This window comes from Nocardia noduli (assembly GCF_019038455.1).
GTDB lineage: Bacteria > Actinomycetota > Actinomycetes > Mycobacteriales > Mycobacteriaceae > Nocardia > Nocardia noduli.
On the sequence record NZ_JAFMPL010000034.1, the window covers coordinates 1 to 57671 of the forward strand.

General features: G+C 68.7%; 28 protein-coding genes. 5 read left to right on the forward strand and 23 right to left on the reverse strand.

Translation table 11 applies throughout. The features are described from left to right. Positions 1-89: 89 nt before the first annotated feature. The 12 genes from JZ792_RS19635 to rpsJ form a co-directional block, all read right to left on the reverse strand. Positions 90-221, reverse strand: coding sequence for a ribbon-helix-helix protein, CopG family (locus JZ792_RS19635; RefSeq protein ID WP_216912049.1), 132 nt, complete (start codon positions 219-221; stop codon positions 90-92). 143 nt (positions 222-364) lie between these two features. Continuing rightward, a complete protein-coding gene (gene rpsQ / locus JZ792_RS19640; RefSeq protein WP_216912050.1) occupies positions 365-637 on the reverse strand; it encodes a 30S ribosomal protein S17 in 273 nt (90 codons plus the stop codon). Then, the gene (gene rpmC, locus JZ792_RS19645; protein ID WP_109525367.1) at positions 634-873 is read right to left on the reverse strand and encodes a 50S ribosomal protein L29; all 240 of its coding nucleotides are present in this window, start codon (positions 871-873) and stop codon (positions 634-636) included. Before rpmC ends, rpsQ begins: the two co-directional genes overlap by 4 nt. Continuing rightward, the gene (rplP, locus tag JZ792_RS19650) at positions 873-1289 is read right to left on the reverse strand and encodes a 50S ribosomal protein L16 (protein ID WP_216912052.1); all 417 of its coding nucleotides are present in this window, start codon (positions 1287-1289) and stop codon (positions 873-875) included. The genes rpmC and rplP overlap by 1 nt, the downstream gene beginning before the upstream one ends. 4 nt (positions 1290-1293) lie before the next feature. Next, on the reverse strand, positions 1294-2097 hold the full coding sequence (rpsC, locus tag JZ792_RS19655; protein WP_109525365.1) for a 30S ribosomal protein S3: 804 nt from the start codon (positions 2095-2097) through the stop codon (positions 1294-1296). Next, entirely contained in the window at positions 2098-2499 is a 402-nt protein-coding gene (gene rplV, locus JZ792_RS19660) for a 50S ribosomal protein L22 (protein WP_109525364.1), read from the reverse strand. Then, the gene (rpsS, locus tag JZ792_RS19665; RefSeq protein WP_014349056.1) at positions 2496-2777 is read right to left on the reverse strand and encodes a 30S ribosomal protein S19; all 282 of its coding nucleotides are present in this window, start codon (positions 2775-2777) and stop codon (positions 2496-2498) included. Before rpsS ends, rplV begins: the two co-directional genes overlap by 4 nt. 15 nt (positions 2778-2792) lie before the next feature. Beyond that, positions 2793-3629, reverse strand: a complete 837-nt coding sequence (gene rplB, locus JZ792_RS19670; protein WP_109525363.1) for a 50S ribosomal protein L2 — start codon at positions 3627-3629, stop codon at positions 2793-2795. Positions 3630-3662: 33 nt separating this feature from the next. Further along, entirely contained in the window at positions 3663-3968 is a 306-nt protein-coding gene (rplW, locus tag JZ792_RS19675) for a 50S ribosomal protein L23 (protein WP_040686547.1), read from the reverse strand. Then, a complete protein-coding gene (gene rplD, locus JZ792_RS19680) occupies positions 3965-4660 on the reverse strand; it encodes a 50S ribosomal protein L4 (RefSeq protein WP_216912054.1) in 696 nt (231 codons plus the stop codon). The genes rplW and rplD overlap by 4 nt, the downstream gene beginning before the upstream one ends. Beyond that, positions 4657-5322 (reverse strand): 50S ribosomal protein L3, encoded by a 666-nt coding sequence (gene rplC / locus JZ792_RS19685; RefSeq protein ID WP_109525361.1) that lies wholly within the window; start codon positions 5320-5322, stop codon positions 4657-4659. Before rplC ends, rplD begins: the two co-directional genes overlap by 4 nt. 14 nt (positions 5323-5336) lie before the next feature. Continuing rightward, positions 5337-5642 (reverse strand): 30S ribosomal protein S10, encoded by a 306-nt coding sequence (rpsJ, locus tag JZ792_RS19690; protein WP_003938093.1) that lies wholly within the window; start codon positions 5640-5642, stop codon positions 5337-5339. A 499-nt stretch (positions 5643-6141) separates the two neighbouring features. Between rpsJ and JZ792_RS19695 the strand changes: the two genes are divergently transcribed. Next, positions 6142-6618 (forward strand): hotdog fold domain-containing protein, encoded by a 477-nt coding sequence (locus JZ792_RS19695; protein WP_216912056.1) that lies wholly within the window; start codon positions 6142-6144, stop codon positions 6616-6618. Between the two features lie 94 nt (positions 6619-6712). Then, entirely contained in the window at positions 6713-7909 is a 1197-nt protein-coding gene (locus JZ792_RS19700; protein ID WP_216912058.1) for a lycopene cyclase family protein, read from the forward strand. A gap of 27 nt (positions 7910-7936) precedes the next feature. Here JZ792_RS19700 and JZ792_RS19705 read toward each other — a convergent pair whose 3' ends face one another. The 4 genes from JZ792_RS19705 to JZ792_RS19720 all read right to left on the reverse strand — a co-directional run bounded on the left by JZ792_RS19705 (position 7937) and on the right by JZ792_RS19720 (position 11347). Continuing rightward, positions 7937-8527, reverse strand: coding sequence for a Uma2 family endonuclease (locus JZ792_RS19705; RefSeq protein WP_216912060.1), 591 nt, complete (start codon positions 8525-8527; stop codon positions 7937-7939). A gap of 119 nt (positions 8528-8646) precedes the next feature. Beyond that, on the reverse strand, positions 8647-9540 hold the full coding sequence (locus JZ792_RS19710; protein WP_216912062.1) for an ABC transporter permease: 894 nt from the start codon (positions 9538-9540) through the stop codon (positions 8647-8649). After that, a complete protein-coding gene (locus JZ792_RS19715) occupies positions 9537-10367 on the reverse strand; it encodes an ABC transporter permease (RefSeq protein ID WP_216912063.1) in 831 nt (276 codons plus the stop codon). Before JZ792_RS19715 ends, JZ792_RS19710 begins: the two co-directional genes overlap by 4 nt. Then, on the reverse strand, positions 10364-11347 hold the full coding sequence (locus JZ792_RS19720; RefSeq protein WP_109525355.1) for an ATP-binding cassette domain-containing protein: 984 nt from the start codon (positions 11345-11347) through the stop codon (positions 10364-10366). The genes JZ792_RS19715 and JZ792_RS19720 overlap by 4 nt, the downstream gene beginning before the upstream one ends. Before the next feature lie 370 nt (positions 11348-11717). Here JZ792_RS19720 and JZ792_RS19725 point away from each other — a divergent pair, with 370 nt between their 5' ends. Beyond that, complete coding sequence (locus JZ792_RS19725; protein WP_216912064.1) at positions 11718-13238, forward strand: aldehyde dehydrogenase family protein; 1521 nt, start codon at positions 11718-11720, stop codon at positions 13236-13238. Positions 13239-13258: 20 nt separating this feature from the next. On the opposite strand, the gene JZ792_RS19730 is transcribed toward JZ792_RS19725, so the two are convergent. Further along, positions 13259-14542, reverse strand: coding sequence for a TetR/AcrR family transcriptional regulator (locus tag JZ792_RS19730; protein ID WP_216912065.1), 1284 nt, complete (start codon positions 14540-14542; stop codon positions 13259-13261). A gap of 131 nt (positions 14543-14673) precedes the next feature. On the opposite strand from JZ792_RS19730, the gene JZ792_RS19735 reads away from it, so the two are divergent. Continuing rightward, complete coding sequence (locus JZ792_RS19735; RefSeq protein WP_216912066.1) at positions 14674-15474, forward strand: enoyl-CoA hydratase-related protein; 801 nt, start codon at positions 14674-14676, stop codon at positions 15472-15474. A 67-nt stretch (positions 15475-15541) separates the two neighbouring features. Beyond that, a complete protein-coding gene (locus JZ792_RS19740) occupies positions 15542-16567 on the forward strand; it encodes an SDR family oxidoreductase (RefSeq protein ID WP_216912067.1) in 1026 nt (341 codons plus the stop codon). Between the two features lie 9 nt (positions 16568-16576). Here JZ792_RS19740 and JZ792_RS19745 read toward each other — a convergent pair whose 3' ends face one another. The 6 genes from JZ792_RS19745 to JZ792_RS19770 form a co-directional block, all read right to left on the reverse strand. Continuing rightward, positions 16577-18205 (reverse strand): SDR family NAD(P)-dependent oxidoreductase, encoded by a 1629-nt coding sequence (locus tag JZ792_RS19745; RefSeq protein ID WP_216912068.1) that lies wholly within the window; start codon positions 18203-18205, stop codon positions 16577-16579. A gap of 289 nt (positions 18206-18494) precedes the next feature. Further along, positions 18495-19730, reverse strand: a complete 1236-nt coding sequence (locus JZ792_RS19750; RefSeq protein ID WP_216912092.1) for an Nramp family divalent metal transporter — start codon at positions 19728-19730, stop codon at positions 18495-18497. A 113-nt stretch (positions 19731-19843) separates the two neighbouring features. Then, a complete protein-coding gene (locus JZ792_RS19755; RefSeq protein ID WP_216912094.1) occupies positions 19844-20836 on the reverse strand; it encodes an alpha/beta hydrolase in 993 nt (330 codons plus the stop codon). Between the two features lie 182 nt (positions 20837-21018). Beyond that, entirely contained in the window at positions 21019-37749 is a 16731-nt protein-coding gene (locus tag JZ792_RS19760) for a non-ribosomal peptide synthetase (protein ID WP_438804351.1), read from the reverse strand. A 931-nt stretch (positions 37750-38680) separates the two neighbouring features. Continuing rightward, entirely contained in the window at positions 38681-46039 is a 7359-nt protein-coding gene (locus JZ792_RS19765; protein ID WP_438804350.1) for a non-ribosomal peptide synthetase, read from the reverse strand. Positions 46040-46266: 227 nt separating this feature from the next. Beyond that, positions 46267-57501, reverse strand: coding sequence for a non-ribosomal peptide synthetase (locus JZ792_RS19770; protein WP_216912071.1), 11235 nt, complete (start codon positions 57499-57501; stop codon positions 46267-46269). Positions 57502-57671: the final 170 nt, after the last annotated feature.

Consider the following 57671-nt stretch of genomic DNA (forward strand, 5'->3'; position numbering starts at 1 on the left):
CCACCCAACTGACCCGCATCCTCACCGAACTCTCCCAGTGACAGGACCACCCAGATCGAAGGTCTCGGATCTGTGAGCAGCGGCTCCTCCTACTGACGGTGCCGCATCAGGTAGAGCCGGATCGCGTCGCGAACGATCTCGCGTGAGGAACGCCCCTCGACGGCGGCATGCCGCGTCAGCGCAGCCTGTTCTTCGATCGTGAGCCGCATCGTCCAGGCCATGTCCAGACGATACCGAGCCGGACGGCGGACGCGACCGACGACAATCGCTTCGAATACGCGCGTCGAAACCCTGGGAAATGCCGAAGGCCCGCTTCCGGGTGGAAGCGGGCCTTCGGTGTTCGACTATCAGCCGTGGAGGGGACTTACTTGGCCCGCTCCAGGACCTCGACCAGACGCCAGCGCTTGGTGGCCGACAGCGGACGGGTCTCCATCAGCTGAACGCGGTCGCCGACACCGGCCACCTCGTTCTCGTCGTGCGCCTTCACCTTGGAGGTGGTGCGAATGATCTTGCCGTAGAGCGGGTGCCGGTGACGGTCTTCCAGCTCGACGACGATCGTCTTGTTCATCTTGTCCGAGACAACGTAGCCGCTGCGAACCTTGCGGCTGTTGCGCTGCCCTTCCACATTTTCGCTCATGCCGCATCTCCCTTGCCAGCGGGTCCGGTGGCCAGGCCGAGCTCGCGCTCGCGCATGACCGTGTAGATGCGCGCGATCTCGTGACGAACGACGCGCAGCCGACGGTTGTTGTCCAGCTGACCCGTCGCCATCTGGAAGCGCAGGTTGAACAGCTCTTCCTTCGACTCACGCAGGCGGGAAACGAGTTCGTCCTCGGTGAGCTCGCGGAGCTCTGCGGCCGGTGTTTCGGTAGCCATCAGAACTGCTCCTCCCTGGTCACGATCCTGCACTTCATGGGGAGCTTGTGCATCGCGCGGCGCAGGGCCTCACGAGCGGTCTCCTCATTGGGGTACGACATTTCGAACATCACGCGACCGGGCTTGACGTTCGCGATCCACCACTCCGGCGAACCCTTACCGGAACCCATGCGGGTCTCGGCGGGCTTCTTGGTGAGGGGGCGATCCGGGTAGATGTTGATCCAGATCTTGCCGCCACGCTTGATGTGGCGGGTCATCGCGATACGGGCCGACTCGATCTGCCGGTTGGTCACGTAAGCCGGCTCCAGCGCCTGGATTCCGAACTCGCCGAACGTCACCGAGGTGCCGCCCTTGGCCATGCCGGAACGACCGGGGTGATGCTGCTTACGGTGCTTGACCTTACGAGGCATCAGCATTGCTTCAGCCCTCCTGTGTCTCTGCCGGTGCCTCCGCCACAGCGGTGGCGGCGCGTCCGGCCTCGGTGCTGGTCGCCGTGGTGCCGGCGGACCCGGACCGACGCGGACGGCTCGGACGCTCGCGGCGCGGACGATCACGATCGCCTGCCGGAGCGCTCGCGGCGGTCAGCTCACGCTTGCCACCGACGATGTCGCCCTTGTAGATCCAGACCTTCACACCGATGCGACCGAAGGTGGTCTTGGCCTCGTAGAGGCCGTAGTCGATATCCGCGCGCAGCGTGTGCAGCGGAACGCGACCCTCACGGTAGAACTCCGAGCGCGACATTTCGGCGCCACCGAGGCGGCCCGAGCACTGCACGCGGATGCCCTTGACGTTCGGCGAACGCATGGCCGACTGAATGGCCTTACGCATCGCGCGACGGAACGCCACACGGTTGGAGAGCTGCTCGGCCACACCCTGGGCAACGAGCTGCGCATCCGATTCGGGGTTCTTGACCTCGAGGATGTTCAGCTGCACCTGCTTCTTGGTGAGCTTCTCCAGCTCGGCGCGGATGCGGTCGGCTTCCGCGCCACGACGGCCGATCACGATGCCCGGACGCGCGGTGTGGATATCCACACGGACGCGATCACGGGTGCGCTCGATCTCGACCTTCGAGATACCCGCCCGCTCCATGCCGGTGGCGAGGAGCTTGCGAATGGCGACGTCTTCCTTCACGTAGTCCGCGTACTGCTTGTCCGCGTACCAACGCGACTTCCAGTCGGTGGTGATACCGAGGCGGAAGCCATGGGGGTTGATTTTCTGTCCCATTTACTTTGCCCCTCCCTTCCGGCGGTTACGAGTGGATCCACCGGCGGTGGGAACGCTCTCGACCTCGATGGTGATGTGGCTGGTGCGCTTGCGGATCCGGAACGCACGGCCCTGGGCCCGCGGCTGGAAACGCTTCATGGTGGCGCCCTCGTCGACGTAGGCCGTCGAGATCACCAGGGTGGCCGGGTTCAGGCCGAGGTTGTTCTCGGCGTTCGCCGCGGCACTGGCCACGACCTTGGCGACCGGCTCGCTCGCTGCCTGGGGCGCGAACTTCAGGATCGCCAGTGCGTCCTCGACTCGCTTGCCGCGGACCAGGTCCACGACACGGCGAGCCTTCATCGGGGTCACGCGAACGTGCTTGGCCGTCGCGCGCGCAGTCGGATTCTGAGTCTCAGTGGTCATCGCCGCTTGCTCTTCCGATCTTCCTTGACGTGGCTCTTGAACGTCCGGGTGGGCGCGAACTCACCCAGCTTGTGTCCGACCATGTTCTCGGAGACGAACACCGGCACGTGCTTGCGACCGTCATGGACGGCGAAGGTGTGACCGATGAAATCCGGGGTGATGGTCGAGCGGCGGGACCAGGTCTTGATGACCTGCTTGGTGCCCTTGTCGTTCTGAACGTCCACCTTCGCTTGGAGGTGGTCGTCGACGAACGGGCCCTTCTTGAGGCTGCGTGGCATTTCTTACCTCCTCCTTCAGCGCTTCTTGCCGGTCTTGCGACGGCGGACGATGAGCTTGTCGCTCGGACGGTTGGGCTTGCGGGTGCGGCCTTCCGGCTGACCCCACGGCGAGACCGGGTGGCGACCACCGGAGGTCTTGCCCTCACCACCACCGTGCGGGTGGTCGACCGGGTTCATGACGACACCACGGACCGTGGGACGGCGACCCTTCCAGCGCATACGGCCGGCTTTGCCCCAGTTGATGTTCGACTGCTCGGCGTTGCCGACCTCGCCGACGGTGGCGCGGCAGCGCACGTCGACGCGGCGGATTTCACCGGAGGGCATACGCAGCGTGGCGTAGGGGCCTTCCTTACCGAGCAGCTGGATGCTCATACCGGCCGAGCGGGCCAGCTTGGCGCCGCCGCCCGGACGAAGCTCCACCGCGTGGATGGTGGTACCCGTCGGGATGTTGCGCAGCGGCAGGTTGTTACCCGGCTTGATGTCGGCCGTGGGGCCGGACTCGATCGGGGTGCCCTGCTTGATGCCCTTCGGCGCGATGATGTAGCGCTTCTCGCCGTCGACAAAATGCAGGAGTGCGATATTCGCGGTGCGGTTCGGGTCGTACTCGATGTGAGCGACCTTGGCCGGGATGCCGTCCTTGTCCAGTCGACGGAAGTCGATCAGACGGTAGGCACGCTTGTGGCCGCCACCGCGGTGCCGGGTGGTGATACGACCGTGCGCGTTACGGCCACCGCTCTTGGTCAGCGGACGCAGCAGCGACTTCTCGGGGGTGGACCGGGTGATCTCGGCGAAGTCCGAGACGGACGCCCCGCGCCTACCCGGCGTAGTCGGCTTGTACTTACGAATTGCCATGAGTTCTTCTCTGCTTTCTGGATTCCCGTCCGCTTACGCGACCGGGCCTCCGAAGATCTCGATGGGCTTGCTGTCGGCCGAGATGGTCACGAGCGCACGCTTGGTGTCCTTGCGCTTGCCGTAACCGAAGCGGGTCCGCTTGCGCTTGCCCTGACGGTTGGCGGTGTTGACGCTGGTCACCTTCACACCGAAAACCTTCTCGACGGCGATCTTGATCTGCGTCTTGTTGGAGTCCGGGTGCACGATGAAGGTGTAGGTGCCTTCTTCGATGAGTCCGTAGGACTTCTCCGAGATGACCGGCGCCAGCAGGATGTCGCGGGGGTCGGCGATGGTGGTCACTTGCTCTCCTCCTGTGCGGCTTCGGCCGGGCCGTGCACGAAGGCGTTCAAGGCCTCAACGCTGAACACCACTTCGTCGCTGTTGAGCACGTCGTAGGTGTTGAGCTGGTCCGGTGCGATCGGCAGCACGTTTTCCAGGTTCGCCACGCTCTTCCACGCGGCGACGTCCTCGCGGCCGACGACGACCAGGAACTTCTTGCGGTCCGAGAGCTCGGCCAGGAAGGTCTTGGCGGTCTTGGTCGACGGGGTCTGACCCGCGACCAGTTCGGTGATCACGTGGATACGCTCGTTGCGGGCCCGATCCGACAGGGCGCCACGCAGAGCGGCGGCCTTCATCTTCTTGGGGGTCCGCTGGCTGTAGTCACGCGGCTGCGGGCCGTGGACGACGCCACCACCGGCGAACTGCGGCGCGCGGGTCGAGCCCTGACGGGCGCGGCCGGTGCCCTTCTGCCGGTACGGCTTCTTGCCGCCACCACGGACCTCGCCACGAGTCTTCGTGGAGTGGGTGCCCTGGCGAGCCGCGGCGAGCTGGGCCACGACGACCTGGTGCATCAGCGCGATATTGGCGGTCACGTCGAAGATCTCCGCGGGGAGGTCGACGGTTCCGTTGGATTTGCCGCCGATCTCTTTCACCGGCAGCGTCAGATTCACGGACTGCTCCGCGGAATCCTTCTTCTCGGTATTGACGGTCATGCGTGCGCACCACCCTTCACGGCGCTCTTGACGATCACGACGCTGTTCCTGCGACCCGGGATCGCTCCCTTGATCAGCAGCAGGCCGTTCTCGGCGTCCACCTTGTGAACCGACAGGTTCTGGGTGGTGACGCGGTCGTTACCCATCCGACCCGACATGCGCATGCCCTTGAACACGCGGCCGGGGGTGGCGCAACCACCGATGGAACCGGGGCGACGGTGCACGGCCTGCGCACCGTGCGAGGCGCCCTGACCGGCGAAGCCGTGACGCTTCATGGTGCCGGCGAAGCCCTTGCCCTTGCTGGTGCCGGTGACGTCGACGTACGCGCCCTCTTCGAAGACATCGGCCGAGAGTTCCTGGCCGATCTCGAAGTTGGCGGTGTCGGCGACGCGGATCTCGGCGACGTGGCGGCGCGGGGTGACACCGGCCTTGGCGAACTGGCCGGAAGTCGGCTTGTTCACCTTGCGCGGGTCGATGGCGCCGAAAGCGATCTGCACGGCGCTGTAGCCGTCGCGCTCCACGGTGCGAATCTGGGTCACGACGTTCGGGCCCGCCTTGATGACGGTGACCGGAACGACCCGATTCTTGTCGTCGAAGACCTGGGTCATGCCGAGCTTGGTGCCCAGGATGCCGGCTGCGGGCCGGTTCTTGTTGTCAGTCATATCTCGAGTCCCCGTCACTGAATGTTGACGTCGACGCTGGCCGGCAGGTCGATGCGCATCAGCGCGTCGACCGTCTTCGGCGTCGGGTCGAGGATGTCGATAAGCCGCTTGTGCGTACGCATCTCGAAGTGCTCGCGCGAGTCCTTGTACTTGTGCGGCGAACGGATGACGCAGTACACGTTCTTCTCGGTGGGCAACGGCACCGGGCCGACGACACGTGCCCCGGTACGGGTCACCGTCTCGACGATCTTGCGCGCGGACGCGTCGATCGCCTCGTGGTCGTAGGCCTTGAGCCTGATGCGGATCTTTTGTCCCGCCACGCTAAGTGTCCTTTTCTCCGCTTTCGTTCGTGATCCGGAAGCTGCGCTCCCGAACCACCCTCATTTGCACAGTCCGAACACACGAAAGACGCCTCAGAAGAGACCTACGACCGGACACCGCCCGATCTTCGCCGCTGTTCATCTGTCATGGTTCTCCGGTCCACGCGGTCGGGCGTGTCGCCTTTCCGCTCATTCCTCTGCCCGGACAGAAACTTCATCTCAGGCCTGGAACGTTCGTCCCGGACGTACCCGCGCTGATAAACCAGCGGGATACACGATTGGGTACTGCTCGCCTCGCCCGACCGCATTCGATTCCGACTTCGGGAACAGACGCGGCCCGGTGCAGGGCAACCCGAACAGTATGCCCGATGCCCCTGGACACTTCAAATCCGCCCCCACCACCGGCGCGTGCTTCCGAAGAAGCGCAGCTCGAAGGCCGATTCGTCAAGTATGCCGATACTTCGACCGGGCAGAACTTACTTTTGAGTAAGATGCGGGCATGACGAAAGAGACCGCGACCTACCGCGGCTGGAAGAAGCTGCCGGACAACCGCCTGGGGCACGCGCTGTTCTCGCTGGGCATGGTGGCGAGGGTGCCGTATTTCGGCACGGTGCTGCCGAACGTGGTGCGGCTGGAACCGGGATTGTGCGAGGTCACCTCACCGAAATGGTTCGGCATCCACAATCATCTCGGCACCTATCACGCGATCGCCGCGTGCAATCTCGCCGAGGTCGCGATGGGCATGCTCAGCGAGGCGACGGTGCCGTCCTCGCACCGTTGGATCCCCAAGGCCATGAACGTGCGGTACCTGGCCAAGGCCGAAACCGGGCTGCGCGCGGTGGCGCGGTTGGCCGAGGTCCCCGACTTCTCGCTGATCACCGAGGGGACCGAACTGACGGTGCCGGTCGCGATCTACGACAAGCACGGGGTCGAAGTCGTGCACGCGGAGATCACGACGTGGGTCACGCCGAAGTAGGTGCCAGGAGGCCGTCGGGCAGGCGAATCCGACACGCAGTGTGGTTCGCCACGGGTAGTTGCACCGGCCGATCCCGACGGCATTGAATACTTCTATGAGCGACAGCGCAGTCAGCGATTTCGATATCGCCGTGGTCGGACTCGGTCCGACCGGGCGCGCGCTGGCCCATCGCGCGATGCTGGCCGGATTCCGCGTGGCGGCCGTCGATCCGCGCCCGGATCGGCTCTGGCCGCCCACTTTCTCCTGCTGGGTCGACGAATTGCCCCGCTGGCTGCCCGCCGAGGCGATCGCGGTCCGCATCCCCGCCCCGACGGTCTGGACCACGACCGAGCACCGGATCGAGCGGCCCTACTGCGTGCTGTCCAAACCCGGTCTGCACGCCGCCCTGCCACTGGACGACGCGACCGTGTTCGCCGCCCGCGCCACCGAGGTCGGCGCGCACGAGGTCGAACTCGCGGACGGCATGAAACTCAGGGCGGCAACGGTTTTCGACACCCGCGGACTCCCGCCCCTCGGACAGCGGCGAGCGGCGAGCGCGCACGGCATCTTCGTCGACGCCGACACCGCCGCCCCCATGGTCGCCGATGACGAAGGCCTGCTGCTGGATTGGCGACCGGAGAACGGTGCGGGCCCCGAGGAGCCGCCGTCGTTCCTCTACGCGGTTCCGCTCGGCGACGGGACCGTCATCTTCGAGGAGACCAGCCTCGGACTTCGCGGCGGTATGCCGCAGCGCGAACTGCGCAGACGCACGCTCGAACGTCTTGCCGCGCACGGTATCCGGCTCAACGGCGACGAGCCGAGCGAAGCCGCGCACTATCCGCTCGATCAGCCGCCACCGCGCCGTGGGGCCGGGCGGGCGATCCCGTTCGGTTCCAGGGGCGGGATGATGCACCCCTGCACCGGCTACAGCGTCGCCGACTCACTGGCCCTGGTCGACACCGCCGTCGACGCGCTGCGGGAGGGCCGCGATCCGATCGGGGCCCTGTGGCCGTGGCAGGCCCGCCTGGTCTACTGGATGCGGACACGCGGCCTGTACGGCCTCGGTCGGCTCACCACCGACCAGTCGATCGCCATGTTCGAGGCGTTCTTCACCGAATCCGAACGCGGACAGCGGGCGCTGCTGTCGGCCCACGACGACTACGCCGCCCTCGGCGCGGTGCTGTTCAACACCGTCGCCCACACCTGGCCCTTCCGCTGGCGCTACGACCTGGTCGGCTGGACCAACCGCGACCGCTGGTCGGACTACGACTTCCCCGCCGTCACGGAGCGATTACCGCACCCCACCGACTGAAACCCCGGTCATCGGACCGGACCCGACCTACACGAAGTCGGTCGTATCCAGGGTGAACGAGAAGGGCGATGGCAGCTCCAGCGGCTTACCGAAAGGAACGCGGATCTCCTGCCGATAGTCGATGAGGTCAGGTCCGCCCCCTGGCTCGCTGAGAAGCGTGGTCGCCTGCTTGCCTCGGTCGAGAAGCAGGTACAACGGCACCCCCGCACGTGCATAGCAGAACCGCTTGGTCGTCCGATCCCGATCGGGCTTCGAACTGGTGACCTCCAACACCATCATCACGTTGTCGACCGACATCCATGGGGGCGCGTCTTTCAAACTACCGGCCGGAACGAATACACCATCGGGGATCACATGGTTCTTCGGGCACAGTCCACCCCGCTCCATCACCAGTCCCTTGTTGGCGGAGAACGTCACTTTCACAGCGGACTGTCCGAAGACCTGAGAGATCAACGTGGAAATATTCTCCTCGTGGCTTCCCGTCGGTGGTGGTGTCACGATGATCTCCCCCTCGATCAACTCGGCCCGGAACCCTTCGGGAGTTTCCAGTGCATGAAACCCCTCCAGCAATACGTCTGCCGGATCCCTCTGCGAGTCATGCGCGGTAGCGGCGGTCACTGCGAACACCTCCCTCTGCTTCGTGCCATCAGCATACGGATCACAGCTGGTCATCGCCGCCGGAACACTGGCATCGGGTCCGGGGCTTCCCGCGCGCCGGACCCGCGGAGTTCGTGAACTCAGGCTCCGGTTTCGGCCGCGCGCTGGTAGCCGCGGATCGCGGGCCAGCCGAAGACGAGGAGGATGCCGACGGTCCACGCGACGGTCTTCATGAGGGGTTCGGCGACGGGGCCGCCGTAGGACAGGCCGCGCATGGCGTCGATGGCGCAGCTCATCGGCTGGTTCTCGACCACGTCCTGCAACCAGACCGGGTAGGCGTTGACCGGGACGAAACCGGTGTTGAAGAACATCAGCAGGGTGTTGAAGATGCTGACCAGGCTGACCAGCATCACGCCCTCGGTGATGGTCGCCAGTGCGGTGACCAGGACCGCGAAACCGACGCCGAACAGGACCGGGATGCCGATCATGGCCAGGGCGGCGATCGGTCCCTGGTCGAATCGGAAGCCGATCGCGAAACCGACGGCGATCACGATCAGCGTGGTCACGAGCACGCGGACGGCTTCGGCGAGCAGTCGACCGGTCAGGCCCGCCGCCCGGTGCACGGGCATGGTCCAGAAACGGCCGAGCAGTCCGGTGGCCTTCTCGACCTTGAATCCCAGCGCGCTGACCACCGCGCCCGCCATCGCCGCGACCAGCGTGATCATCGGCACCTGACCGTAGACGGCCGGTTTGCCGGTGGCGTCGCTGATCGAATTACCGAGCACCACGTGGAACATCAGCAGGGTGACGGCCGGGTAGAGGATCGTCTGAATGGTGGTCGCGGGGTCGCGGGCCCAGCCGTAGAGCAGTCGTTTGCTCTGGATGAGGCTGTGCGAGGCCCAAGTGGTGAGCGCGCCCTCGGATTTCGCGTGCGTGACCGTCGGCAGCGGGGTCCACCGCGGCGTGCCGGGCGAATCGGGGTCGGATGTCACATCGGACGCTTCCGGTCGCATGGTCGTCTCCACCGAACTCATGATCGCCTCACACTCGCCCAGACCGCGAACGGGATGAACACGATCGCCAGCCCGCCCAACCACACCAGCGGAACCCACAGCACCTGCCAGGTCACGCCGTCGGCGGCCATGTCGCGCATCGCGAAGGAGAACTGGGAGATCGGTTGATTGCGCGCGAACGGCCGTATCCACTCGGGGAAACTGCTCTCGGGGACGAACCCGCACGACAGCATGCCGAAGATGATCGTCGGCAGGGTGAGTGCCTGACTGAGCGATTCCGGGCTCTTGGTCACACTGCCGAGTCCGTCGGCGCCGATCGCCAGCACCGTGCCGACCGCGAGCGAGAACGCGCAGAACAGCACGGCCTGCCCGAGTCCCGCCTCGAATCGGAACCCGATCATGTGGCCGAACAGCAGCGCGCCGGTCAGCGAGACGACCGAGCGGATCAGACCGGCGCTGATACGTGCCGTCAGCGGCACCAGGGTGCCGATGGGCATGGTCTGCAAGCGGGTACTCAGCCCGGTGAGCGCTTCGAACGCCGAGAGCTGCGCGTTCGACATCATGGTGAAGGCCATGGTCTGGAGCACGATGACCGGCATGACGAACTGCGCGTAGTCGATGCCCTGGAATTTCATGACGTAGCGCAGCGGCAGGTAGAAGCCGAGGGTGAAGACCAGCGGGGTGACGAACGCGACGATCAGTTCGCCCTTGGTCGCCATCGTCCACACGACACGACCGGCCAGCGCCCGCCACTGCGCGAAGGAGGACGGGTCCGCCGTGGGAAGTTCGGCGAAGAGCACGGCCGGGTCGGTGCGGTGCTCGGCTCTCTCGCCGGTGGCCGCCGTCATGCGTGGCTGCCCGAATGTCCGGTGATCGACAGGAACACGTCGTCCAGCGACGGCCTGCGCAACCCGATATCGGCCAGGTCGACGCCGGCCGAATCCAGCCTGCGCAGCGCCTCGGCCAGGGTGGCCGCGCCCTCGGGGGCCGGAATGGAGAGGCGGTCGACGCCCTCGAGTTCGGCGAGCACCGCGGCGGGCACGAGATCGCCGAGCGCGTCGGCGACCTTGCGCATCTGGGTGGGATCGAGCGGGACCACCTCGCAGTAGCTGCCGCCGGTGCGCTCCTTGAGCTCGTCGGCGGTGCCCTCGGCGATCACCGTGCCCTTGTCGATGACGATGATCCGATCGCTGAGCACGTCGGCTTCCTCGAGGTACTGCGTGGTCAGCAGTACGGTGATGCCCTGACTCTTGAGGATCTGCACCAGATCCCACACGCCCTGGCGGCTGCGCGGATCCAGGCCGGTGGTCGGCTCGTCGAGGAACACCACCTCGGGGCGGACCACGAGACCGCAGGCGATGTCGACCCGGCGGCGCATACCGCCCGAGTAGTTGCGCACCGCACGGCGACCGGCGCTGACCAGGTCGAACTGTTCGAGCAGATCGTCGGCGCGGCGGCGGGCGACGGTCTTGCGCAGACCCATCAGCCTGCCGAAGAGTTCCAGGTTCTCCCGGCCGGACAGATTCTCGTCCAGCGCGGCGTACTGCCCGGTCATCATGATCGAGCGGCGCACGCTGGAGGGATCCTTGCGCACGTCGTGGCCCGCGACGACCGCGTTTCCGGAATCCGGGCGCAGCAGCGTCGACAGGATCTTCACCGTCGTGGTCTTACCCGCGCCGTTGGGTCCGAGGATGCCGAGCACATTGGCCTTCGCCGCGGTGAAACTGATGCCCTGCAGCGCGTGGACGTCGCCGAAGGATTTTCGGACGTCCTCCACGATGACCGCTGGTTCACTCGCGGGCGAATCTGCTTGGTTCGAACTCGGCATCAACTCTCCACTATCGGCCGGGGGCGGCGACCGGGTCACCGGTGCACACGGCTGTGCGCCCTCCGGAGGGTGATCGGACCGCTCGGCGTGATGTTACCGGGCGGAGGTGGCCCGACCGTTCCTGCGCCGGTATCCCGTCTACGCGGAACCTAACTGTGTCTTTACTCACATTTTGCGAGGGCGCGCGGGCCGCCGCCGAATCGCCGCTGGTAGCGCCGGTCATGGGCAGCGCAAGGGCAGCGACTACGCCTTGTCGGCGCGCGTCGACGCGCCATAGTCTTCACGCAGGGGAACCAATGTGCTCACTCGTCGGCGGGGTCGCTGTACACCGAGTGGGTACCAGGGCGGGGATGACTGCGAAGAGGTGACCATGGCCGAGTCCGCGCAGCCACAAGTGGTGGTGTATCCCGGTGGATCGGGCCGAACGAATGTGCTGACGTCCTACGATCCACGCACCGGTGAGACGGTCGGGACGTACGCGATAATGGGCGCGAGCGAATTGAACCGCACGGTTCGCGCCGCACGAGCCGCCGAAAGATGGTGGGCAGATTTAGGTTTCGTGGCGCGCAAGCGCTGGCTACTCGATTGGAAGCGCAGTATCGCAAGGCGGGCAACCGAATTGGTGGAGCTGCTGTGTGAGGAGACCGGAAAACCGGAGGCGGACGCGGTAATCGAGGTGATGCTCGCGGTCGAGAATCTGGATTGGGCCGCACGCAACGCGGCCCGCGCGCTGCGCCGCCGCAGTCTCGGCTCGACCTGGCTCACGCGCAACCAGAAGGCCTCGGTCGGCTATCTGCCGCTCGGCGTCGTCGGGGTGCTCGGGCCGTGGAACAACCCGGTCTTCACCGCGATGGGCTCGATCGCCTACGCGATGGCAGCCGGAAATGCCGTGGTGTTCAAGCCACATGAGCTGACCACCGGCGTCGGAGTGTGGCTCGCCGAGAGCTGGACCGAACTGGCGCCGAGCCAGCCTGTGCTCCAGGTGGTCACCGGTGACAGGAGCACCGGCGCAGCGCTGTGTCGGGCCAAGGTGGACAAGATCGCCTACGCGGGTTCGGATTCCGGTGCGCGCGAGGTGATCTCGCTGTGCGCGCAGAGCATGACGCCGGTGGTGGTCGAACACAACGGCAAGGGCTCGATGGTGGTGCACGTCGACGCCAGACTCGACGATGCCGCGGAGGCGGCGGTTTTCGGGGCGATGGCCAACGCGGGCCAGAACCCCACCGGAATCCAGTGCGCCTACGTCGCCGATTCGGTGTTCGACAATTTCCTGGAACTGGTCGCCGGTCACGCGAAGAGGTTGCGTCCCGGCGCGGACCGCAAGGCGTCCTACGGTCCGATGATCATGGAATCCCAGGTCGGCGTGATCCGAAAACAGGTGCGCGACGCCCTCGCGCGCGGTGGCCGGGCGGTGGTCGGCGGCCTCGATTCGATACGCGAACCGTATATATCGCCGATCGTGCTCGCCGAGGTTCCCGAGGAGAGTCTCGCGGTCACCGGGGAGGCGATCGGGCCGGTGCTGATCGTGAATCGGGTCTCGACGATGGACGAGGCGGCTCAGCGCATCAACGCGTCGGGCAACGGGGTCGCGGTGTCGGTGTTCACCCGTGACGTGCGCAGTGTCGACGCGTTCGCCGAACAGTTGCGCGTCGGTGTGGTGACGATCAATTCCTCGACCGCCTACGCGGGTATTCCCGCGCTGCCGTTCGGCGGGGTGGGCGAATACGGGCAGGGACACAGCCACGGCGAACACGGACTGCGCGAATTCAGCCGGACGCTGGCGGTGGCGCGCAAGAAGTACCGTGCCGCGGTTGACCTGTCGACATTCGACCGGCATTCGCGTCATCTGCGCGCGGCAAAGACCATGTTCCGACTACGCCACGCGCGTTGACGGGTGGGCGGGAGTCCGGTTCAGTCGTCCCGGCCGGACTCGCCGCCCAGCAGTACCGCACCCATCAGGGTGATGACGCGGGCGAGTTGCTCGGGCCGGGAATCGAAGCGAACGGCCCGGCCGACGTCGATGACCTGACCGATCGCGGCGTGGACGCGGAACCGCGCCTCGATCGGGTCGCCGTCGAGCAGATTGGCCCACTCCAGCACGTTCTGGCGCTGAATGGCACGCAACTTGTGCTGTTCGGCCTGCGGCAGATTGCTGAACTCGGCGTAGTAGACCGGCATGATCTCGGGTGTCGCGAAGGTCAGCCTGGCGTAGCGTTCGGCGATGCCGCAGGCCGCGCCGGGCCGACTCGTCGCCTCGGCCAGTGCCTCGGTGATCGCCATCGCGACCCGATCGCCGGTGCGGTAGAACGCCGCGGCGAGCAGATCGGATTTGCTGGTGAAGTAGCGGTACACGCTGGAGGCGTTGATGCCGACGGCCGCGCCGATCTCCTCGATACTGGCCTCGTGGTAGCCCTGCCTGCCGAAGATCCTGATCGCCTCGGTGAGCAGCTGTTCGCGTTTCGATGTCACCGGCAGGCCCTTGGTCGCGGGTCCGGGCGCGGGTGACGGCGGCGCGGGTGGAAGGTCGGCGCGCACCAGCGCCCAGCACATATCGTGCAGCAGCGGCAGCAGACGCGCGCCCGACAGCGCGGTCCGATGCGCGGCGATGCTGGCGACGGCGCTGAGGACGGCGGCGGCGAGCAGGGCGATGTCCTCCGGCGGCGCGCCGGGGCGCAATTGCGCGATGGGGGCGGCGACGGTGGCGTTGAGATCGTCGTAGATCTTGCGGATCCGGACCCGATCCTCGCGTTCCAGGTAGCGCCGTTCCCAGCGGTAGAGCCCGGCCTCGCGGCGAATGTCGATGGTGTGCTCGCTGATCGCCTCCAGCACCGCGTCGAGCCTGGCGGCGGGTTCGAGCCGGGGATCGTCGGCGGCCTGGGCCACCTCGAGCAGGTGGCGGGCGCCCTCTTCGGCGGCCGCGACCAGCAGTGCGTATTTGTTGGCGAAATGCCGGTAGAGCGCAGGTCCGGAAATGCCGACCTCGGCGGCGATCTCGTCGACGCCGACCGGGTAGTAGCCACGCTCGCTGAAGGCGCGAGCGGCCGCCCGGATGATCTGCACCTTGCGGTCCTTGGGGCGTCGGCGCACCGATTTGGGAGTGTCGACCCCGGCGGCACCGGTGCCGGAATCCGTGCTTTTACCGCCTGTGTCACGCCGCGCGGAAGCGAGACCGACCTCGCTGCGATCCGCGACCATGCACCACTCCGTTCTGGGACGCCACTGCTTGTTGACAGCGCCGGACAACTCAACCTAAGTTAACCACAATTCGCAAAGTTAACCACTATTCGTGTTGCGATGCCCGCCGAACGGCAGACCAGGAGCACCAGATGAGTACGATCGATTCCGCCCCGGCGACCTCCTTCTCCGCGGTCGAGGACGGCAAGATCCTGCGGGTCACCATCACCAATCCCAAGCGCAAGAACGCCGTCGACTACGACACGATGGTCGCGCTCGGCGACACCTTCCTCGCGGCCGCCGACGACCGCTCGGTCCGGGTGATCGTGCTGACCGGAGCCGGCGAGGATTTCTGCACCGGCGCCGATCTGTCCGCCGCCGCCGCGAACGCCCAGCGTGGCATCACCTCGGAGATGGTGATGGACACCGCCAATCGGCTCGTGAAATCGATCGTCGACTGCCCGGTCCCGGTCATCGCGCGGATCAAGGGCTCGGCGGCGGGCGTCGGCGTCGGGGTGGCGCTGGCCGCCGACCTCGTCTACGCGGACGTCGATTCCTATCTGCTGCTCGCCTTCATCAATATCGGCCTGATGCCCGACGGCGGCGCGGCGGCCATGGTCGCCGCGGCGGCCGGGCGTCCGCTCGCCGCCGAGATGGCCCTGCTCGGTGAACGACTGCCCGCACTCGCCGCGAAAGAGGCGGGCCTGTTCACCGGCGTCTTCGCGGGCGCGGAACTCGACGCGAAGGTCGAGGCCGCCGCGGCCAAACTGGCCGCGGGGCCGCGTCGCGCACTGGAACTGACCAAAGCCGCGCTGAACGCCGCCACGTTGCCCGCACTCGACGCCGCGCTCGCGGCGGAGAAGGCCGGACAGTCCGAATTGCTGGAATCGCCCGACTTCATCGAGGGCGCGACGGCGATGCTGACCAAGCGCGCGCCGGTCTTCTCCGACTGAGCGACACCGTCGGCGAATGTGGCACCCGCCACACTTCGCGGATCCGCGCCGACTATGTTGATCGGCTATGGCATACCTGGTTACCGGAGCAACTGGGTTCATCGGTCGGTTCCTCGTTCCGCAGTTGCGCAATCACGACGGTGATATCCACGTCCTGGTCCGCCCCGGCCTCGATTCGGCGGACCGGTTCACCTGCTGTGCGCGGGAATGGGCGGGGGGTGACCGGATCCGGCCGGTCCACGGCGATCTCGGCGCGCCGGGTCTCGGCATCGACCCGGCCTGGCTCGACGAGCACCGGGGCACCATCGATCATGTCTTCCACCTCGCGGCCGGTTACGACCTGACCCAGCGCGGCGGCGGGACAAGACATGTCGTCGACGTCGCCGCCGACCTGCGGGCTGGACTTCTGCACCACGTCTCGACCATCGAGGTGGCGGGCATGTTCCAGGGCCTGTTCACCGAGGACATGTTCGATCAGGGCCAGGTGCTCGCCACCCCGAACCAGCGCACCAAATTCGAGGCCGAACGGATCGTGCGCGAATCCGGACTCGACTGGCGTATCTACCGGCCCTCGATCGTGATCGGCCATTCCAGGACCGGCGAGATCGACCGGATCGACGGGCCCTACTACTTCTTCCGCCTGCTGCGCATGGCCGCGCAATTGCCGCGCATCCTGCCGGTGCTGGTTCCGAAACTCGGCGAGACCAATATGGTGCCCGTCGATTTCGTCGCTCGCGCGCTGGCGTACCTGGCGCACAAGGACGGGCCGAACTCGACCACCTACCACCTGGTCGATCCTCGCAGGCAGAGCGCCGCCGAGGCACTGAACCTGTTCGCCGACGAGGCCGGTTCGCCGCATCTGGTCGAGGTGATGCCCAAACGCACCCTCGAGATGGTGCTGCGCGTACCCGGTGCGCACTGGGTGCTCCCCCGCGTCGGCGTCCCGCAGGACGTGCTGGCGCACAGCGAGTTCACCTGCTGGTTCGACTGCCGACGCACCACCGCGGCATTGGCCGACACCGATATCAAGGTGCCGCCGCTGGCCGGTTACGCCCCGCTGATCTGGAAGTACTGGGCCGAGAACTGGGTCTAGGACTCCGGTTCAGGCCGCACGCCGGGCGCGAATCAGCAACTGATGGCCGTTGTGGATCTCCTCCACGGTGTCGAGTCCCGCCGCCACCAGCAGTTGCCGCACCTCGTCCTGGGTGAAATTCGAGGTGATGGTGTTGGTGCGGACGAACCACGCGATGACCCGATCCTTCCACGCGACGCCGGGACTGGTCAGGATCGACAGCGACAACTCGCCGTCCTCTGCCAGCAGACCTGACAGATGCCGCAGCGCCGCTTCGGGTTTCGGGAAGACGTGCAGGGCGCCGTAACAACCGAGCGCCCGCACCGAACCCTCGCGCAGGCCGAGTGTCATCACATCCTGGACGAGCGAGACGCTGTCCGCGGTGCGGAATCGCTTGGCGGTCTTGACCAACATGTCCGGAGACAGATCGACGAACAGCAGCGGCGGCAGCGCGCGCACCCCGGCGGTCTTGACCGCGAACCCCGTCAGGGTGCCGTCGCCGACGCCGACGTCGACGAAGGTCGTCTCCCGTTCGGCGGCGTCGCGCAACCGCGCGCCGTAGAAGCGACCGAGCGTGCGCAGGTCACCGTTCCAGACGAACCAGAAGACCAGGGTCGCGATCAGCGGATACGCCTTGGAATAGATGCGGTACGCGAAACGGACCTTGTCGCTGTCGATTTCGCGCTCCTGGTGTTCCGGCGCGGCGGCGTCGCGATACAGGCGCAGATCCTTGTCGACCACTCGCAGCGCGACCCGTCCGTCGGGAGCGACAAGTGAACCGTCGTCCGAGGCGACGAGCGCTTCGCGGCTGACCGGATCGACCAGTTCCGACAGCGGCACACCGGTGGTTACCGGGGTGGCACCGATTCCCCAGTACCCCCGCACCAGGCGCGCGTACAGCGCGGCGGGCAGTATTCGGCGCACGACGTGGGAGGTACGCACATCCGAGCCGACGCGGTAGGTCGCGCGCGGGTGCTCAGCGGTGAGGATTCGCAGCGCCGCCGCGGCCACGGCTTCCGGTTCCTGGCCCTCCTCGCAATATTTCGCCATCAATGCGGCGTTGTGCGCGCGGGCCGCGCCGTAGCGGGCCAGTTCCGAACGTGCGGTTCGGGCCCGATCGAGCACGCCGGTACTGGTCCAGCCCGGCACGAGTACGGACACCGCGACTCCGGACTGCTCGGCCTCGAGCCGCAGGGTCTCGCCGAGTTTCTCGATCGCAGCCTTACCGGCCGCGTACCAGCCGCCGAAAGGCTGTGCGGTACTCGCCGAACCCGAACTGACCAGTACCACCCGGCCCGAACTGCGCCGCAGCGCGGGCAGCGCGGCGCGGACGACCCGGGCGGTGCCGAGCAGGTTGACATCGAGCAGGGCGACCGCCTCTTCGTCGGAGGTCTCCTCCAGCGCACCGACGAGGCCGTAACCCGCGAAGGTCAGGACCGCGTCGATGCGCCCGTGGCGCGCCCGGACGGCCTCGACCCACGCGCGTACCGCGATATCGTCGCGGACGTCGACCGTCGACACCTGCCATGGCGTCGCGGCGGACACGGCGATATCCGCGCCTTCCACGACGAAACCGTTGGCGGAGAGCAGATTCGCGGTCGCCGAGCCTATCCCGGATGCCGCACCGGTGATGAGGACGACCGGAGAGCGTTGTGCCATATCGATTTTTGTCCTTTCGCAGGACCACCGCACCACACGTCGTCGGGTCGGACCGGGGTCGTCGAACGACCGTGCGCGACAGGTCAATCGGTAACGCACCCCGCACGACGATCGAATGTGCATGCGAACGTACCCCCGTTCGCCGTGCACCGCAAACGCCCGGCAGCCACCGATTCCTCCGGCGGCCCGGGCTCGACATGCCAGTTACCGACCAGTATCCAATTGCCGGAGAACATGATTCGCACCGGCGAAAAAAGGCTGTCCTACGCCGCTCCGGTCGCGAGCGGGTTCAGCCCGTGACGGTCAGGTAGATCAACGCGATGTTGAGCAGCGAGATGATCACCGCGACAAGCCATGCCAGCGCGCTGGTGACGCGGTGGTTCACGTCCGCGCCCATCAGCGTGCGGTCGGCGGTGAGTCGCACCAGGGGGATCAGGGCGAACGGGATGCCGAAGGAGAGCACGACCTGGGAGATGATCAGCGCGCGCGTCGGGTCGATTCCCGCCGCCAGCACGGCGATGGCCGGGATCAGCGTGATCAGGCGACGCAACAGCAACGCGACCTTGCGCCGCAGCAGACCCTGCATGATCATCGCCCCGGCGTAGGCGCCGACCGAGGTGGACGCCAGCCCGGAGGCCAGCAGACCGATCGCGAGCAACAGGCCGGCGACAGGGCCGAGCGCCTCGCGGACCGCGGCGTGCGCCCCTTCCAGGGTGTCGACGTTCTCGCGCCCGCGCAGGGTGTTCGCGGCCATCAGCAGCATGGCCAGGTTGACGGTGCCGGCCAGCACCATGGCGAGCCCGACATCGACGCGGGTCGCGCGCAACAGCCGGACCCGGCCGGGGCCCGGCGCGGGATGGCCGTGCCGGTCCCTGGCCAGCCCGGAATGCAGGTACACCGCGTGCGGCATCACCGTCGCGCCGATCATGGCCGCCGCGAGCAGCACGCTCTCCGCGCCGTCGAAACGCGGGACCAACCCGGCGACGGCCTCCGACGCGGAAGGCGGCGATATCACCACGCTCGCCAGGAATCCCACCGCGATCACCGCGAGCATGCCGATGATGACCCGTTCGAAGGGTCGTTGGCCGCGCCTGTCCTGCACGAGCAGCAACCCCATCGACACCACGCCGGTGATCAGTCCGCCGACCACGAGCGGTAACCCGAACAACAGGTGCAGGGCGATGGCCCCGCCGACGACCTCGGCCAGGTCGGTCGCCATCGCGACGGTTTCGGCCTGACCCCAGTACGCCAAGCGCACCGGTCGGCTCGCCCGCTCACGCACCGCCTCCGGCAGCGACATGCCGGTGACGAGTCCGAGTTTGGCGGAGAGGAACTGCACGAGTCCGGCCATGGCGTTCGCCATCACGATGACCCACACCAGCAGGTAGCCGAATTGCGCGCCCGCGCTGATATTGGACGCCACGTTCCCGGGGTCGACGTAGGCGATCGCCGCGACGAACGCGGGCCCGAGCAGCGCGAGGAACGCTCCGGCGCGGCGCGTGGCAGGCCGGGTCCGCTCCCCCAGTGTTGTGCTCACGAAGAGAATTTTACGGTGACCCGAACTTATCGCCGCCCCCGGACGACGAACGCCCCGGTCGACCTCGAGAGGCGACCGGGGCGTAGCGGGTTTCGTCGGGGTCAGATCCCCATGCCGCGGGCCAGCGTCGGCCACGACTGGTGCAGGTCGTCCTGCCAGTAGCCCCACGAGTGCGTGCCGTTGGGACGGAAGTTGAACGTCGCCGGGATACCGAGCTGGTCCAGCTTGGTTTGCAGGTTGTGGGTGCAGTAGTTGGTTCCGGCCTCGATCACACCGCCGATGAGCACCTGGTTGGCCAGGCCGTACGCGCCGGGCAGCGCGTAGGGGCCGTCGAGGGTGTCGTACTGGCCGGGCAGGCCGGTGCCGGTGGAGACGTAGAGTTCCACTCCGCGCAGACCTTCCGCGTTCAGGTACGGGTCGTTCTTCTTCCACTCCTCCGAGCCCTCGGGGCCCCACATGTTCAAGGTGTCGCCACCGCCCCAGGTCTCGACGGTCAGCCGCACGAATTCCGAGCCGACCGGATCACTGGTCTGGGCGCAGCCGCTGTAGGCGGCGGCGGCCTTGTACAGGCCGGGCTTGGCGATCGGCAGCGCCAGCACCGTGGTGCCCGAGGTCGACAGACCCGCGATACCGTTCACCCCGTTGGTGCCGAGCGCGCCGTCGACCAGCGGCGGCAGCTCCTCGGTGAAGAAGGTCTTCCACTTGTTGCGGCCCAGCGTCGGATCGTCGGCGATCCAGTCGGTGTAGTAGCTCCACTTGCCGCCGATCGGCTGGATCACGTTGACGTTCTTGTCGCGCAGGAACTCGAGCGCGTCGGTCTTGGCGTTCCACGACGCCGAATCCTCGCCGCCGCCCGCGCCGTTGAGCAGGTACAGGGCCGGACGCGGCACCGAAGCGTCGGCGGGGCGCTGCACGTCGACCGGGAAGGTCTCGTCCATGGCCGCCGAATACACGTAGAGCCGGATACTGCGCGAATCCTTGATCTCGGCCTTGGTGATCTTGGAACCGTCGGGCGCTACCGGATTGGCCAACAGCGCTTTGGAATCGATGATCGGGTCAGCGGCTGTCGCCGATGATGCGCCGAGTCCGGACATGACTGCCGCGATGGCCGCGGTCGCCGCGATGATCGCCACGGCACGGGAGCCACGGCGCCGGGTCTGTCGACGTATCAATTTCACACCTTCACTTCGTATCGGGATGACAGAGGGCCGAGCGGATCATATACGCCCGCCCAGATCCGGCCGCACGGATCCGGCCGGGACGCCCGACCCGCGATTCAGCGTCCACCGTCACCCGCTCGCAGCAATTTGTCCAGCACCGGGCCGATTTCCACCAGCGCCTCGGGCTGGGTCATCAGCTCGTGCACCGTCGGAATCGGGTGGTCGACGACCGTGGCGGCGTAGGGCCGCCACGCCGCGATCACGTCGTGGGTGCGACGGTCGTCGTTCGCGGCGCGGAAGTACTCGATAGTGCCGTCGAACACGCCGGGCTGGTAGGTCTGGGTGAGCCCGACCGACCGCATGGCGCTGGTGTAGATGCGACGCAGCCGGTCGGCGTTCATGCCGACCATCTCCGTCGGGATCAGCTCGTGCAACTTGACGAAATCCGCCTCGGACAGTTCGTCGAGCTGATCGATGTTCAACCCGGCGATCCCGAGTTCGGCCAGCATCTCGACCATGGTGGTCCGCCACGTGGTCAGGTCGAAGCTGTGATCGCTGTCGAGCATGGCAAGCAGCGCCACCTCGTGTCCGGCCGAGCGCAGCCGCACCGCGATCTCGTGGGCGAGCACACCGCCCAGCGACCAGCCGAGCAGCCGGTACGGGCCCTGCGGCTGGGTGGCGATGATCTCGTCGGTGTAGCGCGCCGCCATCGCCGTCAACGACTGCGGCGGCGGACCGTCCTCGGAGAGCGCGGCGGCCTGGATGCCGTAGATCGGGCGCTGTTCGTCGATGTACTGGACGAATCCGGTGTAGCACCAGGCCAGACCGTACATCGGGTGGATGCAGAACAGCGGCGGCAGGGTGCCGCTCGTGCGGATCGGCAGGACGAGTCCGAGCGCGGCATCGGATTCGGCGTCGTAGTCCAGCGTTCCCTCCTGCGCGGCGGCGAGCCGGTCGCCGAGCGCCTGCACCGTCGGAGCCAGGAAGAACCACTGCACCCGCACCTCGATACCGGTGAGCCCGCGCAGCTGATGCACGACCTTGCTCGCGACCAGGCTGGTGCCGCCGAGGGCGAAGAAATCGTCGTCGAGACCGACCCGGTCCAGGCCGAGGACATCTTGGAAGACCTCGGCCACCGTCCGCTGCATCGGGGTCACCGGGGCGCGGAAGGCGCGTGCCGCGAAATCGGGTACCGGCAACGCCTTGCGGTCGAGTTTGCCGCTGGCGTTGAGCGGCAGCGCGGGCAGCACGACCACCACGGCGGGCACCATGTACGACGGCAGTCCGGCGCGCGCGTGTTCGAGCACACCGCGCTCGGAGACGGCCCGATCGGGCGCGGCCACCACGTAGGCGACAAGGCGATCGGGATCGCGCACCACCGCGACGGCCACGTGTCCGACCGAGTCGTGTTGGCGCAGAACCGTTTCGATCTCACCGAGTTCGATGCGCTGACCGCGGATCTTGACCTGGAAATCGGAGCGCCCCAGATATTCCAGGCCGCCGCCCGAGACGCGGACGATATCGCCGGTGCGATAGAGCCGCTTGCCGCGCTGGTACGGGTCGGCGACGAAACGTTCCGCGGTGAGCGCGGGCGCGCCGATGTAGCCGCGCGCCAATTGCACACCGGCCAGGTACAACTCGCCCGGTGCGCCGAGCGGCACCTGACGCAGCTGCCGGTCGAGCACGTACACCCTGGTGTTGGACACCGGAGCGCCGATCGACACCGCCGCGTTCGGATCGGCGCCGTTGACGCGTGCCGCGGTGACGACGGTCGCCTCGGCCGGGCCGTACCAGTTGTGCAGCGCGCCGGGCAGCGCGGCGTCGAAGCGGGACACCGTCGCGGCGCCCAGTGCCTCGCCCGCGGCGAATACCCGCCGAGGCACGGCGGTCGGCAGATCCGGCGCGAGATCGAGGAAGGCGTCCAGCATCGACGGCACGAAATGCGCCGTCGTCACCGATTCGCGGTCGATCAGTTCAGCCAGGTAGCGCGGATCACGGTGCCCGTCCGGTTCCGCGATGACCAGTCGCGCGCCGGTCTGCAAGGGCCAGAACAACTCCCACGTCGAGATGTCGAAGGTGATCGGCGTCTTGTGCAGCACCGTGTCGGAACGGTCGTGCGGGTAGGCCGACTGCGCCCAGCGGAACTGGTTGACCATCTGCCGGTGCGTGATCATCACGCCCTTGGGGCGGCCGGTGGAGCCGGAGGTGTAGATGACGTAGGCCAGCGTGTCGGGCCGCACCGCCCGGCGCGCGGGCAGGTAGCCCGTGCCCGCCGCGAGCGCGCCGATATCCACGATCGCCGTCCCGGTAGCGGTCGCGAACGCGTCGGCGGAGGTGGTGAGCACGAACGACGGCGCCGCGCTCGTGAGCACGTGGTCGTTGCGTTCGAACGGATGATCCGGGTCGACCGGCACGTATCCGGCGCCGGTCTCCAGTACCGCGTAGATCGCGACGACCAGGTCGATCGAGCGTCGTATCGCGACCGCGATCAGGGTTTCCGGGGCGGCGCCGTAACGCGTCAACGCCCCGGCGAGCGCCGAGACCCGTTCGCGCAGTTCGGCATAGGTCAGCGTGAGCTGACCGAAGGTGACCGCGGGCGCGTCCGGTGTGCGGGCGCACTGTTCCTGGAACAGCGACACCAGGGTGGCGTCCTCGGAGGACCAGTGCACGTCGGTCCGGTTCATCGAGTCGACGACGAACCGCTCGGTGCTCAGCAGCAGGTCGGTCCCGGCCAGATTCCGCTGCGGCGCGAGCACGAATTCGCTCAGCAACATCCGCATCCGGTCGGTCAACGACTGCGCCACCGCCTCGTCCACCGTCTCGTACTGGAAAAGCACCTTGACGTGCAGCTGGGTGTCCAGGTTGATCAGCAGCGTGATCGGGTAGTGGGTGAAGTTGACGGCCTTCAGGTCGACCACCGACATCCCGTCGATGGTGCTGGCCTGTTCGAGTCCCTCGGTGTCGACCGGGTAGGACTCGAACGCGATCATCGTGTCGAACAGTCCGTCGACACCGATCCCGCGCTGGATGTCGGCCAGGCCGATGTAGTGGTGATCGAGCAGCGCGGCCTGTTCGGCCTGCAAGGTGCTCAGCATCTCCCGCACGGTCCAGCGCGGATCGAACCGGACCCGCACCGGAATGGTGTTGACGAACAGGCCGACCATCGAGTCGATCCCGTCCAGCTGCGGCGGGCGTCCCGACACTGCGGCGCCGAAGACCGCCTCGTCGCGATCGGTGCTGCTCGCGATCACCATCGCCCACGCCGCCTGCACGACGGTGTTGATGGTGACCCCGGTGTCGGTGGCGAGCGCGGCCAACGCCGTCGTCTCCTCCGGCGGCAGCGTGAACCCGGTCGTCCCGACGCCGACCACCGGCGCCTGCGGTGCGGGCAGCGCGGGGATCAGCGGTGTCGGCTCGAGTCCGGCCAGTGCGTCGGTCCAGGCGCGCAACGCCGCGTCCTGATCCTGTTTGTGCAGCCAGGCCAGGTAATCGCGGTAGGGCCGCACCCTCGGCAGCAGCGCCGGATCGCCGCGCAGCGCGTACAGCGCGAGCAGATCCTTCATCAGCAGCGGCATCGACCAGCCGTCGAGCAGGATGTGGTGGGTGGTCAGGGTCAGGAAACTGCGCCCCGACACCGTCCGGTGCATGGAGAACCGAACCAGCGGCGCGACCGACGGATCGAATCTGCGCTTCTGATCGGCGGCGAGAACCTCGGGCATCTCCTCGTCCGGCACCCCGTCGAAGGCCTGCCACGGCACGTCGACCGAATCCACCACGAGTCCGACCGGTGTGCCGTCCGAGGTGCTGACGAACGCCGTGCGCAGCGTGGCGTGGCGGTCGAGCACGGCCTGGGCGGCGCGTTTCATCCGGTTGATGTAGATGCGGCCGGTCAGCTCGAGGGTGAACTGCATGACGTAGTCGTCGACCGTGGACGCGCTGAGTTCGCTCAGGAACAGCAGTCCGGACTGCAACGGTGACAGCGGCACCACATCGGCCAGACCCGGCCGCTCGTCGCGCCACGTGTCGAGTTCGGCCTGGGTGACCTCGACCAACGGGGTGTCGGACGGGGTGAGACCACCGGCCGAGACGTCGTCGGTGTGCCGGGCGAGCGCGGTCAGCGCGCCGACCCAGTCGTCGGCGAGTTCGCGCACCGAGGGCTCGTCGATCACCTCCGAGGCGTAGAGGAAGGTGACATCCATCTGTGGGCCCGCGTCGGTGTCGTTGACGATGGCGTTGATATCGACGACGGCCGCCGCCGACATACCGTGATCCTGGTCGGGACTGTGCTGGCCGACCTCGCCGGTCGGCATCCAGCCGAGTGCGGTGAGCCCCTCGGGCACACCTCCGGCCGAGACCCGGCCGAGGTAGTTGAAGCTGATCTGGCCGATCCGATCGCTGAGCCGCCCCGCGCTCTCGCGGTTGAGGTGGCGCAGCAGTCCGTAGCCGATGCCCTTGTCCGGCACCCGGAGCAGTTGTTCCTTGACCGCCTTGACCGCGTCGCCGGTGGCCGCGCCGCCGTCGAACATGGTGGCGAGATCCACCGTGCTCAGATCGAGCGACACCGGGTAGATGCTGGTGAACCAGCCGACGGTCCTGGTGAGATCCGCGCCCGGCAGCACCTCCTCCTCGCGTCCGTGACCCTCCAGTTTGACCAGGGTGCTCGGCGCGTCGATGCCGCGGCGCGCACGCCAGGCCCGCACCGCCATCGCGAGCGCGGCGAGCAGTCCGTCGTTGACCCCGCCGCGGTAGAGCGCGGGGACCTTGGTCAGCACGGCGTCGGCGACATCGACCGGGATCCGGACCTGGACCCGGCGCACCGTCGCCTGGGTGTCGAAGGCCGGGTCGAGCATCCGACTGCCGAGCAGCGGATCCGGCGTGGACGTCACGTCCTGCCAGAAGTCGATCTCGTCGCGGCGACTGGGCGAGGCGGCGAGTTCGACCAGGCCGTGCGCCCAACGCCGGAACGAGGTGCCGTTGTCCGGCAACACGATCGGCTGCCCGGCCGCGAGCTGCGACCAGGCCGTCGCCAGGTCGGGGATGATGATGCGCCACGAGACGCCGTCGATCGCGTAGTGGTGCGCGGCCACGGCGAGCACATCCCTGGCATCGGGACGATGCAGCCAGGTGAAGGCCAGCATCCTGGCCTCACCTGGGTCGAGCGCGTCGACGGTCTCCTCCATGGCGGAGGCGGCGATGCGCTGGAGTTCGTCCTCGCTCACCCCGGCGGGCACATCGATACGCCCGACCAGGTCGGCCGGGACGATCGCGCCGGGCGCCAATGTCTCGAATCGCCACTCGCCGTTGATATGACGCACCCGCGAGCGCAGCACGTCGTGATGGTCGAGCACCGCGGCGATGGTCGTGAGCAGACCGTCGGTGTCGATCTCCTCCGGCAGGCCGAGCACCATGCTCTGGAAGAAACGGCCGAAGGAACCGTGGGCGAGGTAGGCGGAAAGCACCGGCGTCAGCGGCACGTCGCCGATACCCGCCCCCGCCAGTTCGTCGAGTACGACCGGCGCGTTGTCGGCGGCGTTCACGGCCACCCTGGCCAGCCCGGCGACAGTGCGCTGCTCGAAGACGTCACGCGGGGAGAAGACGATACCCGCCGCCTTGGCCCGCGACACCAGCTGGATCGACAGGATGCTGTCGCCGCCGACGGAGAAGAACGAGTCGTCGACGCCGACCTGTTCCAGGCCGAGGACCTGCGCGAACAGTTCGGAGATCCGTGCTTCCACCTCGCCGATCGGCGCGCGCGTCTCGGTGGTGGTGAAGGTCGGCGCGGGCAGCGCGCGACGGTCGAGTTTGCCGTTGGCGGTCAACGGGATCGCGTCGATCACGACGAAAGCCGAAGGCACCATGTAGCCGGGCAGCAGCGTGCCCGCGCCCTCGCGCACCGCCTCGGTGTCGAGCGCGGCGCCCGGATCGCCGACCAGGTAGGCGACGATGCGCTGATCCCCCGGCTTGTCCTCGCGTACCACCACCGCGGCCTGACGCACCCGATCCTGGGCGAGGACCGCGGCCTCGATCTCGCCGAGTTCGATACGGAAACCGCGGACCTTCACCTGATCGTCGGCGCGACCCAGGTATTCCAGGTCGCCGTCGGCGTTCCAGCGGGCCATATCGCCCGAGCGATACAGCTGCGAGCCCGGCTCGCCGTACGGGTCGGCCACGAACCGGCCCGCGGATAGCGCGGGCCTGCCGAGGTAACCGCGCGCGAGTTGCGTTCCGGCGACGTAGATCTCGCCGGGCACCCCGGCCGGCACCGGCCGCAGCCTGGTGTCGAGCAGATAGGTGCGCAGGCCGCGGATGGCGCGGCCGATGACGCTGCCGTCCGCGGCGGCCACCGACGCGGCGTCGAGCGCGCGATAGGTGACGTGCACGGTCGTCTCGGTGATGCCGTACATGTTCACCAGGCGCGGCGCGTTGTCCTCGTACCTGGTGTACCAGTCTGCCAGCCTGCGCAATTCGAGCGCCTCACCGCCGAAGACGATGTAGCGCAACGACAGCGGCTCGGCTTCGGGCCCGGCCACCCGGTCCGCCTCGGCCAGTTGGTAGAAGGCCGACGGGGTCTGGTTGAGCACCGTGACCCGTTCGCGGCGAAGCAGTTCGAGGAACTGCTCGGGCGAACGCGAGACGTGGTAGTCGACGACGACCAGGGTGCCGCCGTAGAGCAGCGGACCCCACAGCTCCCACACCGAGAAGTCGAACGCGTAGGAGTGGAACATCGTCCACACGTCGTCGCGGTCGAATCCGAAATCGGGTTCGGTGTTGGCGAACAGTTTCACCACGGTCCGGTGCGGAACCCGCACGCCCTTGGGGCGGCCGGTCGAGCCGGAGGTGTAGATGACGTAGGCGATGCTGTCCGGGGTCAGCGAATGACGGCGTTCGGCGTCGGCGACGGTCGACGCGTCGTAGAAGGACAGGTCGAGCCGGTCGATCTCCAGGATCGGCAGGCCGTCCGGCAGCGCGATCTCGCGGTCGGCGTGGGTAAGCACGCAGACCGGGCGCGCGTCGTCGATCATGTAGGCGATGCGGTCGGCCGGATAGGTGGGATCCACCGGGAGGTATCCCGCGCCCGCCTTGACCGTCGCCAGCAGCGCGACGACCAGTTCGAGCGAACGCGGCAGCGCCACCGCGACCAGTGTCTCCGGACCGGCGCCCGCCTCGATCAGCTTGCGGGCCAGGCGATTGGACTGATCGTCGAGATCGGCGTAGTCGACGCGGGTCTGCTCGAAGACGACCGCGGTACGGCCGAAGTTCTTCAGGGCGGCCAGGTCGAACAGGTCGACCAGCGTGCTCTCCAGTCCCACATCCGGACCGGACGAACTCCACTCGCGCAGAACCTGTTCGCGTTCGGTGTCGGTCAGCAGTTCGATATCGCCGACGGGTGTGCGCGGCCGGTCGGCGATCGCGCCGAGCAGACGCTGGAAGCGGTCGGCGAAGCCGGCCGCCGTGGCCGGGTCGTACAGATCCGTCGCGTAGGACAGGTGGCACGACAGCACGTCGGCGCCGTCGGCGTCCACGGTCTCGAAGACCGTCAACGACATATCGAATTTCTCGACGGCGGCGTCGAATTCGACCGTGCCCGCGCGCAATCCGGGCAGTTCGAAGGATCCGCCCGGCAGGTTCTGGAAGGCCAGGATCACCTGGAACAGCGGCGAACGATTGGTCGAGCGCTCCGGCTCCAGGACGTCGACGAGCCGTTCGAAGGGGATGTCGGCGTGCGCGAGTGCGGCGATATCGGTCTCGCGCTGCCTGGCGACCAGGTCGGTGAAGGTCTCGCCCGCCCTGATCTCGCTGCGCAGCACGACGGTGTTGACGAACATGCCGATCAGGTCGTCGATGGCGGCGTCGCCGCGACCGGCGACGGGGGTACCGATCGCGATGTCCTCCGCACCGGAGATCCTGCCGAGCAGGACCGCGAGGGCGGAATGCACCACCATGAACAACGTCGCGTTCTGCGCGCGTGCCACCTGGGCGAGCGCGGCCCGCACCGGGGCGTCGATCACGAATTCGACCGAAGCGCCACGCTGGCTCGGCACGTTCGGGCGCGGCCGGTCGCCCGCCACCGTGGATTCCTCCGGCAGCCCGGACAGTTCCCGCCGCCAGAAGGCGATCTGTTCGCCCGCGAGCGATTCCGGGTCGTCCTCGGCGCCGAGCACGGCCCGCTGCCAGATGCTGAAATCGGCGTACTGCACCGGAAGCGGGTTCCACGCCGGTGCGGCGCCCGCGGCCCGCGCGGCATAGGCGGTCATCACGTCGCGGGTCAGCGGGCCCATCGACCAGCCGTCACCGGCGATGTGATGGACGACGAAGACCACGACGTGATCGTCGAGCGCCGCGTTCACCCGGAACAGGGCCACCCGCAACGGGATCTCGGCGGACACGTCGAAGCCCGCGCCGATCACCTCCGCGACCCGGCCGAACAGTTCGGATTCGCTCACCACGACCGGATCCACCCGCGGCACCGACTGCGCGGCGGGCATGATCACCTGGACGGGACCATCGGCTGTCTGGGGGTAGCTGGTCCGCAGGATCTCGTGCCTGGCGACCACATCGGCCACGGCTTGGCGCAGGGCATCGAGATCCAGGACACCGGTCAGCCGCACGGCGACCGGGATGTTGTAGGTCGCCGACGCCGTGTCGAACTGGTTCAGGAACCACATGCGCTGCTGCGCGAGCGACAGCGGCACCTTGCCCGGCCGCGGCTTGGCGACCAGCTTCGGCCGCGCCGAGGCGGCCAGCGTCGCGACCCGCGCGGCCAGAGCCTCCACCGTCGGGGCCTCGAACACCAGCCGGACCGGCACCGCGACGTCGAGCGCGGCGCTCAGGCGAGCCGTCACGCGGGTGGCGATGAGCGAATTGCCGCCGAGGGCGAAGAAATCGTCGTCGACGCCGACCTGGTCCAGTCCGAGCACCTCGGCGTAGACCTCGGTCACCGCCTGCTCCGCTTCGGTCGCGGGCGCGCGGAAGGTCATGGTCTCGAAAACCGGTTCGGGCAGCGCCCTCCGGTCCAATTTGCCGACCGGGGTCAGCGGGATCGTGCCGAGCACCATGATCGAGGTCGGCACCATATGCGCCGGCATCCGCTGCTGGGCGTAGGCGGTCAGCGCCGCGACATCGACCGATCGTCCCGGCGCGGCGTGCACGTAGGACACGAGCGCGGTCGCCCCGCTGGCCAGCTTGCGGCCGACGGTCACCGCGAAATCGATGGTGTCGTGATCGGCGAGCACGGCGTCGATCTCGCCCAGTTCGATGCGGAAACCGCGCACCTTCACCTGGAAGTCGTTGCGTCCGACGAATTCGATCTCGCCGCCGGGGGTCCAGCGGACGACGTCGCCGGTGCGGTACATCCGGCCACCGCGCAACCACGGACCGGCCACGAAACGCCCCGCCGTCAGGCTGGGACGCCGGTGGTAGCCGTTGGCCACCTGGTCACCGGCGATGTACAGCTCGCCGGACACTCCGACCGGCACCGGCCGCAGCCGCTCGTCGAGCACCCATTCGGTGACGCCGCGAATCGGCGCGCCGATCGTCACCGGAACGCCTGCGGCCAGCGGTTCGCTGAAGTTGACGATGATGGTGGTCTCGGTCGGACCGTAGGCGTTGTGGAACTGCCTGCCGTCAACGGCCCAGCGGCGCACCAGATCCGGGGACCAGGTCTCGCCACCGGTGAAGACCGCGCGCAGGTCGGTGAGCCCGGTCGGGTCCAGCGAGGCCAGCGCGGCGGCGGTGATGAACATATGGGTGACCCGCTCGGACCGCAGCAGATCGGTCAGGTCCGCACCGCCGTAGACGTCGGTCGGGACGACGACCATGGTGGCGGCAGCGCCGGTGGCGAGCAGCAGTTCCAGTACCGCGCCGTCGAAACTCGGCGTCGCGAAATGCAGTGTGCGCGAATCCTGGTCGACCGCGAAACGCTCGCGCTGTTCGGCGTTGTAGCCCGCGAGACCGGCGTGGGTGACCGCGACGCCCTTCGGCACGCCGGTGGAACCGGAGGTGTAGACCATGTAGGCCACGTTCGACGCGCGGATCGGGCGGATCCGGTTGGCGTCGCCGATGGGAGCGCCGCTGCGGCGCTGGATGGCGATCTCGAAATCCTGGTCGTCGAGGATCAGCCAGTCGATGTCCTCGCCGAAATCGGGGCGGACCTCCTGGACCGTCAGGCCGAGGATCGCACCGGAGTCGGCGAGCATGTGCGCGACCCGCTCCGGCGGATAGTTCGGGTCGACCGGGACGAAACCGGCGCCGGTCTTCGTCACCGCCCAGAACGACAGCACCGATTCCAGCGATCGAGGGATGCCGATCGCGACCAGATCGCCCGGGCCGATACCCCGTTCGATCATCTCGCGTGCCAGACGTGAAGAGCGCGCGTCCAATTCGCGATAGGTCAGTGTGCGCGCGCCGTCCCGGATCGCCGCGCCGTCCGGATTGCGGACGGCGGCCGCGGCCAGGATGTCGGGCAGCACTCCGGTTTCGGTACTGGCCGGACCGCTCATCCGGCCGAGCCGGTCGAGTTCGGTATCCGACAGCAGTCGCAGATCACCGACGGCGGTCCGCGGGCTCGCCACGATCTCACGCAGCAGCCGCACGAAACGCTCGGCGAAGCCGCGCACCGTCGCGGCGTCGAAGATGTCACGGGCGTAGGTCAGTTCGCCTGCCATGCCGTCGGAGCCACTGTCGCCGCCGGAACCCTCGACCACCGTCAGCTGCATGTCGAAACGTTCGATATCGACGGGCGCGTCCAGGCCGCGCACGCTCAGGCCGGGCAGCTGGAAATCACCGGCGGGCAGGTTCACGAAGGACAGCGCCACCTGGAACAGCGGGGTCCGGCCGGTCGAACGCGACGGGGCGAGGACCTCGACCAGCTGCTCGAACGGGATATCGGCGTTCGCGAAGGCCGCGAGATCGTCCTCGCGCTGCCTGGCGAGCAGGGCGGTGAACGGTTCGCCGGGATCGAGGGCGGTGCGCAGCACCACCGTGTTGACGAACATGCCGATGACATCGTCGAGTTCGGCCGCGCCGCGACCGGCGATCGGGGTGCCGACGGCGACATCGTTGGTTCCCGCCATGCGCGCCAGCGCCACGGCGAGCACGGTGTGCACGACCATGAACACCGTCGCGTTCGCCGAACGCGCCAGATCCCGCAGACCGCGGTGGGTTTCGGAGTCGACCCGGAAACTCACCGCGCCGCCCTGGTAGGACTGGGCGACCGGTCGCGGCCGGTCCAGCGGCAGCGTCGATTCCTCGGGCAGACCCGCGAGTGTGGTCTTCCAGAATTCGATCTGCTTGGCGGCCAACGAATCCGGGTCGTCGACCGCGCCGAGCAGACCGCGCTGCCACAGCGTGTAGTCGGCGTACTGCACGGGCAGCGGCGCCCAATTCGGCGGCACGCCCTGCGACCGGGCGGCGTAGGCGGCCATCACGTCGCGGGTCAGCGCGCCGAGCGACCAGCCGTCGGCGGCGATGTGGTGCACCACGACGAGCAGGACGTGCTCGTCCGGTGTGCCGTCGACCTGGAACAGCGCCATCCGCAACGGGATATCGGTGGAGACGTCGAATCCGGCGCCCGCGATCTCGGCGACGCGCTCGTAGAGCCGGTCCTCGTCGACGACGATCGGCTCGACCAGCGGGGCGGCCTGCGCGGGCGACAGGATCTCCTGCCAGGGCCCCTGGTCGCTCTGCGGGTAGCGGGTCCGCAACGTCTCGTGCCTGGTGACGATGTCGGCGGCCGCGGCACGCAACGCCGCGACGTCGAGTGTTCCGGTCAGCTGCACCGCGACCGGCAGGTTGTAGGCCGCGGCGGTGGTGTCGAACTGGTTGAGGAACCACATGCGCTGCTGCGCCAGCGACAGCGGCACCCGGTCCGGGCGCGGTCCCGCCACCAGGGCGGGACGGCCGCCCTCGGTGAGTTCCACCCGGTTCGCCAGCCCGGCGACGGTGGAGTGCTCGAAGATCAGCCGGACCGGGACGCGGGTGTCGAGCGCGTCGCCGAGCCGCGCGGCGACCCTGGTCGCACTCAGCGAGTTGCCGCCGAGTTCGAAGAAATCGTCGTCGCGGCCGACGCGCTCGACACCGAGCACCTCGGCGTAGACCTGCGCGACCGCTTCCTCGATGGTGGTGGTCGGCGCGGCGAAGGCCTTCGCCTCGAACTGCGGTGCTGGCAGCGCCTTGCGATCCAGTTTGCCGGAGGTGTTGAGCGGGAAGGCGTCCAATACCAGCACCGTCGCGGGCACCATGTAGGCGGGCAGGACGGCGGCGATCTCGGCACGCAGGCCGACGGGGTCGGGGTCGTGTCCCGGGGCGGGGACCACGTAACCGACGAGCTGATCACCGGTCGGCCCGCTCGCGACGACGGCGACGGCCTGGCTGACCGAATCCGAGGCGAGCAGCGCGGTCTCGATTTCGCCGAGCTCGATGCGCTGGCCACGGAATTTCACCTGGAAGTCGGTGCGGCCCAGGTAGTCCAGCACGGACCTGCCGTCCTCGGCGAGGCGCCAGACGACGAGGTCACCGGTCCGGTACATGCGCTCGCCGAAGCCGAAGGGGTTGGCGACGAACCGGTCCGAGGTCAGGTCGGGACGACGGACATAGCCGCGCGCCAACTGGTCACCGGCCAGGTACAGCTCGCCGACGACGCCCGCGGGCACCACGCGCAGACTCGAATCCAGGACGTAGACCTGGGTGTTCCACTGCGGAAGGCCGATGGGCACCGACGTGCTCGCCGTCGCGTCGGCCTGCCAGTAGGTGACCGAGACCGCGGCCTCGGTGGGTCCGTACAGATTGTGCAGGGCGGCGTCGGACACGGCGGCGAAGGCGGCCACCGTCTCCGGCGGCAGGGCCTCGCCGATCGCGAAGACGTGCCGCAGCGAGGTCAGCAGTTCGGGCCTGGCGTGCGCGGCGAACACCGACAGCATCGACGGCACGAAATCGGTCACCGTGACCTGTTGGGCGGCGATGATCTCCGCGACGTACTCGGGATCGCGGTGACCGTCGGGGGTGGCGACGACGAGTTTCGCGCCCGCCCGCAGCGGCATGAAGTAGCCCCACAGCGACACGTCGAAGGTGGTCGCGGTCTTCTGGAGGTACACATCCCCCGGGCCGAGCGGATATTCGTCCAGCATCCAGGCGATCTGATTGTGGATCGCGCCGTGCGATACCGCGACGCCCTTCGGCCTGCCCGTCGAGCCCGACGTGAAGATCACGTAGGCCGGATGGTGCGTCAGCACCTGACGGGAGAGTTCGGCGATACGCACCGGACGGTCGTCGAACCCGGACAGATCGACATCGTCGATCAGCACCGTCCGCGCGCTCTGCGGCACCGAGGCGGCGTCGGCCACCGTGCTCAGGACGCACACGGGCTGCGCGGTATCGAGGATGTGGCCGATCCGCTCGGCCGGATGATCCGGATCGAGCGGCACGTAGGCGCCACCCGCGGTGACGATCGCGTACATGCCGACCACGAGATCGATCGAACGGCGAATCGCGAGACCGACCAGCGACTCCGAGCCGACGCCCTGCGAGATCAGCAGGCGCGCGAGACTGTTGACCCGCGCGTCGAATTCGCGGTAGGTCAGTTCGACGCCACCGTAGGCGATCGCGACCGCGCCGGGATTCGCGGCCACCGTCCGGTGATAGGTGTCGAGCAGCAGTTCCGAGCGAACCCGGTGCCGAGTGTCGTTGCGGTCGAGCAGGATACGGTCGCGCTCGACGGGCGCGAGCAGTTCGATGGCGCCGACCTGGCGTTCGGGATCGGCGACGACCGCGGTGAGCACCCGGATCAGCCGCTCGGCGAACTGCGCGACCGAGGGTTCGTCGAAAAGATCTGTCGCATAGGTGAACAGCGCGGACAGACCGGCCGGGACACCGCCCTCGGTCTTCGGCTCCAGGGTCAGCTGGAGATCGAATTTCGCCACCGCGCCGTCGAGTTCGACGACCTGGGCGGAAAGTCCGGGCAGTTCCAGGGTCGCGCTGTCCATGTTCTGGAAGAACAGGGCGACCTGGAACAGCGGGTGATGCGATTGCGAGCGCACCGGGTCGAGCACCTCGACCAGACGCTCGAACGGCAACTCGGCGTGGGAGAACCCGCTGAGATCGGTATCCCTGGTCGCGTGCAGCAGATCGAGGAACGACACGCCCCGGTCGACGCGCGTGCGCAGCACCAGGGTGTTGACGAACATGCCGATCAGGTCGTCGAGCAGGCGCTCACCGCGACCCTCCACCGGGGTGCCGATGGTGACGTCTTCGGTATTGGCCAGGCGGGCCAGCAGTACGGCCAGCGCCGCGTGCACCACCATGAACAGCGAGGCGCCGCTGTCCTGGGCCAGCTCGTTCAACTCGGCGTGGACGCGCGCCGGGATCTCGAAGGCGTAGGTCGCGCCGCGCCCGGAAGCCACCGCGGGCCTCGGCCGGTCGGTCGGCAGTTCCAGCCGGTCGGGGATACCGGCGAGGGCGGTCCGCCAGTACTCGACCTGCGCGGCGGCCACGGACGCCGGATCGCGTTCGTCACCGAGGACGCGGCGTTGCCACAGCGTGTAGTCGGCGTACTGCACGGGCAGCGGCATCCACCGGGGTTCCGCGCCCGCGGCGCGCGCCATGTAGGCGGCCATCAGATCCCGCACCATCGGCGCGATCGACGCGCCGTCGGCGGCGATGTGATGCACCACGACCGCGACGACGTAATCCCCGGAGCCCAGCGAGGCCAGACCGATGCGCAGCGGCACTTCGGTGGCGACGTCGAATCCGGTCAGCGCCGAACGCAGCAGCCAGTCGCGCAACTCCGACTCCGACACCTGCTGCGGCGTGAGATCGGGCAGCGCCTCGGCGACGGGCAGGATGGACTGGTAGCCGGTGCCGTCGACGGCCGGATAGACCGTGCGCAGTGATTCGTGCCGTCGGATGAGGTCGGCGACCGCGGTCTGGAGCGCGGCGACGTCCAGCGCGCCGGACAGCCGGATCGCGAACGGGATGTTGTTGGCGGCCGATTCCGGATCGAAGCGGTTCAGGAACCACATCCGCTGCTGGGCCAGCGAGAGCGGAATCCGCTCGGGCCGCTCGGCCACCTCGAGCGCGGGACGTCGCCCGGATCCCTCGTAGTCGCTCAGTCGCTGCGCGAGCGCGGCCACCGAGGACGCTTCGAAGAGCAATCGCGCGGGGATCTGCGAGTCCAGGGCCGCACCGAGCCGGGCGATGGCGCGGGTGGCGATCAGGGAGTTGCCACCGAGGGCGAAGAAATCGTCGTCGGCGCCGATCTCGCGGTCGATGTCGAGCAATTCGGCGAAGACGGCGGCGACCGTGATCTCGGTTCGGCCGGTCGGCGTGCGGAATTCCTTGGCGCGCAACAGAGGTTCGGGCAGCGCGGCTCGATCCAGTTTGCCCGAGGGGGTCAGCGGGATGGTGTCGAGCACCATGACGGTGGTCGGCACCATATGCGCGGGCAGGCTGCGTTCGGCGTAGGCGGTCAGCGCGTCGACGTCCACCCACGCGCCGGGGGCGGCACGGACGTAGGAGACGAGAATCGTGGCGCCGGTATCGAGGGTGTGCCCGATGGTCGCGGCGAAATCGACCGTGTCGTGTTCGGCGAGCACCGCGTCGATCTCGCCGAGCTCGATCCGGAAACCGCGGACCTTCACCTGGAAATCGTTGCGGCCCAGGTGTTCCAGCTCACCGGCCGGGGTGAAGCGCACCAGGTCGCCGGTGCGGTACAGCCGGGAACCGTTCGGGTCGAACGGATTCGCGACGAACCGGGCGGCGGTCAGCGACGCGCGGCGGTGATAGCCGCGCGCGAGCTGCGCGCCCGCGATGTACAGCTCACCGGTGACCCCGGTCGGCACCCGCGCCAAGCGGTCGTCGAGCACGTATTCGGTGGTCCCGCGGATCGGGCCGCCGATGGAGAGCAGGTCGCCCGGCAGCAGCGCCGGGCTGATGTTGACCACCATCGAGGTCTCGGTCGGACCGTACACATTGAGGAAGTCGCGCGTCGCGCCGCCCGCGACCGGCTGGGCCCAGCGACGCAGCAGATCGGGCGAGCATGCCTCGCCGCCGACGGCGACCACCCGGAGGTCGTCGAGTCCGGTCGAATCGATCGAGGCGAGGGCGGCGGGGGTGATGAAGGCATGGCTGACCCGTTCACGGCGCAGCAGTGCCGCGAGTTCGACGCCGCCGTACACCGTCGGCGCGACGACCACCATGGTCGCGCCCGCGCCGACCGCGAGCAGCAGTTCCAGCACCGACGCGTCGAAGGACGGCGAGGCGAAATGCAGGGTGCGTGATTCGCCGGTCACCCGGAGCCGATCGCGCTGTTCGTCGCTGAAATTCGACAGTCCGGTATGGGTGACGACCACGCCCTTGGGCAATCCGGTCGACCCCGAGGTGTAGATGACATAGGCCGGGTGTTCGGCGCGCAGCGGCCGCACCCGGTCGGCATAGGTGACCTGCTCCGACGACTGCCGGGCGAGTTCGTCGGCGAGTCCGTCCATGACCAGCCAGCGCACCCGGTCCGGCAATCCGGCGGCGACCGAGGCGACCGTCACCCCGAGTGTCGCGCCGGAGTCGGTGACCATGTGTTCGATGCGATCGGCCGGGTAGTTCGGGTCGACCGGGACGAAACCCGCGCCGGTCTTGGCCACCGCCCACACCGCGAGCACCGATTCCAACGACCGCGGCACCCCCACCGCGACCAGATCTTCCGGACCGATCCCCTGCGCGATCAGCAGGCGAGCCAGCCGGGTGGAACGTTCGTCGAGTTCGGCGTAGGTCAGTTCGGCGAGCGTCGACTCGGCGTCGGCGAACCGCACGGCGACGCGGCCCGGATCGGCCTCGACCGCACCGGTCAGCAGTTGCGGCAGCGTTTTGACGCGCGCCCGTGGAGTCCGGGTGGGGCGCGTCCGGGTGGGGCGCGTCATGCCTGCACCCGGCCCCATGTCGCGTACCGGCGACCCAAGTCCACCCGAATCATCTAGCAGCTCACCCAATCCATCTATCCACGCTCGGTCGTGCGCTCCCCTTTGCCCACTTCGTGTGCATCGTAGAGATAAGCCACGATCGTTACCAGACACGTCACAGGCCCCGGGGTCCTGTGCGGAACAAGTGTTCGAGGTTACGCGGGGGCTCCAACAGCGGCAACAACGGGGGCGAACGCCCGCCGGAGCCCCGCCGATCGCCGGTCGCGGAGGCTGTCGGAGGGGGTGTCCACGCCGACCGCGACCGCACCGGATCGGCGTCCTCGGCGCGGGAGGGATCCGGCGGTCGTGGGTGAACGGCCGTTCCGGAGCGCGTCGGCCATCAGCGACGAACCCCGCCGCTCGTCCGGGGCGGGCGTCCGCGAGCCGACCGTCGTCGCCGGGGCGGGCCGCGCACCGGTTCCGTACGTCCACGGCGGGCCGAGGAGATTCTCCTCCCGCGAGAGTGCCGAGCATCACATTCCGCGCCGAGATCCATGAGTGGGTCGACGGCGTTTGTGGCGTGCCACACCGTCTGCCTTCGGGAGTCGGGATCGGCCACTACGGAGCACACCGATGCCGCCGGACGCCATTTTCGACACGGGTCGGTTCCGAGCGTCACCATCGGCACCAGGCCGCCGAGCTACCAGTCGACACCGGTCGGTTCCGAGCGTCACCGTCGGCGCGGGGCCGCCGAGCTCCACTCGGCTCAGACGGACGGGGACGCCGCCCGTCTCCTTTATATGGGGGGTTCACACCACACCGGTCCCCCTCGGCGCACCCGCGCGAGGAAATCCACCCGGTCGCGCGAATCACGCGACCGGGGTTCGGGAACCGCCTAGCGCGGCACCGCGAAGCCGAGGAGATCCGACAGGGCGAGCACTTCGACCTGCCCGGTGGAACTCGCGGGACCCGGATCACCTTCCAGGACCACGACTTTCAGGTCCTCCAGTTCCGAGACCGCGACGGCGGCGAACGAGGCGGCGTCGGTGAACAGATGGGTGACCCATTCGTCGGCGAGGAAGCCGGTCGGGTCGCCCGCGTCGTCACCGATGACGATCGACGCGCCGTTCGTGCCCGCGGCGACCGTCTCGATCAGCGCGGACAGCGATTCCGGGCGACCGTGAGCGAAGACACGCGATTCGAAGGTCATCTCGGTGCGGGCCGCGATCCTGGCCGCTGCGGCGGCCAGCTCGTCGTAGGTCAGGGCGACGGCGCCGCCCGACCAGAGGGCCGGATCGCCGCCGCGCAGGGTGCGCACCCGGTTCGCGTAGGTCACCGGGCGCGCCGATTGCGCGGCGATCCGCGCGGCGACCGCGGGATCATCGAGTGCGATCCAGTCCACGGTGGCGTCGCGGGTGTCGGCGACCGACCCGATGCCGACCGTGACCGCGCCCGGCAGGACGTCGTCCCGGTACGCGGTCGGGGCCAGCGCGGCTCCGGCCTTGAGCACCGCCCAGCGCGCCACGACCGCGTCGACGCCTCGGCCGAGCCGCACCGCGACGCCGTCGCAGGGACCGCAGCCGCGCTCGATCAGCACCCGTGCCAGACGAGAGGATCGCGCGTCGAGTTCCTGGTAGGACACCGCCCGCTCGCCCCACACGACGGCGGGCCCGTCCGGATCGTCCTCGACCGCGGCCGACAGCGACTGGGTCAGTGCCGCGCCCGCCGTCGCCGCCGTGTTCTCGCCGGGATCGGCACTACCGCCGACCAGCACCCGGTCGCGTTCCTCGGCGTCGAGGATGTCGATATCGCCGACGACGACCGAGGGGTCGGCCGCGACGGCGGTGACGATGCGCTCGAAACGGCGACCGAACGCCCGCGCGGTGGATTCGTCGAAGATGTCGGTGGCGTAGCTGAAGACCACGCTCAGTTCACCGGTGGTGCCGTCGGCGGCGCGGCGCGGGTCGACGATGACCTGGAGGTCGAATTTGGCGGCGACGGCGCCCGCGTCCAGGCCGGTGATCGTCAGTCCGGGCAGTTCCAGCGACGGCGGTTCGGTGCTCTCGAACGACAGCACCACCTGGAACAGCGGATTGTGCGCGCTCGAACGTCCCGGCGCGACGACCTCGACCACCCGCTCGAACGGCACGTCGGCATTGCCGAACGCCGAAAGATCGGTTTCCCGCGCCCGGTCGACCAGGGCGCCGAAGGTGGCGCCGGAATCGACGGGGATACGCAGCGCGAGGGTGTTGACGAACATGCCGACGAGATCGTCGAGCGCGCGTTCACCGCGACCCGCGATGGCGGTGCCGATGGCGATATCCGAACTTCCCGACATCCGCGCGAGCAGTACCGCGAGCGCGGCGTGCACGACCATGAACAGGGTCGAATTGTGTTCGCGGGCGATTCTCGTCAGATTCTCGTTGACCTCGGCGGGCAGCACGATCCCGGTCGCCGCCCCGCGCATGGACGGCACCTGCGGGCGCGGGCGGTCCAGCGGCAGCGCCAATTCCCCGGACAGTCCGGCGAGCTGTCCGCGCCAGTACGCCAATTGCGTAGCGGCCACGGAGTTCTCGTCGGAATCCTCGCCGATCGCGGCGCGCTGCCACAGCGCGAAATCCGCGTATTGCAGTTCCAGCGGCACCCAGGACGGCGAACGTCCTTCCACCCGTGCGACATACGCGGTGGCGAGGTCGCGGGCCAGCGGCGTCATCGACACACCGTCGGCCGCGATGTGGTGCACCACGACGACGAGCAGGTGATCCTCGGCCGCGCCTTCGCCGACCAGCAGCACCGCACGCAACGGAACCTTCGCGGTCACGTCGAAGCCGACCGCCATCAATTCGCCGACGCGGCGCATCGGATCATCGTTCGTCTCGACCTCGAGCCCGCCCGGCAGCGCCTCGGCGACGGTCAGGATCTCCTGGTACGGCAGGCCACCGGTGCCTTCGGCGGGGTAGCGGGTGCGCAGCGCCTCATGCCGTTCGAGCACATCGGCGACGGCGTAGCGCAGCGCGGACACGTCGAGTGCGCCGCTGAGCCGGATGGCGAGCGGAATGTTGTAGGCAGGCGACGCCGGATCGAGTTGATTGAGCACCCACATCCGTTGCTGCACCAGCGACAGCGGCACCTGATCGGGCCGTTCACCCCTGGTCAGCGGCGGACGGGCGGGACCGTCGCCCGCGCCGGGCACGATCCGGGCGGCCAGCGCCGCGACGGTGGAGGCCTCGAACAGTTCGCGCACCGCGAGTTTCGCGTCCAACGCCGCGTTGACGCGGGCCACCGCGCGCGTGGCGAGCAGCGAATTGCCGCCGAGTGCGAAGAAATCGTCGTCGAGTCCGACCTCGACACCGCCGAGCAGTCCCGAGAACACCTCGGCCACGGCCTGTTCCAGCGGTGAGGACGGGGCGCGGTAGGTCGCGTCGCTGACGAACTCCGGAGCGGGTAGCGCCTTGCGATCCAGTTTGCCGTTGGGGGTGAGCGGCAGCGACTCCAGGACGACGACGGCGTCGGGCACCATGTAGCCGGTCAGGAATTCCGCCACGGCGCTACGCAATTCGACGGCATCGAGCCGCGCGCCGGTATCGGGGACCGCGTAGGCGATGAGCCGGTCGCCCGCGTGCTCGTCGGCGCCGATGAGCACGACGGCCTGGCTGACGCCCGCGCAGCGCAGCAGCGCGGATTCGATCTCGCCGAGTTCGATACGGAAACCGCGCAATTGGACCTGCTGGTCGCTGCGACCCGCGTATTCGAGATTCGCCTCACCGCCGAGTCCGACCCAGCGACCGACGTCACCGGTGCGGTACATCCGCGATCCGGGCGCGCCGAACGGGTTGGCGACGAATCGGGTCGCGGTGAGTCCCGGCCTGCCCAGGTAGCCGCGCGAGAGCTGCCGTCCCGCGACATTGATCTCCCCGGCCACCCCGACCGGCGCGGGATGCAACCGCTCATCGATGACGTAGGCGTCCAGGCCCGGCAGCGCCCGGCCGATGACGCTGGCCGGATTCTCCACCTTCTGTTCGTCGAGCGACAGGAACGACACGTGCACCGTGGTTTCGGTGATGCCGTACATGTTGACCAGCCACGGCGCGTCCACCGCGTGCCGGTCGTACCAGCGCCGCAGTTGACGCAGGTCGAGCGCCTCACCGCCGAACACCACGTAGCGCAGCGCGAATTTGCCCTGGCCGGTGGCGTGCGCGGCGCGGTCGGCCTCGGCCAGCTGGTAGAAGGCCGACGGCGTCTGGTTCAGCACCGTGACCTGTTCGCGAATCAGCAACTCGCGGAACAGTTCCGGCGACCGCGAGGTCAGGTAATCGACCACGACGACGGTGCCGCCGTTGGCCAGCGCGCACCACAGTTCCCAGACCGAGAAGTCGAACGCGAAGGAGTGGAACAGCGTCCACACGTCGGTCTCGTCGAATTCGAACCGCGACTGGGTATTCGCGAACAATTCGACGACATTGCGATGGGCCACCCCGACGCCCTTGGGCACGCCCGTGGAACCGGAGGTGTAGATGACGTAGGCGAGATTGTCCGGGCGCAACGGCGCGCGCCGGTCCGCGTCGGTGATGGGGGCGTCGGCGAAGAGGGCGGTCTCCTCCAACAGCACGACCGGACGGCCGGTGTCGGGCACCGCGTCGCGCTCCCCCGCCGTCACCAGAACACAGGCGGGGGCGGCGTCGGACAGCATGAATTCCAGCCGCTGGGCCGGATAGGCGGTGTCGATGGGCAGGTATCCCGCGCCGGAGAGCAGCACGCCGAGCAGGGCGACGGGCAGATCCTCGGTACGAGCGACCGCGACGGCCACCAGTTTCTCCGGGCCCGCGCCACTGGCGATCAGGGCGCGCGCGACCCGGTTGGCCCGGCGCTGGAGTTCGGCGAAACTCAACGCGGTGTCGCCGAAGCGGATCGCCGTCGCGTTCGGGCGCAGCCTGGCCTGCACGGCCACCAGATCGACCAGGGTCACCTCGGGGATGGACGCGCCGGGCGTATTCCATTCGCGCAGTACGAGTTCGCGCTCGCCGGGGGCGAGCAGATCGATATCGCCGACGATCGCCGAGGAATCGGCGACCAGCGAGGACAGCACCAGCGCGAACCGGTCCGCGAAATCCCGCACCGTCGGTTCGTCGAACAGGTCGGTGGCATAGGTGTAGGCGATCGAGACGCCCTCGGCCCTGCCGTCGGGCCCGATGTTCTCGACCAGTTCCAGTTGCAGGTCGAATTTCGCGAGCGGCACCGTCATCTCGACGCCCGTCGCGATCAATTCGGGCAGTTCCAGCGAGGTGGGCGCGAGGTTCTGGAGCACGAGCAGCACCTGGAACAACGGATGACGCGCGGTCGAGCGGACCGGGTCGAGCAGTTCGACGAGCCGCTCGAACGGCACGTCGGCGTTGCCGAAGGCCTCCACGTCGCTGCCGCGGACCCGGCCGAGCAGTTCCTCGAACGTGACGCCGGGATCGACTTCGGTGCGCAGCACGAGGGTGTTGACGAACATGCCGATCAGATCGTCGAGCGCCGCCTCGCCGCGACCGGCCACCGGGGTGCCGATGGCGATATCCCTGGTGCCCGACAGCCGGGCCAGCAGCACCGCGAGCGCGGCGTGCGCGACCATGAACAGCGTCGAATTGTGTCGCTTGGCCACCGCGCGCAACGCGGTGTGCAATCCGGCGTCGAGATTCGCGCGCAGCGTCGCGCCCTCGTTGCTGGCGACGGCGGGACGCGGACGGTCGGCGGGCAGGTTCAATTGTTCCGGGAGACCGGTCAATTCGCGCTTCCAGAAGCCGATCTGACGACTGAGCAGCGAATCCGGATCGTCCTCGCCACCGAGGGTTTCGCGCTGCCAGATCGCGAAATCGGCGTACTGCACCTCGAGCGCGGGCCAGATCGGCGCCGCGCCGGAGACCCGATCGGCGTAGGCGGTCATCAGGTCCCGGGTCAGCGGGCCCATCGAGAAGCCGTCACCGGCGATGTGGTGCACCACGCTGACCAGGATGTGCTCGGTCGCGCCGATACTCATCAGGCGCAGCCGGATCGGCGGCGCGGCGGTCACGTCGAAACCGGCCATCACCGTCTCGCCGACGAACTGGGGTACCCGCTCCTCGCTGCCCTCGATCACCAGCAGTTCCGGCACCGCGTCGGCGTCGTCGATCGAGAGCACCCGCTGCACGCCGATACCGTCGACTTCGGGGTAGACGGTGCGCAATACCTCGTGACGCTCGATCAGATCGCCCACCGCGGCACGCAGCGCCGCGACGTCGAGCCTGCCGGACAGGCGCACCGCCATCGGAATGTTGTTGACCGCGCTCGCCGGATCGAAACGGTTGAGGAACCACATCCGCTGCTGGGCATAGGACAGCGGCACCCGCTCCGGACGTTCCACCGGATGCAGCGCGCGGCCCGCGGGGGTGTTCGCCTGCTGCTCGACGCGTTCGGCCAGCGCCGTCACGGTGGTCGCCTCGAACAGCAACTGCACCGGAACCCGCACGTCGAGCGCGGAACCGATCCGGGCCGCCGCCTGCGCGGCGAGCAGCGAATTGCCGCCGAGTTCGAAGAAGTCGTCGTCGGCGCCCACCTCGGCGTCCTCGACACCGGCGAGCAGCAGCGCGCCGAAGATCTCGGCGATGGTGCGCTCGGTCGGTGTGGTCGGCGCCCGGAATTCGCGCACGGCGAACACCGGCTCGGGTAGCGCGGCGCGATCGAGTTTGCCCACCGCGTTGAGCGGAATCTGCTCCAGCACCACGATCGCGGCCGGAATCATATATGCGGGAAGCGATTCCGCGAGATGCGCGGTGAGCGCGGCGGTGTCGACGGCGGCGTGCTCGTGCGGCAGGACGTACGACACCAGCGCCGTCTGGCCCGAGGGCAGCGTCTTGCCGAGCGTCGCCGCGTAGTCGACGGTCGGATGAGCGGTCAGCGCGTTGTCGATCTCGCCGAGTTCGATACGGAAACCGCGGACCTTGACCTGGAAGTCGACCCGGCCCAGATATTCGATGGCCCCGCCGTCCTCGGCGCGGCGCACCAGGTCGCCGGTGCGGTACAGCCTGGCCCCCGCGTTCTCGGTTTCCGCGCCGAACGGACTCGCCACGAAACGTTCGGCGGTGAGACCGGGACGGCCGAGGTAGCCCTGCGCGAGCGCGGGACCGGACAGGTAGAGCTCGCCGATGACACCCGCCGGAACCGGCCGCAACCTCGGATCGAGGACGAACGCGCCGACGCCGGGAATGGCAGTGCCGATGGTGACCGGTTCGTCGGCCCGCATCGGCGCGGAACTCGTCGCGAGGATGGTGGCCTCGGTCGGGCCGTAACCGTTGTAGAACTCGCGGGTGCCGTCGGCCCAGCGGCCGACCAGTTCCGGACCGAATTTGTCGCCCGCGACGACGATGGCCCGCAGATCGGGCAGATCGGCCGCGTCGACCGATTCCAGCGCCCCGGGGGTGATCAGCATGTGCGTCACCCGTTCGCGACGCAGCAGGTCGGCGAGTTCGAAACCGCCGAAGACCGACGGCGGTGAGATCACCAGGGTCGCGCCCGCGGTGAAGGCGAGCAGCAGTTCGAGCACGGACACGTCGAAATTCGGCGAGCAGACGTGCAGCACCCGCGACTGTCCATCGATGCCGTAGTGCTCGCGTTCGGCCGCCACCAGTCCCGCGAGACCGGTGTGGCTGACGACGACGCCCTTGGGCTTGCCGGTGGAACCGGAGGTGTAGATGACATAGGCCGGATGGCGCTCGTCGAGCGGACGCACCCGGTCGGTGTAGGAGATCGGGTGTTCCGGGCGGTCGGCGAGCCGTCCGGCGACCACCGGATCGTTGAGTTCGATCCAGTACACCGACGATCCGAGCACCGAGCGGTGAGCCTTGGTGGTGAGTCCGACGGTCGCGCCGGAATCGGACAGGATGTGCGCGATCCGGTCCGACGGATAGGACGGATCCACCGGTACGTAGGCCGCTCCGGTCTTCGCGATGGCCCAGACCGACAGCACCGATTCGATACTGCGGGCGATGCCGATGGCGACGACGTCACCGGGGCCGACGCCGCGTTCGATGAGTTCACGGGCCAGACGCGAGGAATCCGCGTCCATCTGGCGGTAGGTGAGTTCGACGTCGTGCTCGCGCACGGCCACCGAATCGGCGGCGGACTCGACCGCGGCGGTCAGCAGCTGACCGAAGGTGGGGCTGCCCGACCTGCGGCGACGACTAGAACGGCCAGTACGGCGGGCAGTATCCATTCGGGTGTGATCACCTCTCGCGTGCAACTCGGCCGCACGGCCGTTCTGTCAATCGGCCCCACCCCGTGGATCGTGATCCTGGGCCAGCGCGGTCCGAGCAATCATATCGGTCGGCCCGGTCACCGACACCCGGCGGACATATGACCGACGGCCGGGTGCTTTCCCCGGATGCATCGGTTCCGGGGGCCGCGATGTTGCAGAACCGTCGGTACGTGGGGCTGCTCACAGGTCACCGTCGGCTGCCGCTGGAGTTCTCACAACCGGTACCTCAGCAGTTCGGCGATCGTGCGCAGCGAGGCATCGGTGGCCATCCGCCCGTGCGCGACCGGAATCGGGTGATCACGCACACATCCGGTCACCGCTTCGGTCCAGGTCGCGGCATTGGTACCCGGCGGCCTGGTGGAGGCGGCCGTCCCGTCGCTCGCGGCCTCGGTTTCACCGGCCTCTGTGTGGGCCGTGGCGGCGTCTTCTGTCGTGGCGGCGGTTGTCGTGGCGGCGTCGGTTGTCGTGGCGTCGACTGCGGCGGTGTCGACTGCGGCGGTGGGGTCGCCGACCGCCGAGAAATAGACGAGGTCACCGGCGAAGGGCCTGGGACGGTAGGCGGCGTCGAGGGCGATGGACTCGATCGCGGCGTCGACCACCCGCTCGATCCGCGCGGCCCCGAACGAGGCGAACGGTTCGGGCAGCGCGCTCAACCGCTGCGCGAGCAACGCGACCTCGCTCGCCTCGTCCCCGCCCTCGTCCGGTCCCGGATCGCCGAACAGATCGACGAACAACTCCCGCACCAGCTCCCGCCGCACCTCCGGCCAGCAGTGCGCGACGGTGTCCGGTTCGGCGATATGGCGCAGCGCGCTGTCCATCATGCCGAGCAGCGCCACCCGCTCGCCCTCGTCCTGCAACTGCACGGCCATCGCGTGCGCGAGCACGCCGCCCAGCGACCAGCCGAGCAGGTGATACGGCCCTTCCGGCTGTACCGCGCGGATCTGTTTGACGTAGTGCCGCGCCCAGTCCTCGATCGAATCCGGTAGCGGCGCGGCCGAGCCCAGTACCGGGGTCTGGAGTCCGTAGAGCGGTCGGTCGGCGTCCAGGTGGACGACCAGTCCGGCGAAGGACCACGAGATCCCGCTCATGGGATGGATACAGAACAGCGGTTCGGCCGTGCCGGAGGTCCGCAACGGCAACAGCATGTCGAACGCCGCGTCCGCGCCCGCGCCTTCGGTGCCACGCACCCGCAACTCGGCGACGACGGCCGCCGGGGTCGGCGCGGTGAAGATCCACACCACCGGAACCCGCTCGGACACCGCGTCACTCAGCCGAGCGGACAGCTCGGTCGCGATCAGCGAATTACCGCCGAGTTCGAAGAAGTTGTCGTCGAGTCCGACCCGATCCAGGCCGAGCACATCGGCGAAGATCCCACACACGGTGCGCTCCAGCCCGGTCACCGGCGCGCGGTGGGCGCGTCGACGGGCGCGCGGCTCGGGGAGCGCCGCCCGGTCGAGTTTGCCCACCGAGGTCAGCGGCAGTTCGTCCAGCACGACGATCGCGCCCGGCACCATATGCGACGGCAGGGTGCGCGCCGCCCAGTCCGCGAGCCGGTCCGGGTCGAGCATCGCGCCCTCGACCGCGACCACGTAGGACACCAGCGTGGTCGCCCCCGCGGCGTTGTCGCGCCCGATCGTGACGGCGATGTAGACGTCGTCGTGGGTGGTCAGCACGGCGTCGATCTCGCCGAGTTCGATGCGATAGCCCCGGATCTTGACCTGGAAGTCGGTGCGGCCCCTGTGGTCGAGCACGCCGTCGGCGGACCAGGCCGCGAGATCGCCGGTGCGATACATGCGTTCGCCCGGCCGGAACGGATCGGCCACGAAACGCTCCGTGGTCAATCCGGGGCGGCCGAAATAGCCGCGCGCCAACTGCGCTCCGGCCAAATACAATTCACCGCTGACCCCGGGCGGCACCGGTCGCAGCCACCGATCCAGCACGTAGACACGGCTGTTCCACACCGGGACGCCGATCGGCACGGTCGGCCGATCGGCGGCGTCGACCCGGTGGCCGGTGACGACGACCGCCGCTTCCGTCGGGCCGTACAGATTGAACAGTTCCGCCCACGGCGCGGCCGTGGCGAACCGCCTGGCCAGCACGGGCGGCAGCGCCTCACCCGCGGTGAGCACCCGGCGCAGCGAACCCGGCAGCCGACCCGTCGTCAGCGCGTCGAGCATCGACGGCACCGCGTGCAGCGTCGTCACGCCCTCGCGCGTCATCAACTCGTTGAGGTAGGCCGGATCGCGCTGCCCGCCGGGAGCCGCGATGACCAACCGGCCGCCGCACACCACCGGTGACCACAGCTCCCACAGCGACACGTCGAAGGTCACCGCCGTCTTCAACACCATCACGTCATCGCCGTCGAGGCCGAATTCCGCTGTCTTCCAGAGCAACTGGTTGACGATCGCGGCGTGCGACACCGCGACGCCCTTGGGTCGCCCGGTGGAACCGGAGGTGAAGATGACATACGCGGTGTGCGCGGCGCGCAGCGGTGCGAGCCGATCGGCGTCGGTGATGGGGGCGGTGCTCACCGCGCCGAGATCGAGGTCGTCCAGGCCGATCACCGGCGCGGCCTCGGTAGCGAAGGCGGTGCCGGTATCGGTGAGCACGCAGATCGGGGCGGCCGTTTCCAGGATGTAGTCCGAACGGACCGCGGGCTGGTCCGGATCGATCGGCACGTACGCGCCGCCCGCCCGCGTCACCGCGAACAGCGCGACGACGAGATCCACCGAACGATCGAGGGCGAGCGCCACCCGCGACTCGGGACCGACGCCGAGCGAGATCAGATACCGCGCGAGACCGTTCACGCGCCGGTCCAGCTCCGCGTAGGTCAGCCGCGCGCCGTCCGGCGCGACCAGGGCGACCGCGTCGGGCACGGCGGCCACCGCGGCGTCGAGCAGCGTCACCAGGGTCGTGGTCGAATCCAGCTCGCGCGCGGTGTCGTTCCAGTCGTCGAGCATCCGCGCCCGCTCGGTGGGCGAGAGCATGTCGATCGCGCCGACCGGAATGTCCGCGTCCTCGATCACCGCGTCGATGATCCGCGCGAAACGGTCGGTGAAACCCCGCACCGTCGATTCGTCGAACAGATCTGTGGCGTAGGTGAAGTAGCCGCTCAGACCGGCCGGGTCGCCGTGTTCGTCGTAGCTGTCGGCCACGACGACATGCAGATCGAATTGCGAGAGCCGCAGATCCGCGTCCCCGGTCGTGATGGTCAGTCCCGGCAGTTCCATTCGGACCCGGTCCAGGTTCTGGAAGGAGAGCCCGACCTGGAACAGCGGATGCCGCGCGGTGGAACGCGCCGGGTTGAGCACCTCCACCAACCGTTCGAAGGGCACGTCGGCGTGGGCGAAGGCGTCCAGATCCGTCTCGCGCTGCCGGGTGAGCAGTTCGGTGAAACCCATGCCGTCGTCGACCCGGGTGCGCAGGACGAGGGTGTTGACGAACATGCCGATCAGGTCGTCCAGCGCGGGATCGGCGCGGCCGGCGATCGGGGCGCCGATCGCGATGTCGTCGGTACCCGACAGGCGTGCGAGCAGTATCGCGAGCGCGGTGTGCACGACCATGAACAGCGTCGCCGAATGGGTGCGCGCGATACCGGCGAGCGCGGCGTGCGCGTCCGCGTCGACACGCAGTTCCACCCGGCCGCCCGCGAACGACTGCGCCGGAGGCCGGGGCCGGTCCCTCGGTAGTTCCAGCTGATCGGGCAGGTCGGCGAGCGCGGCGCGCCAGTAGGCCATCTGTTCGGCCGCCACCGAACCCGGCCGGTCCTCGCTGCCGAGCATCGCGCACTGCGACAGCGCGTAGTCGGCGTACTGGAACGGCAGCGGAGCCCATCCCGGCTCCTCGCCGCGCGCACGCGCCGCGTAGGCCGTCGCCAGATCCCGCGTCAGCGGACCGGCGGAAAGTCCGTCGGCGCAGATGTGATGGACCACCATGACCAGTACGTGATCGCTCGCCGCGACGCGCAGCAGTTCCGCGCGCACCGGAACCTGCGCGGTGACGTCGAAGACCACCCCGGCCGCCCGCGCGACGGCGGTATCGATATCGGTGACCTCCCGCAGCGCCAGTCGCGGTGCGTCCTCGTGTTCGGGGGCGAGAACGACCTGCGCGGGCCCCTCCTCGGTCTGCGGGTACCTGGTGCGCAGGATCTCGTGTCGCAGAACGAGATCGGCGAAGGCCAGGCGCAGCGCGTCGGCGTCGAGCGCGCCGGTCAGGCGCAGCACGACGGGGATGTTGTAGGCCGCCGATTCCGCGTCGAATCTGTTGAGGAACCACATCCGTCGCTGCGCGGGCGAGAGCGGAATATGTTCGCCCGCACCACCACTCGTGCGCGCGAGCACCGGCGCGCTCGGCCGGACGCCGGTGAGTCGGGTCACCGCTTCGGCGCATTCGGCGACGGTCGGCGCGGCGAACAGCACCCGCACGGGAACCCGCGCGTCGAACGCCGTGCCGAGGCGCGCGGTCACCCGGGTGGCCAGCAGCGAATTGCCGCCCCGATCGAAGAAGTCGTCGTCGGCCCCCACGCGTTCGATCCCGAGTACCTCGGCGAAGATCTCGGCCACGGTGTGCTGCGCACCCGTCGACGGCGCGCGGTAGGGGCGCGTCGCGACGCGCGGATCGGGCAGGGCCGCGCGGTCGAGTTTGCCCACCGAAGTCAGCGGGACCTGGTCGAGGACGACCACCGCGGCGGGCACCATATGCGCGGGCAGCGTCCGCGTTGCGATTCGTCGCACGGCGTCGGGGTCGAGCCCCGTCCCGGTCACGTACGACACGAGAACGGTCGCGCCGCTCGCGTTCTCACGTCCGACGGTGACCGCGAAATCGACATCGGGATGCGCGAGCAGTACCGAGTCGATCTCGCCGAGTTCGATCCGGTAGCCGCGCACCTTGACCTGGAAATCCGTGCGGCCCAGGTATTCCAGTCGCGGGCCCGCCGATTCGGCGTCGGCCGCGGTGACCCGCCGGACCAGATCCCCGGTCCGGTACATCCGCGTGCCCGGTCCGCCCCACGGATCGGCGACGAAACGTTCGGCCGACAGACCCGGCCGGTTCCGGTAACCGCGCGCCAGACCGCCCCCGGCCAGATACAGCTCACCGGTGACACCCGGAGGTACCGGCCGCAGGCGCGCGTCCAGGACGAGCGCCGACATGCCGTGCACCGGTTTGCCGATCGTGATGCGCTCCCCCGCAGCCAATTCCGCGTAGGTCGAGATGATGGTGGTCTCGGTCGGTCCGTAGCCGTTGAGGTAGCGGCGTCCCGGCTGCCAGGTCGCGAGCAGATCCGGTGTCGTCACGTCGCCGCCGACCGACACCACCTCGAGCGCGTCCAGACCCGCTGGATCGACGGTGCCGAGCACCGCCGGGGTGATGATCGCGTGGGTGACCGCCTCGGAGCTCAGCAGGTCACCGAGTTCCTGTCCGCCGATCACCGCGCGGTCGGCGATCACCAGGGTCGCGCCGACCGAGAACGCGCACAGCCATTCGAGCACGGACGGGTCGAAACTCGGCGCGCAGATGTGCAGCATCCGGTGCCGCGACGCGAGCCGGTAGCGGCGCACCGCCTCGTCCACCAGACCGCCGAGTCCGGCGTGGGTGACGGTGACGCCCTTGGGCCTGCCCGTCGAACCGGAGGTGTAGATGACATAGGCGGGATTGCGGATATCGAGCGGGGCACGTCGGTCCGCGTCGGTCACCGGGGTCGCCGGTCGCGTCGCACAGTGCCGTTCGAAGGCCGGGTGGTCCAGGACCAGCCATTCCACGTCGTCGGGTAGCCGTTCGGCGTATTCGGAGACGGTGATGCCGAGTACCGCGCCGGAATCGGTGACCAGATGGCGCGACCGCTCGAACGGATGCGCCGGATCCATCGGCACGTGCGCGCCACCGGCCTTGGCGACCGCCAGTGCGGCGGCGACCATCTCGTAGGAACGCGGCAGGGCGACCGCGACCGAATCCTCCGGTCCGATACCGCGTTCGATCAGCACCCGCGCCAGGCGCGAGGTGTACTCGTCCAACTCGCCGTACCGGATGGATCGTCCCCGGTACCGCACCGCGACCCGGTCACGCCCGGATTCGACACCTCTGCCCCACAGTTCGGGCATCGTCGCGGAAGCCATGACGTCGTCACCCGCGACCCGGGTCAGCGTCACGTGCTCGGCCGCGCTCAGCAGTGCCAGGTCACCGACCGGCGTACCGGGCCGCTCGGCGGCGTCGGCGAACAGCAGCAGGAAGCGTTCGGCGAGGATCTCGACCGTATCCCGGTCGAAAAGCTCAGGCGCGAAATCGAATTCGGCGTCGATACCATCCTGGGATTCACGTATGCACAGCGCCAGATCGAATCCGGTGGTATCGATGCGGTGTCCGGCCGACAGCGCCACGCGCACCGGCGACGGGGCGGTCTCCGGTCGATCGAGCAGCGCGACGACAGCGTCGAGAGACAACGCCGCCCGCGCGAACGCTTGGGCGGCAGTCTCTTTCGCCTGTTCCAGTACCGTTTCGAAGGGGGTGTCGCCGGTGATCCCGGTGCGCAATACCACTGCGTCCGCCGCATCCGCCCCGGCGACGGCGATATCGTCGCCTCCTGATAGCCTCGCCAGCAGAATCGCGAAAACCGAATGGACGAAGGAGAATACGGTCGTACGACGGCTGCGGGCGAGTTCGAGCGCCGAGCGGTACGCCGGACCGTCCACCCGGAATTCCACGCGACCGGTGGCGACGACGGGTGCGAGCGGCCTCGGCCGGTCGGTGGGCAGACTCCAGTCCTGCGGCAGGTCCGCGAGCGTCTCGCGCCAATACCTCGCCTGGGCGATGACGTCTCCGCGGCGGGTGAACAGCGCGTCGAGATCGGCCGGGGTGTGTTCCGGCGCCGAGACGAGTTCGCCGATGGTGGTGCGCAATCGGTCGGCCAGTGCCCGCGCGGCCTCGGTGGTGACCGAGTCGAGGCGGTACTGCACCCGCACGAGCAGCCGTGTCCCCAGGTCGATCTGGACGGCGACCGGATAGTGGGTCACATTGGCGCCGTGCAGCGCGACGATCTCCAGACCGTCGATCGTGCCGTAGGCCTCGCGCAGGCCGTCGGCGTCGACGGGATAGGACTGATAGGCCATCAGCGAATCGAACAGTTCGCCCGCACCGGCCACCCGCTGGATCTCGGACAATCCGACGTGATGGCTGCCCAACAGCGAAACCTGTTCGGAGCGAAGCTGTTCCAGCAGACGGTGCAGCGGCGCGTCCGGATCGAAGCGGACGCGGACCGGGACGGTATTGGCGAAGAGGCCGACCATGTCGTCGACGCCGTCGAGCTGCGGCGGACGACCGGACACCACCGCGCCGAAGACCACGTCCCGACCGCCGACACTGCCCGCGAGCACCAGGCCCCAGGCCGCCTGCACCACGGTATTGACGGTGACGTCGTTGGCGGCCGCGAATTCGGTCAGCGCGGTCGTCTCGGCCACCGACAGATCGGCCTCGCAATCCCCGTACCCCGATACCGGCGACATCGGCGCGGGCAGGGCGGCGGCCAACCGGGTCGGTGTGACCTCGCGCAGCGCCTCGCGCCACGCGCCGATCGCGGTATCGCCGTCGTATCGCGCCAGCCAGGCCAGATGATCGCGGTACGGGCGCACGCGCGGCATCGCCTCCGGATCGCCGTGCACCGCGTAGGAGATCAGCAATTCCTTCATCAGCAGCGGCATCGACCAGCCGTCGAGCAGCAGATGATGTGCGGTGAGCACGAGGTGCACGCGCCCGGAATCCGCGCGGTACAGCGTGAATCGCAGCAGCGGCGCGACCGTGGGGTCGAAGGAGAGGCGCTGCTCGGCCGCGAGCAGCGCGACGGGATCCTGTTCGTCGGTGTCCACGATCCGCCACGGCACCCGGGTGCCCTCGGCGACGAGTTGGACCGGCACGCCCTCGGCGGTGGCCACGAACGCCGTGCGCAGGATGGCCTGGCGATCGAGCACCGTCTGCGCCGCCACGCGCAGCCGGTCCGGATCGATCACGCCGGACAGTTCCACCGCCGACTGGAGCAGGTACGGATCGGCCGAACCCTCCGAAACCTCGACCAGGAACAGCAGACCGGCCTGTAGCGGAGACAGCGGGAGCACATCGGCCAGCCCCGGGTATTCGCGCTGCCAGCGGTCGAGTTCGGCCTGGCCCACACGGACCAGCGGCACATCCGACGGGGTCAGGCCACCGGCCGACGGGTCGTGCGCGTGTGCGCCGAGCGCGGTCAGCGCCGCCACCCAGTGCTCGGCCAGATCGCGCACGGCCGACTCGTCGAGTATCTCGCCCGCGTAGGCGAACGAGGCGGTCAACTCGGCGCCCGACTCCGCCTCGATGACGATCGCGTTGATGTCCACGACGGCGGCGGCGGGCATCTCCGGATCCTGTTCGGCCTCCGGTTCACCCCATTCGCCGGTCGGCAGCCAGCCGGCAGCGGAAGCGGATTCGGACATCCCGCCGGTGGCGATCCGTCCCAGGTAGTTGAAGCCGATCTGGCCGAGCGAGCCGTCGAGTTCGCCACCATCGCCACCGAGATGGCGTGCCATGCCGAAACCGATACCGCGATCCGGAACCGAGAGCAGCTGCTCCTTCACGGTTTTGAGCAGTGCGCCGATCTCGTCGCCGTCGCGGCGCGCGGCGTCACGGGCGATACCGGTCAGGTCGAGCGCGACCGGATACACGGTGGTGAACCAGCCGACGGTGCGGGTCAGATCGGCGCCCGCGACCGCCGACTCCTCGCGGCCGTGACCTTCGAGCCGGATGCGGGTGGCCGCGGCGTCGATGCCGCGATCGGCCCGCCACGAACGCACCGCCAGCGCGAGTGCTGCCAGCAGGCCGTCGTTGACGCCACCGCGATAGCGCGCGGGAAGTTCGGTCAGCACCGCGTGGGTGACCTCGGCCGACAGTGTGACGCCGACCCGCCGAACGGTGGCGGCGGTATCGATCGCCGGATCCAGAACCCGCGCTCCCAGCGGCGGATCGGGCACCGCGAGCACCCCTCGCCAGTACGCCGTCTCGTCGGCGCGGGTCGCCGCCGCGTCGACGAGCCCGTGCGCCCAGCGACGGAACGAGGTGCCGACCTCGGGCAGTGCGATCGGCTGCCCGGCCGCGCGCAGCGCCCACGCCGTCAGCAGATCACCGATCAGGATCCGCCACGACACACCGTCGATGACCGTGTGGTTCGCCGCCACGATCAGTGCGTCCCTGCCGTCGGGGCGCGACAGCCAGGCGAAGGCGACCACCCGCGCCCGTTCCGGTTCCAGGGTGTCGAGCGCGAAATTCATCGCGGTATCCGCGGCTCTGCTCAGAGCTCGCGCGTCGAGTCCCCCGGGCAGTTCGACGCGAGTGAGCAGCGTTTCCACGTCGACGGCACCGGGGGGCAGCGCGCACAGTTCCCAGCGCCCGTCGACCGAACGCAGTCGCGCGCGCAACATGTCGTGGTGATCGAGCACCGCGGCCAGGGTCGCGACCAGATCGGCCCGGTCGACCCGGTCGGGCAGGGCGAGCACCATCTGCTGGGTGAACCGGCCGAAGATCCGTCCCCCGGACAGGTACGCGGACAGCACCGGCGTCAGCGGCATCTCCCCCACGCCGCCACCCGGCAGTTCCGCGAGCGTCGGCGCGGATTCGCCGCCGAGCACCGCGACCCGCGCCAATCCCTCCACCGTGCGCTGTTCGAAGACGTCCTGCGGGGTGAAGGCGATCCCCGAAACCCTGGCCCGCGACACCAACTGGATCGACAGGATGCTGTCACCGCCCGCGGCGAAGAACGAATCCTGCGCCCCGACCCGCACCCCGAGTACCTGCGTGAACAGTTCCGCGAGATGGGATTCGACGACGCCGACCGGATCCCGCGAGACCGAGGTCTGGAAAACCGGTTCCGGGAGCGCCTGGCGATCCAGCTTCCCGTTGGGGGTCAGCGGAATCGCGTCGAGCGCGATGATCGCGGACGGCACCATATGGCCCGGTAGCGAGGTACCGACGAAGTGGCCGAGTTCCCCGGTGTCGACGGCGATCCCGTCGCGCGCCAGCACGTACGAGACCAGCATCGTCGCACCCGACGGCGCGACCTTGCCGAGGGTCGCCGCGTATTCGATATCGGGATGGGCGGTCAGCGCGGCATCGATCTCGCCGAGTTCGATACGGAAACCGCGGACCTTCACCTGGAAATCGGACCGGCCCAGATATTCGAGAACACCGGCGTCGGCGCGGCGGCGCACCAGATCACCGGTGCGATACATGCGCGTGCCCGCCGTGCCCGCGTCGCCGCCGAAAGGATTGGCGACGAACCGGTCCGCCGTCAGGGCCGCCCGCCCCAGATAACCGCGCGCGAGCGCCGGTCCGAACAGGTACAGCTCGCCGGTGACCCCCGCGGGCACCGGACGCAGCCGGGTGTCGAGCACCACCGCGCCGACGCCGGGCAGGGCCGCGCCGATGGTGATCGGCGCGCCCGGCGTGAGTTCGGCGCTGCCGGTGGCCAGGATCGTGGCCTCGGTGGGTCCGTAGCCGTTGTAGAAGGCCCGTCCGTCCACCGCCCACCGCTCGACCAGGCCCGGCCCGAAGGCATCGCCCGCGACCACGACGACCCGCAGCCCGTCCAACCCGGCCGGATCGACGGATTCGAGCGCCGCCGGGGTGATCAACATGTGCGTGACGTGTTCGCGACGGATCAGATCGGCGAGTTCGACGCCGCCGAACACCGTCGGCGGCGAGACGACCAGCGTCGCCCCCGAACCGAAGGCGAGCAGCAGTTCGAGCACCGAGACGTCGAAACTGGGCGAGCACACGTGCAGGACCCGGGCCCGCTCGTGCACCGCGTAACGCTCGCGCTGCGCGGTGACCAGCGCCGCGAGTCCGGTGTGGGTCACCACGACGCCCTTGGGACGACCGGTGGAGCCGGAGGTGTAGATGATGTAGGCCGGATGCTGTTCGGTCAGCGCCCGCACCCGGTCGACGTAGGAAATGGGATGCGCGGGCCTGGCCTCGATCCGGCGGCGACAGTCCGGATCGTCGAGTTCGAGCCAGTCGATATCGGTGCCGAATCGCGCGCGGTGCGTGGAATCGGTGAGCCCGAGCACCGCACCGGAATCGGCGACGAGGTAGGCGGCGCGTTCGGGTGGAAGGGCTGGATCGACGGGGACGTAGGCCGCGCCGGTTTTCGCGACCGCCCATACCGTCAGCACCGATTCGATCGAACGGGTGAATCCGGCGGCGACGACATCACCGGGGCCGATACCGCGGTCGATCAGTTCGCGTGCCAGTCGCGACGACGATTCGTCCAGCTCGGTATAGGTGAGCTCGCGGCGGCCCGCGGCACCGATCGGGTTGTAGCTGATGGCTATCGAGTCGGCGGCGGACTCCACCGCGACGGTCAGCAACTGAACGAACAGCGGGGCGCTCGATCGGCGACGAATGCGACCTCGAGCAGTCCGGCGAACCCCATCCATCGGTGTCCAGCATTCCTCTCGGTCGAGCTCACACAATTGCGCCGAAACCCACCAACCCGGCTGGATTCCGGCGCGTGCGGCACCGGCGTCGAACGAAGCAAGAGGAATGATTCGGGCGTTTCGGCCCAATCAGATCACAGGAATCGGCGTCGCGCCGTGGGAGCGGCAAC

Excerpts from the sequence above, each read along its gene's own strand:
- rpsS (WP_014349056.1), bottom strand. The coding sequence starts at position 2,777 with ATGCCACGCAGCCTCAAGAAGGGCCCGTTCGTCGACGACCACCTCCAA.
- rpsQ (WP_216912050.1), bottom strand. The coding sequence starts at position 637 with ATGAGCGAAAATGTGGAAGGGCAGCGCAACAGCCGCAAGGTTCGCAGC.
- rplV (WP_109525364.1), bottom strand. The coding sequence starts at position 2,499 with ATGACCACTGAGACTCAGAATCCGACTGCGCGCGCGACGGCCAAGCAC.
- JZ792_RS19720 (WP_109525355.1), bottom strand. The coding sequence starts at position 11,347 with ATGCCGAGTTCGAACCAAGCAGATTCGCCCGCGAGTGAACCAGCGGTC.
- JZ792_RS19735 (WP_216912066.1), top strand. The coding sequence starts at position 14,674 with ATGAGTACGATCGATTCCGCCCCGGCGACCTCCTTCTCCGCGGTCGAG.
- rplP (WP_216912052.1), bottom strand. The coding sequence starts at position 1,289 with ATGCTGATGCCTCGTAAGGTCAAGCACCGTAAGCAGCATCACCCCGGT.
- JZ792_RS19740 (WP_216912067.1), top strand. The coding sequence starts at position 15,542 with ATGGCATACCTGGTTACCGGAGCAACTGGGTTCATCGGTCGGTTCCTC.
- JZ792_RS19715 (WP_216912063.1), bottom strand. The coding sequence starts at position 10,367 with ATGACGGCGGCCACCGGCGAGAGAGCCGAGCACCGCACCGACCCGGCC.
- JZ792_RS19745 (WP_216912068.1), bottom strand. The coding sequence starts at position 18,205 with ATGGCACAACGCTCTCCGGTCGTCCTCATCACCGGTGCGGCATCCGGG.
- JZ792_RS19755 (WP_216912094.1), bottom strand. The coding sequence starts at position 20,836 with ATGTCCGGACTCGGCGCATCATCGGCGACAGCCGCTGACCCGATCATC.
- rpsC (WP_109525365.1), bottom strand. The coding sequence starts at position 2,097 with ATGGGACAGAAAATCAACCCCCATGGCTTCCGCCTCGGTATCACCACC.
- JZ792_RS19730 (WP_216912065.1), bottom strand. The coding sequence starts at position 14,542 with ATGGTCGCGGATCGCAGCGAGGTCGGTCTCGCTTCCGCGCGGCGTGAC.
- JZ792_RS19770 (WP_216912071.1), bottom strand. The coding sequence starts at position 57,501 with ATGGATGGGGTTCGCCGGACTGCTCGAGGTCGCATTCGTCGCCGATCG.
- rplD (WP_216912054.1), bottom strand. The coding sequence starts at position 4,660 with ATGACCGTCAATACCGAGAAGAAGGATTCCGCGGAGCAGTCCGTGAAT.
- rplC (WP_109525361.1), bottom strand. The coding sequence starts at position 5,322 with ATGACTGACAACAAGAACCGGCCCGCAGCCGGCATCCTGGGCACCAAG.
- JZ792_RS19635 (WP_216912049.1), bottom strand. The coding sequence starts at position 221 with ATGGCCTGGACGATGCGGCTCACGATCGAAGAACAGGCTGCGCTGACG.
- rplB (WP_109525363.1), bottom strand. The coding sequence starts at position 3,629 with ATGGCAATTCGTAAGTACAAGCCGACTACGCCGGGTAGGCGCGGGGCG.
- rpmC (WP_109525367.1), bottom strand. The coding sequence starts at position 873 with ATGGCTACCGAAACACCGGCCGCAGAGCTCCGCGAGCTCACCGAGGAC.
- JZ792_RS19695 (WP_216912056.1), top strand. The coding sequence starts at position 6,142 with ATGACGAAAGAGACCGCGACCTACCGCGGCTGGAAGAAGCTGCCGGAC.
- JZ792_RS19725 (WP_216912064.1), top strand. The coding sequence starts at position 11,718 with ATGGCCGAGTCCGCGCAGCCACAAGTGGTGGTGTATCCCGGTGGATCG.
- JZ792_RS19710 (WP_216912062.1), bottom strand. The coding sequence starts at position 9,540 with ATGAGTTCGGTGGAGACGACCATGCGACCGGAAGCGTCCGATGTGACA.
- JZ792_RS19700 (WP_216912058.1), top strand. The coding sequence starts at position 6,713 with ATGAGCGACAGCGCAGTCAGCGATTTCGATATCGCCGTGGTCGGACTC.